Raw genomic sequence first — 54,304 nt, 5'->3', positions numbered from 1 at the left:
TGCTGTTCGTCAAGGTCGGCGGCGAGGAGTACGGCGTCCCGATCAAGAACGTCGACGAGATTACCGGAACAGAGGAGGCGAAGCAGGTCAACGGTCAGGAAGTCATCAAGCACAACGACGAGATCTACCCGGTCATCCACCTCGACGACACCTTCGACATCGAGGGCGAGACGGCAAACGGCGACGGGATGCTCGTCCGCATCCGCGAATCCGAGCGCCAGGTCGCGCTCCACTGTGACTCGGTCAACAGCCAGGAGGAGGTCGTCGTCAAGCCCCTGGAGGGTATCCTCTCGGGAACGCCCGGCCTCTCGGGCACGGCCGTCCTCGGCGACGGGAACATCGTCCACATCCTCGACGTGGTGACCCTATGAACAAAGGTAGCGAGCGCACCTTCGAGGACCTCGTGGAGTTCATCGGCGAGGAGATGGACTTCGAGTCGGGCTTTTACAACGACTCGTATCTCGACCGCCGCATCACCGCGCGGATGCGCCGGACCGACACCGAGGACTACCAGTCCTACCAGCGACTGCTGGAGCGCGACGACGGCGAGCGCGAGGAACTGCTCGATTCGCTGTCGATCAACGTCACCGGCTTCTTCCGGAACCCGGACGCGTGGGAACGACTGCGGCCGGTCCTCCGAGAACTCACGGAGAACAACCGCACCGTCCGGCTCTGGTCGGCCCCGAGTGCCGACGGCCGCGAGCCGTATTCGGCGGCGATGCTGGCGCTCGACGACCCCAAGGTCGACGCCCGCCGAGTCGAGATCACGGCGACGGACATCAACGCCGACATCCTCGAAGAGGCCCGAAAGGGCACCTACGCGACCTCCCAGACGACCGACATCGCCGACGAGTTGGAGCCGCTGGACGATTACACGAAGTACATCGAGCAGGACGGCAACACGTTTGAGGTTCGGGACCGGGTCAAGGAGATGGTCACGTTCGAGCAACACGACCTCATCCGAGGGGACCCCAAACGCGATTTCGATCTGGTGTTCTGCCGAAACCTCCTCATCTACATCGATTCGGAGTTCAAGGTCCCCATCTTCGAGACGATCCGCGGATCGCTCCGCGAGGGCGGCTACCTCATGATCGGCATGACCGAGACGCTGCCCGCGGAGTGTCGGGACTCCTTCGAAGCGGTCGACAAACGCCACCGCATCTACCGGCGTGTGTAGCGACCAATGAGCCTCTACGAACTGGAACGGGACGGCAAGGCACAGGAACTCATCCGCCTCCTCAGAGAGAGCGACAACGAGCGGGTCAAGACCCGCGCCGCGGAGCTACTGGGGAACTTCGACGACCACGACGACCGGCGCGACGTGGTCAACGCGCTCGTAGACGCGGCCCAGAGCGACAGCGACGCGATCACCGGCGCGGCCATCGACTCGCTGGACGAACTCGGCGACGACGCGATCACGCAACTCATCGGGAGTATGGCCGGCGTCGACCTCGAAGACGACGCCGCAGACTGGGTGAAGGCGAAGGCGTACATGCAGGTACTCGACGCCGATGTGCCGGAACTCCGGATGGCAGCGGCCAACGGCCTCGGGAACCTCGATCAAGCCGACGCGGTTCCGAAGCTGGCAGAGCGCTTCGAGGACCCAGACCCGCGAGTACGAGCGCGGGCGGCCCGGTCGGCCGGGAAGATCGGCGACTCGCGGGCGACGACCCCCCTCGAAAACGTGCTGACGGACCCGAAAGCCGCCGTCAGGCGCGAGGGGGCGGACGCGCTGGGAAACATCGGGAACCGGCAGGCGTTGCAGGCGCTGCTCCCGCTGTACGAGGACGATGACGAGCGGGTCCGGCGCATCGCCGTCGGCGGGTTCGGGAACTTCGGCAACGACCGGCCCGTCGACTATCTCATCGAAGCTCTCTCGGACGAGTCGGCCGCCGTCCGCCGGACAGCCGTCTACTCGCTCATCGAACTCCTGTCGAACGTCCCGACCGACCAGAGCCACCAGATACGGGACACCGTCGTCGAGAAGCTCTCGAACACAGACGACCGCAGCGTCGTCGTGCCGCTGGTCGAGATTCTCGAAGAGAGTACGCAAGCGGCCCAGCGGCGCAACACCGCCTGGATGCTCGGCCGGGTCACCAGCCAGGAGGAGCGGGACCGAGTCATCGAATCGCTCGTCGACGCGCTCGGCGAGGACGACCAGATGCTCCGGCAGTTCGCCGCGACCAGTCTCGCCGAACTCGGCGACGACGACAACATGGTGGAGCGGCGGCTGCTCAAAATCGTGCAGGACGACGACGTCGACCCCGAGATCCGGGGACAGGCTATCTTCACGCTCGGGAAGGTCGGGGGCGAGCGGTCCCGGAAGACGCTTGACAAACTCATCGACGAGACCGAACACGACGTGATCCGGAAGAAGGCGTTCTCGGCCATCTCGAAGCTCGGTGGCCGCGGATGAATCGTCCGAGTGGATTAAGACGTGGCAGAGCGTACACGGGAACGATAGCTGGCTAACCGATGAGCGACGGAGAACACGCACTGGTCGATACGAAGGGGAAGTTCGTCCAGGTCGTCTCGGACGGGCGCAAGCGAAACGACATCGAGTGGCTACCCGGTCGGGTCCTCCTCTCGAACAAGCGCCTCGTCCTCGCGACCAACGACGGCAAGCGGACCATCCCGCTGTCGAAAGTCAGCAGCGTCACGGCCAGCCAGATGAACCAGCCCCTCGCACAGGTGGACAGCTACGTCAAGGTGCAGGCCGGCCGGAACGTGACTCTCATCTCGGCGAAAAAGGCCGATGAGTTCCAGGAGAAACTCTACAGCACGCTGCTTGACCAGACCGTTGTCCTCATCAATCATCCCGCAGTCAAAGGTGGTGTCGTCCAGGACGGCGGCTGGGAGAAGGGGCGACTCAAACTCGACGGCGACTGCATCAATCTGGCCATCGCCAGCGGCACGTTCGTCGAACTGGACATCGACGACGTGGGCACCGTCGAGAGCAAGGAAAAGACGATTCGCGGCGACGAGCGACCGCTGTTGGAGATCGAACACACCATTGAGGGGACCAGCGTCGAGACCCACATCTCGGGGACGCCCCGACACGTCTCGCTCATCGAGGGGCTCGTCCGGCAGGGCGAGCAGCGTAACATCGCCGACGACGTGGACCTCTCCGACAAAGAGACACAGGTGCTGATGGCGCTGTACTCCGGCATTTCGCCGTTCAAGATTCCTGACTTCGTCGACATGGAGATCGAGGAAGTCGAAGACGTGTACGACCGGTTGATGGAGGCTGACATCCTCGAACCGGTCCGGACACGCCGGGAGGTCCAGCTTGAGGCCCGCGGCCGCTCGATCGCGAGTGACGCGATGGCCGACCAGTAACCGAGACGTGTGACGGTGCGACCGGGACGGACGGTTCGACGCGTTTTTGAAGCGCGGTTGATTGAGAACAGGTATGGCAGAATTCACGGTCGCCGTCTCCGATCCGGAGGACGGCCACACCTACCAGATCGACGTCGACGGACAGGACGCAAACCGCTTCATCGGCCGCGAGCTCGGCGACGAGGTCGACGGCGGCGCTGTCGGCCTCGATGGCTACACGCTCGAACTGACCGGCGGCTCGGACACCTCGGGCCGACCGATGCGACCCGACGTTCGCGGCGTCACGACAAAGGAGATCATGTCCGACGGCGGCGTCGGCTTCAAGCCGACCACCGACGGCGAGCGCAAGCGCATCACCGTCCGCGGCCGCGAGGTCAGCGACGACACGCGCCAGATCAACGCGAAGATCACGGCCCGCGGCAGCGACGACGTGGCCGAACTCCTCGGCGACGACGACGAGTAAGTCAGTGCCGGACCGCGTTCCCAGTGACCACGAAACCGTCGAGACGCATCGCGTTCCCGTCGAGTCGGTCGGCCGAACCGACCGACCGCGGGTCGTGCTCCCGGACGAACTCGATTTCGACGACGGCGACACCGTCCGCCTCGCGCTGGACGGCGACCGGTACCACGCCGTCGTCGAGACGAATCTCGACGGCGAACCGGTGCTCTCACACGTCGCCGACAACCGCCGACTGGCCCGTGAACGGGACGGGACGAACCGCCTCGCGGAGTGGGTCGCCGACAGCGAAGTCTCGCTCGGCGGGTCAGCACATCTCGACGTGGTAACCGACGGAACCGAGTACGGCCTCCGAACGCCGGGCAAGCGCGTCGTCTATACGGCGACCGGCGGGCCGGACGCCTCGCTGTCAGATATTGCTCGAAACCTCGACAACTGACGCCGTTGGCCCCCGTTCTCCCGAATGAAGCCGATTTTTGCTGCTGATACTCGCGCGAAACGCTCAATATCAGTGCTGATGTACATCGGGTAACGGACGAATGTCGGAATCAGTGATCGCGGATTTCGTCGGCAAATTCAACTCCGAAGTGGCCGGTCGGGGCGACCCCATCAGGGGTCGGATCGTCCTCTCGCAAAAGCGGCTGGTACTGGCCGCGAGCGAGGACGACAAGCTGACGATCCCGCTGGACTCGATTTTCGACATCGCCATCGGACAGGTCCCGCCCGACCTGGGCGATTTCTTCGACTCGACGGTGACGATCGCCTTCGAACGCAAGGGAAAGCGACTCGTCGCAGCCATCGAGGCCGGTGACGAGAAAATCGAGAAGTTCGGCACGGTGCTGTTCAAGGCTGTCATCAACGGCACCGAAACGACGGTCAAAGAGCGCGCCCGCGTCGGTGGCCGGGTCACCGACGAGTCGTTCAAGACCGCGAAGCTCTTTCTCACACCCGGGAACGTCGAGTTCCGACGCAAAGACGGGTCGTTCAACGTCGATCTCAAAACGGTGTCGGACTTCGACCGGAACACGCGGGAGATCAACGGCACGGGCCGGCCGGTACTGACAGTCCGGCACATGAAAGACGGAACGGCCATGACGACGCTGGCCGCGATGGCCTCAAATCGTAAGATGTCCATCCTCGGGCGCTATCTCCGCCGCGAGTACGCCGAGCTCATGGAAGAGCTCAAAGACGTCGAGCTCACCAAGGACAAGAAGGAGGTGCTGGTCGCCATGTACTCGACCGGCGACATGGACGGGATGCCGCTGGCGAGCATTCTCGGCAAGGACTCCTCACAGGTATCGATGATTCTTCAGGACCTCTCCGCTGACGGGCTCGTACAGGACGGGGCCGACGGGCCGGCGCTCACGCCGACGGGTAAGGTCGTCGCCAGCCGCCACCTCGAAGACGTCAACGCCTGATACGGATTGTTGTAGATTATTTCCGGATAGTGCCGATCACGGGGTCGACACATACCGGTAAATCGCTACAACAATCCGTATGAGACGGATTGTCTACCTGTTTACTCCTCGGCCGCGACAATCGTACTGACTCTGGCATTCTCTTTGAGCTGCAGCCCCGCGCCGCCGACCGATAGCGGCACGCGCGGGAGCGCGTCGACGTGTAGTGTCGGATGCGTCGCGCCGCGTTCAAGCAGTTCCGTCCGCGACTGGAGGGTCACCGTCGCCTCGCCAGTCAGTGATTCGTTGTACTCGATGAGGTACTGGCCGCCCCGCAGCGTCCACCACTCGTAGTCGTCGTCCGGGTCCCGCTTCTCGCTCGAATGGGGTGTGACGCCGGCCGCGTCGAGTTCGCCGCCGCCGAAGTCGATCCGCCCCGGCTCGACGACCTCGTACACCTCGGCGACGGTGAGGTCGAACCCCGGGCTGTCGGTCTGAGTCGGTTCGTGAACGATATCCGTGACGTACTCGCCGAAGTCGGTCATGTGCGACTGTATCAGGCGAGTACGCGTAAAAGTGGGGCCGGAAGCGGCGGCACAACGCGTATTGGACTCGGTTGCAAAGCACGGCTGTGGCGTACTCGTGGCCGCTCTCGCCGAAGGTGACGCTGGTCGCCGCGATTCTCGTGGTGCTGCTCGCCGGCGCGGCGACGATGGTCGAGCCGGGATCACCGGGAGCGACGGCCGAGCGCGGGCAGGCGCCGACGAAACTGGTCGAACCCAAACCCGGCGAGAACGTGTTCTGGCCCTACACTAGTCGGTCGCGGTCAGCCTCGGGCCGGACGCTGGCGATAAACGTCGTCGTGTACGGCGACACGGCGACTATCCGTGACTATCTGACCCGCGGTCGGGACCCGGGCTGGAACAAGACAGGGGCCGACGAGCAGGACATCGACGCCGGCGAAGGACCGATAACGGAGGGCAACGCCACCAACGGCACGCTCGTCGAATGGAGCGCAGCGACGGGGTCGACCCGCTACCTTTACGTCCACGACCGGACGCTCACCGAGGACCGGGCCGACGAGGTAACCCGACGGCCGTACCGTGCGGTTTCGTACACCGGTCCGCTGGGCAGAGAAGCGGCCGGGGCCTGGATCGAGGAGACCGACCAGCTCCACGACGGGACGTACCTAGGAGCACGCCACCACATCCGGCTGTACGAGTCGCCCTACGAGTCGGACAACTGGGTCGCTATCCAGGCTCACAGCGAGCACTGGGACTGGTTCCGGCTCCGGCATACAGTCCACGGCACCGAAGCGGCCCAGAACCGGGTAGAAGCCCAGTTCATGGGCGAGCCGTTCGCCGACGGTGTCTGGCGGCTCTACCTCGATAACGGCGGCGGGTCCGGCTCCGACGGCTGGGCGACAATCGTCGACCTCGTGGGAGACAGCGGCGGCAGTGGGCCCGGCCCGATGGCGCTTGGCATTACTGGGCTGGTGCTGGGCACGGCAGTCCGACGCCGCCACCGACGGCGGGACCGTTCGCGGGCCGACACCACGCAACCGCTGCTGTCCGACACGCCACTGTCGCGGTGGCTTCGGTCCAGCGACCGCCTCAGTCCCGGACCGGTCGACCGTCTCGTGCGCGGCCTCTCGTACCTGCTGCTTTTCGCCGTCCTCCTCGGGCTCTACCTCGGCGTCCGGTTCAGCGGTGTCGCGCTCGAACGGGCGTTTCCAGCGGCGGACCCCAAGTTCATCGCCGCGCTCCTGTACCCGGTACTCGCCTTTGGTCTCCCCGGCGCGGCGTACCTCGCCGGCCGGAACCTCGACCCGGTCCGGAGCTTCGCGGCGGCGGCGACCGGCACCGGAACTGCGTTCGTGCTGGACTACCAGTACCTCGCTGTCACGACCCTGCCACTCAACGTCGTGCTCCACCGGCTCGGCCTGGCCGTCGCACTCGGTGCCGTGGCCGCAGGGGCTGTGACTCGTGACACCACCACCAAGACAGTGAACCGTATCATCGGTGCCGGCATCCTCCTGTGGGTGTATCTCCTCGTTGCGGCGCTAGTGGGCTGGCTGTAGGGCTGGGAGGAACGCGGCACTTTTGGCCGACGAGTGACTCCCTCTCTGCATGACCAAACACACGGAGTTTCTGGCGGGCGAGCGGCCCGAAGACGTGCTGTTCTTCCTCCACGAGGACGCCGTCTCGAACCCCGGCGCGCTGGCCGAGTACGCCGACGAAGTCGAGGACGGCCACGTCCTCGTCCTGCCGGGCGACGACGGCCGCAGCGCGTTCCAGTCGGCGACGGGCATCGACCCGATGGGACTGGCCCAGCAGGCGATGGGTACCGAGGGGGACATCGGCGACGACCTGACCAGCGCGGTCTGTCCGGTCGCCGAGGAGGAACCGGAGAGCGACCACACCACCCGCTTTGTCTTCGCCTTCGCCGAGGAACAGAACGAGGACGTGGGCGGGCTCTACGCCGAGGGCGACGTTGTCCACGCCTACGCGGTGTGTGCCTGCGGAGAACGGTACAGCGACAAGTGGGTCGTCGGGGAGTAGCCTACAGCAGGAACGGTTCGGCAAGTCTGACGAGCAGTGCCTTCGGCAGGCCCGTGACGGGACTGCCGTCGTGTGCATACGAAATTCCGACCTCGTCGCGGGTGACGCCGTGGCGGAGGTGCTGGATACCGTCGAGGAGGAACCAGCAGCCGAGAAGCGTCCCGGGAACGACGACCCACGTTAGGCCGGCGGCTGACACCGTGTACGCCACGAAGCCGAACACGAGGAGCCCGAACACCATGTGATCGGCGTAGTCGCCGACAGCGGCCTGCGCGGCGTCGGCGACGAGCCAGACACAGAAGGCGAGCGCCGCCGCGACCGCGGCGTACCGTACCGAGCCGTCGAGGACGTACAGCGTCACGCCGACGGCAACGGCGCTTCCGAGTCGCTGTCGCACAGCTGTTTCGCGCGCGATTCGCGTGTGGAGGGACTCGGGCATCACCCGGCAGTGACGACGGAGAGATAAATCAACGTTGTGTCAGGGGGCGAGATACCGTTCAGTTCGTTCGCGGGTCCACCTATCGGTCGGTGTCGACGCCTTCCGCTTCTTCCTCAGGCAGCCGTCGGAACGCGTCCACGATAGCCTGTTTCGCCACGGCCCCTTGCGTCGTCCAGTGGTGGGCGTAGTCCATCATGTCGTCGTAGATGTCGGGCTTGCAGCCCGCCGCCTTCGGGTGGCCGCCGCCGTTGACCTGCTGGGCGACCTCGTGGGCGCGCTCGAAGTTATCTGTCCCACGAATCGAGGCGGAGCCGGCGGGCTTGACGATGACGGCGGCGTCAGCGCCCTGCTCGCGGAGCGCCTCGGCGACCTCGTTCTGGGAGCAGCGGCCGTAGGTGACGCCGACCGTCCACTCGCCGACATCGCGGAGTTCGGCCCGCTCGACGGCCTTCTCGATGAGCGCCTCCTTCTCGACGCGCTTCTCGTCGAGGAACTCGTGGAACTCCGGAGAGAGGTCGGGGCCGTGGTCGCGGACCGCCTCGATGTACTCTTCGGGTTCGCTCCAATAGGACAGGTCCGCGAGGTCGTCGCTTCGGGGGTCGTCGCGGATCCAGAGGTCGTGGTCGCGGGTGACGGCGGCGAGATCGGCCCACTGCTCGTCGAAGTCGTAGTCGAGTTCCGAAAGCGCCACGTCGGCGGTACACACTTCCTCGCTGTCCCCGACGGTGCGCTCGACGCCGGCCGCGTCGACGTCGTCGGCGAGATCGTCGGGCCACTGGTGGTGGTCGAACCAGACGACCCGTTCGACGGTGTCGACCAGCGAATCGAGGGGCGCGATGTCGGACTCGCGGTCGGGACAGAGGTCACAGATGAAGACGGTCGCGTCGGGGTCGGCGTACTCGGCGGTCCATTCGAGCGCTTCCGTGAGTTCGTGCGGGCCGGCGGGCAGCAGCGCACCTTCCCCGTGGGCCTCGCGGATCAGTGCTGTACAGGCCAGTCCGTCTGCGTCCGGGTCGGCGATAACAATGACGCCGGCGTCGTCCAGCGTTTCGGCGGCTTCCGCTTCGGCTTGCTCTTCCTCGTAGGAATCCGGGATAAAGAACCCCTCTCCGGGGAGTACGGATTTGCGGCCGATAGAGAGACGGTCGTCGTCGATGAGCCAATCGTCCATGCCCCAGCAAGCGGGCGCGGCGTCAAGAAGCCGTCGGGTTCCGTTACACGTCCTCGCGCTCGGGGTTGGGTTCGCCTTCGAGCTGGCGGACCGTCAGCACCGGCATCGGGGCCTCCCGGACGAGTTCCTCGGCGACGCTTCCCAGCAGGAATCCATGTTCGCCGTGGCGGCCCCGGGTCCCGCTGACGATGACATCGGCGTCGTGTTCCGCCGCATACATGCAAATTTCGTCGGCCGGGTCGCCCTCCCGGACAGCGGTGACGAGCTCCTCGTCTGCCTCGGCGTCGGCGGCCTCCAGAATGAACGAGAGGGCGCGGCCGCCAGTGGTCGCCAGCGCGCGCTCCAGCGCCTCGCGAACCTCTTCGGGAGTCGTCTCAACCTCGCCGGTGTCGACGACGTACAGCCCGTGGACAGTTGCGTCGAAGCGCGCTGCCAGGTCCAGCGCCGCTTCGACGGCCCGCTCTGCGCTGCCGGAGCCGTCCGTGGCGATGACCACCGTATCGAACATACACCACGCATCGAAGCCGCGACTAAATACACTGTTGGTCACGGCGAGGGACGCTCCGGATGACGCCACGGGGTCGGCACGAACCTCGGTGGATTTTTGCCGGCCGGGGCCGCACTGGCGAGTGATGGACATCGACCTCGTACTCGCGCCGGTCGACGGCAGCGACCAGTCGGAACGAGCGGCCGAGTACGCGATCGCCGTCGCGGAGCGGTACGACGCCGATCTCCACCTGCTGTTCGTCATCGACGAACGGCTCCACCAGGATATCGACAGCGGCGACGTGAGCGCAACCGCGATCGCCGAGGAGCATCGAGCGTTCACCGAGAGCATCCGGGAACGGTTCCGCGACGTCCACGACGGCACGTTCGAAACGTCGTCCGCGACCGCGTTCTCCGAGACACGACTGATGCAGACACCGGGCAGCGTCGTCCTCGACGTAGCGGAGGACGTCGACGCGGATTTCATCGTCGTCCCGCGCGAGGAGAGAAGCGAGGGCGAAGAGGCCGTCGGGCGCGCGGCGATCTACGTCATCGAGTACGCCAGCCAGCCGGTACTCACCGTTTAGAGACGGATCGCCATCTCTATCTCGAAGCTCTCGGCGCTACTGATCTCGAAGCCGACCTTCTCGTACAGCGATATCGCCGGGTCGTTCCACCGCTCGACGGTGAGCCAGACGTGGTCGATACCCTCGGCCTGGCCGTGACCCAGCAGCGTCTCGACCAGCGCCGTCCCGATACCAGCGCCCTGGTAGGCCTGTAGCACGAAGATAGCGAGTTCGTGCTCGTCCTCGTTGTCCGGGACCAGCGTCGCGTGGCCGGCGACAGTGTCGTCGTGTTTGGCGACGACGTTTACACAGTCGCCGTCGAGGATCGTTTCGAGCCACTCACGGATCGCTTCCTCTTTGACCGGCGGGATACCCTGCGCACGGTCGGCAGGGTCGAAATCGAGATACATCTCGACGAGGCTCTCCGTGTCGGCGTCGTCGGCGGGAATGACGTCGATGGGACGGTCCTTGCGGTCGGTGATCGTCCGCGGCGGCTGTGGGAACTCTTCGGCGGGTTCGTCTGGGTACGTTCGAGTCATCGGATGAGAGTCACTGGCGTCTGTGCGTTCAGCAGGACGAACTCGACGATGGGACCGAGCTGTATCTTCCCGAGCGGCGAGCGGCCGCCACCGCCGAGGACGATCCTATCGAACTCCTCGCTCTCGGCGATGTTCACCAGCTCGCTGCCCGGAGAGGTGCCTTCGACGTGGCGGATCGGCGGCTCGAGCCCGCTTTCGTCGATCTGCTCCTGTATCCGCTGCTGGACCGTTTCGAGGTCGGCGTCGATGTCGCCGTTTTCGAAGACAGCGACGGTCAGCTCGTCGCCTGTTTCCGATACGCGTTCGAGTGTCTCGGTCAGTGCCTGGTAGGACAGTTCGCTGCCCCCGACACCGAGCAGTATTTTCATAGTCGGGCCATGCATGGGAGCGGTAAAAAATCCACCCGGCTGAACTGTCGGTTGGAGACAATGACAGCGGGGCGGCGGCGATACCCTTTTTCACCGCGGGCACGCATTCCCGGCTATGACTGAGGGCGCACCGCCGGACGAGACGGACGTCGAGGCGGCAGACGACGGATCAGCCGGACACCAGCCGGACGACCCGGCGGCCGCGGATGACGGGGCCGACGACGGCGACACCACGGAAAGCGGCCCCGCCGACTCGGCCACCGAGGAGACAGCACCGGCTGAGTCAGCCAGCGAGGCGACGGCCGCCACAGCCAGTGACGTTCCGTCCGACGTCCGGAAGTACGACCGCTTCAAGAAGATCGAGGGCGGGACCTACGACCGCGCGAACGATTTCCTCCGGGACCGGACGTACATCACCGCCCGCGAGTGGGCCATCGCCCGCCTCTGTGCCGACTTCCGGACCGAAACGGGCGTCGAGATGACGAAGATCGGGGAGAACCTGCCCGAACTCGTCCCGTTCATGACGGACACGTACACGCCACAGGCGGTCAATCAGGCCCGCGCTGCCTTCGAGGACAAGGTCCGGAAGGCCGGGGCAACCTTCCTCTACGGCGCGATGTGTGACTTCTTCACTGCCGAGGATCTCGACGACGTGATGTACGAGGCCACCGAAGTCGCGAAGTTCCTCCTCGAAGTCGAGGGCGTCGACCTCGCCGTCGAGGACGAGATGGAGGCTGAAGACCGGATTTCCTCAGTGATGCGGGAGGTCCGCGAGCAGTCCGCGGCGCTGCGACACGACGAGGTGTGTTGTCCGGAGTGTGGGAATGAATTCCAGGTCGACGAGTAGACACGGCTGAGATGGACGACATCGACCCCGACACACAGCCGTCGATGTCGGTCCACGAAGCGACACAGAAAGTGCTGCGGACTGATCTGACGATTGGCATCGGCGGGGCGGTGCTTGGCTACGCGGAGGCGGGGACAGCACTGGTCGACGTACTGGCGGTGGTTGTCGGGTTCGGACTCCTGACGGGGATCACGGTAGCTGTCGTCGAACACGACGCGGTCCCGGGCGTCTACCCGGAGGTCGCCGCACTGGCGGCGTTCATCGTGCTGTCCGGGGCTGTCGCCGGCCTCGTGACGCTTTCCGAGGCGTCGGTGACGCTCGTACTCGCGGCCGTTCTCTCGGGCTTCGGTGTCGGTGTCATCGCCAACCGGGCACTCTACGGTCTCGTCTTCGACGTGCCGGCATACCGGCTGACCCGAGTCCGAGAGACCTCGTAGCTAAGCGGTCTGTGACCCGTCTGGAACCAGATTTCACTCGGGGAAGAACGGTTCAGGGTCCTCGTGGGTGACGGTGACAACCTCGTCGTCGGTGAGCGGTCGGATATGTGAGTACAGTCCGTGGTCGGCGGCGACCTGCGAGAGGTCCGCGCGGTCGGTCTTGTCGTAGTACAGCGGCACGAGCACGGCGAGGTCGTCGCCACATTCCAGCGCGACGAGCAGGAACACCATCCCGTCGTCGGTCGCCCGGAACACCTCGCTGCGCTCGACGGTGCGGTCTTCGAGTGCGTCGGCGACCCGCCGGAACTCGTCGCCGGGGACCACAACATCGAAACCGAGCCGCCGGGTCTCCGGCTCGTACTCGCCGGTCTGTTCAGCCATCGTTCGCGGCTCGCCGGTCAGTACCGCCACGTCGCCGGGGTGGAGTTCGATAGCCTCGCGCCCGTTGTCGCGGTACTGTGTCGCCGTGGCCGCCATGTCCTCGATGACCTGCTCCCAGTGACCGACGACACGGTCGAAGGGGTTAGACTCGGGGTCGACAGGGTCGTTCATACGTCGAGTGTGGCGGCGGCCGGGATAAATTGTTGGTGGGCCAGTGGCACAACAGTTTTACTGGTATTTTGAGAAGAAGGCGACAGATGCGCGACCTCTTAACATTATCTGACCTCCGAACCCAGTTCGAGACGGACCGCGGCACCGTCAAAGCCGTCGACGGCATCGACCTCACTGTCAGGGAGGGCGAAACCGTCGGTCTGGTCGGCGAGTCGGGATCAGGGAAATCCGTCACAGCGTTATCGGCAATGGATATCGTCGACGAACCCGGACACATCGCCGGTGGGGAGATTCGATTCGGTGCGCTTGAGACCGTCACACGGCTGTCTCGGCAGTATCCGAAGGCAGTACGGACGGCCGACGGCGACAGCGGCTTCATCACCATCGACGCGGCGACGGTCGACCGGAGTCGTCTCCCCGACTCGGTTTCGACGACGGCTGACGACAGGACGCTCGCCGAGCAGTTCATTCGGAAAGCTCCGAAAAAGGCCCTTCCGGAGAGCGGCGACGCGCCCGTCACGATTACCGACGGCTACGTCGACCTGACGGCAGCCCCGGAGCGGGTGATGCGGGACATCCGCGGCGGCGATATGGGGATGATATTTCAGGACCCGATGACGTCGCTGAACCCCGCGATAACGGTCGGCGAGCAGGTCGCGGAGAGCCTGCGCCTCCACCGCTACGGGAGCAAGCGGAACGACTCGTGGTTCAACGCCGTCCGGGAGATTACGCCCTCGCTCAGCCGGGGCAGCGAGATGGACGAGGAGATCCGGTCGGACGTTATCTCGCTGCTGGAAGAGGTCGGAATCCCGGAGCCGGCCGACCGCGTCGACGAGTACCCCCACGAGTTCTCCGGCGGGATGCGCCAGCGCGTCCTCATCGCCATCGCGCTTGCGTGCCGACCGAAGCTGCTCGTCGCCGACGAGCCGACGACGGCGCTCGACGTGACCATCCAGGCACAGATTCTGGACCTCATCGACGACCTTCAGGCGGACCTCGGAATGTCAGTGCTGTTCATCACGCACGACCTCGGCGTCGTCGCGGAGACCTGCGACCGCGTCGCCGTGATGTATGCCGGCGAAATCGTCGAGGAGGGGCCGGTAGAGGAAATCTTCCAGAACCCGTCACATCCCTACACGTACACGCTGCTTGAGTCGATACCGGGCGAGGGGACAGAGCGGTTGACCCCCATCGAAGGAAACGTCCCCAGCCTCATCGACATGCCCGAAGGGTGCCACTTCGCTGACCGCTGTCCGTGGGCCGAGCCCGAGTGTCGCGAGGGCGAGATTCCGTATCTCCAGCACGGGCCGGACGACGTCACCCACCGCTCGAAATGTATCCTCGAATCGTTCGATACAGACGAATACGGCACTGGCGACGCCGGCGTCGCCGCGACGGAGACGACCCGAACGGACAGACGGCTCATGGAGGTCGACGGCCTGAAAAAACACTTCTCGCGGGCCGACGACCTTCTGGACAAGTACATCGGGCGCGAGCCGGAGTCCGTCAAAGCCGTCGACGGTGTCTCGATGGACATCTACGAGGGCGAGACGCTGGGGCTCGTCGGCGAGTCCGGCTGTGGGAAATCGACGACCGGCCGGACCATCCTCAGACTGCTAGAACCGACAGACGGGACCGTGGTCTTCGCCGGCCAAGACCTCGCGGACCTCGACAAGGATGGCCTGCGGGAAGTCCGCCGGGACCTGCAGATGATCTTCCAGGACCCGATGTCCAGCCTCGACCCACGGATGACCGTCGGCCAGACGATCATGGAGCCGCTGAAAATTCATGATCTCCCGGAAGACACCGGTGACGGCTCACGCCGCGAACAGCGGGTCGACCGCGTGGCCGACCTCATGGAGGCGGTCGGGCTCGACCCGGACCAGTACGACCGCTACCCGCACGAACTGTCAGGCGGACAGCGCCAGCGGGTCGGCATCGCTCGCGCGCTCGCCGTCGACCCCGATTTCATCGTCTGTGACGAACCCGTTTCGGCGCTGGACGTGAGCGTCCAGGCACAGATAATCAACCTTCTGGAGGACCTCCAGCATGAGTTCGGCCTGACGTATCTGTTTATCGCCCACGACCTGTCGGTGGTGCGCCACATCTGCGACCGCGTCGCGGTGATGTATCTCGGTGAGGTGGTCGAAATCGCCGACACCCCGGACCTGTTCGCGGACCCGAAACACCCCTACACGCGGGCGCTCATGTCGGCGATCCCGGAACCGGACCCGACCGTGGAGGCCGACCGGATACTGCTGAAAGGCGACGTCCCGTCGCCGATCGACCCGCCGTCGGGCTGTCACTTCCGGACACGCTGTCCCGAAGTCATCCCGCCCGACATCGACATCGAACAGGAGACGTACCGCGAGGTAATGGACTACCGGCAACGGGTCGAGGACGAGGCCATCGCCATCGATGCAGTTCGGAAGCAGGCCCGAAAAGCCGACAGTGCCACAGCGGCGACGGACGGTGGCGCAGACCTTACCGAGCCGCCGAGCGGCAGGGGGGAGGTACCGATGGCAGCGTTCAAACAGACGATGTTCGACCGGTTCTTCGAAACGAGCCTGACCGGAGAGAACCGCCGCGTCGTCGAAACGTCGATTGAGCATCTCGCGGACGAGGACTGGGACGCTGCCGCGTCGGCGCTACGGGATCGGTTCGAGAGCGTCTGTGAGACACAGCACCCCGAACTACAACCGGACTCCCATCCAGCAGCGTGTCACCTCTACGAACAGGAGGACGAAAGCAGTAACTGAATAATATTACTTAGCTGCACATAACTCTCAGGAGATATATAGCAGAATCATTGATCTATCCGGTACAATTATAATATATCTGTTTGAACAAAGTCCCATGTCATCCGGTGATTCTCTGGACAGACGGAGCTTCCTTACCGCGGCCGGCAGTGCCGCGGCAGCCGCAACGCTCGCAGGTTGTTCCGGCGACGGCGGCGATGGTGGCGGAACCGAAGGTGGAGACGGTGGCGACGGCACTGGTAGCGACGGCGGTGACGGCGGAGACGGTGGGAGCGACCAGACGCTCGTGTACGCTCGCGGTGACCACCCCGAAAGCTACGACCCACAGCAGTCGACCAGCGGCGAGGTGGCGAAGGTAACCAATCAGGTGTTTGACACCCTCATCCAGTTCGCGGCCGGGAGCGGCGGCCAACTCGAAGACGCGCTCGCGACCGACTACACTCTCGAGGGAACTACCGCGACGCTGACGCTTCGCGAAGGTGTCACCTTCCACAACGGCGAAGAGTTCACCGCGTCAGACTTCAAGGCGACCTGGCAGCGGTTCACCCAGAGCGACTACGAGTACTACCTCGGCGACGAGACCCGGTCGGGGTACGGCCCGTTCACGCTCGGCGACTGGATCGAAAGCGTCGACGCGAGCCAGGACTACGAGCTGACAATCGAGCTTACACAGCAGTTCGCGCCGTTCCTGCGGAACCTCGCGATGTTCGCCTCGGCAGTCCTCTCGAAAGCCCAGATCGAGTCGTTGGGCGACAACCAGACTGACCTCGGAAGCGAACCCGCGGGCACCGGGGCCTTCCAGTTCGACACGCTCGACAACCCGAACGAGCGCATCCGACTGCGGGCCAACAACGACTACTGGGGTGACGGCCCGAACGTCGGAACGGTCATCTTCAAGACCATCACCGAAAACAGCACGCGAGTGCAGGACGTCATCAACGGGGCCTCACACATCACGGACAACCTCGACTCCTCCGGATTCCAGCGCGCCGAGGAAAGCGGGACGGCGACGCTGTTGCGGAAGGACGGCATCAACCACGGCTACATGGCGATGAACATGGCCCGGTTCGAGCCGTTCCGGGACCGGCAGGTCCGCCAGGCCATCGCCCACGCCGTCAACACCGAGGCCATCGTCAACCAGATCTACCAGGGCTTTGCGACCCAGGCCTCCCAGCCGCTCCCACCGGACGTGCTCGGGCACAACGACGACCTCGATCCGTATCCGACGGACAAGGAGCAGGCCCAGTCGATGCTCGAAGAGGCGGGCTACGGCGACGGCTTCGAGTTCGAACTCGCGACGTTCTCGAACCCTCGCGGATACAACCCCAGCCCGGTCAACACGGCGAATCAGGTGAAGTCTGACCTGGAGGAAATCGGTCTGACGGTCAACATCAACCAGTTCTCCAACTTCGGGCCGTATCTGGACTACACGTCGGCCGGGAAACACGACGCGTGTTTCCTCGGCTGGTACACCGACAACGCCGACCCGGACAACTTCCTGTACGTCCTGCTAGACCCACAGGTCGAGATGGACGCCGTACCCGACGGGCAGGACTGGGTCAGTTTCGACGCCGACGGGTACAACACCCTCAACGTTTCCGGCTGGGCCAACGCCGACTACATGGAACTGGTCCGGGAAGCCCAGAAGACCTACGCGGAGGGCGACCGCGAGACGATGTACGAAGAGGCCAGCCAGATAGCCTACGACGAGTCCCCGTGGGTGTTCATCGACTACGCCGAGACGCTCCGGGCGGTCAACGAGGCTGTCGTCGAAGACACCTACACGATCAGCTCCGTAGGTGGCCCGTATCTTAACACAGTCGAACTGCAGTAGCGCTTCAAGGGAACTTCCGAATGAACTGGACACAGTTTCTTTTCAGGCTGGCTGAGCCGGTGGTACCGCCACGGTTCGTCATCAAGCGACTGCTGTTGCTCATCCCGGTGCTGTTCGGCGTCGCGTCGGTCGTCTTCGCGATCCTCCACCTGGCTCCGGGCGACCCGGCTGTCATTATCGCCGGCCAACGTGCGTCAGCCGAACAGCTCGAACAGATACGTGTTGAACTGGGACTTCGGCGGCCGCTCTGGGAGCAGTACCTGACCTTCCTGTGGGACGCAGCACGGTTCGACTTCGGGCAGTCCTACAGCATTAGCCGCGGGAACAGCGTCCGCTCGGTCATCTCCGACCGACTCCCGATCACGCTCGAACTCGCGATTTACGGCCAGGCAGCGGGCATCCTGCTCGGTCTGCCGCTGGGCATCATCTCCGCGGTCAAGCAGGATTCGCTGACGGACCACGTTACCCGTATCGGGGCGCTGACGGGTATCTCGGTCCCGATATTCTGGTCCGGTCCGCTGCTCATCCTGCTGTTCTCGACGTACCTCGACGTGTTCCCGACCAGCGGGCGTATCGCCTCAACGCTGTTTCTGCCCGACACCTGGACGCTGTTCGGCCGGGAACTGCCCCTGACCGGGATGATAACGGTCGATACGATCCTGCTCGGGAATACCGAGGCCTTCCTCTCGGCGGCGCATCACCTGTTCCTGCCGGCGGTGGTCATCGGTGTCTACTCGACGGCACTGATTTCGCGGATGATGCGCTCCTCGATGCTCGAAGTCATCCGGCAGGACTACATCCGGACCGCGCGGGCGAAGGGTCAGGGTGCGAAAATCACGCTGATGAAACACGGCTTCCGGAACGCGCTGATTCCGGTCGTCACCGTCATCGGCATCCAGTTCGGGACGCTGCTGGGCGGGGCAGTCCTGACCGAGACCGTGTTCGGTATCAACGGGATGGGGCTGACTATCGTCACCGCCATCGGCGTCTCGGACTACCCGGTCGTGCAGGGAACGGTGCTCACCTTCGCCTTGCTGTTTACGCTCGTGAACCTCTTCGTCGACGTCACCTACAGCTACCTCGACCCACGGATTCAACAATGAGTACGGACACCGAGACACGGGGCACGCTGGGACGCCTGCGGGCGTCCCCGTTCCTCGCCGACCTGCTGACGAACCGCCTCGCCGTCGTCGGGCTGACGATCATCCTCGGCATGGCCGCTGTCGCCATCTACGCCCGCGTGACCTACGACCTCGGCGCGCTTGCCGGCTCACAGCTCGGTACCGAGATCGCTGACCGCGCACCGCCCGGCTGGCTCGGTCCCGCGCCCGCGAATCAACAACTGTTCGGGACGGACGCGGCGGCCCGTGACATCTACAAGCGGAGCCTGTACGGCGCGTGGCTGGCCCTGAAGTTCGGGACGATTACCGTCGGTACATCGACTACCGTCGGTGTCGGCCTGGGTATTATTGCGGCGTACTACGGCGACGTGACCGACAACGTCATCATGCGGACGATGGACGTGCTGCTTGCGTTCCCGCCGCTATTGCTCGCGCTCGCACTGGTCGCCATCTTCCCGCGGGACCTCGGTCTCTGGCGGGCCGTGGTGGCGCTCGTGCTGGTGTACACGCCGCGGTTCGCCCGAGTCGTCCGCGGGGCCGCGCTCAAAGTGCTCGAAGACGAGTACGTCGACGCCACAGTTGCGCTTGGCGCGACCGACCCGCGAGTTCTCGTCCGTCACATCCTGCCGAACACGCTCGCGCCGATCACCGTCCAGTCGACGCTGAACTTCGGGCTCGCCATCATCGACCTCGCGGCGCTGTCTTTCCTCGGGTTCGGCGCACAGGCCGGGACGCCATCGTGGGGCCTGATGCTCTCTCGCGGTGTCGAGAACGGCCTGCTGACCGGCGAGTGGTGGCTCTCCTTCTTCCCGGGGCTGTTCCTCGCTATCACCGTCCTCGGGTTCAATCTCCTCGGCGACGGGATGCGCGACGCGCTCGATCCGCGGATGCGTGATGCCATCGACTGATGGCCCAGAGCGGTGACCCACCCCGACTCCGGCAGTACGTTGCGGCCCGGGCACGACTGGTGGGGAGTGGCCTTGTCGTCGGTCTGGTGCTTGGCGGCCTCGGAACGGCGGGCTGGACGCTCTACACCGGTGATGTGCGGTCGAGTGAAGCGACGGTGTTCGCCCTCGGCGCACTGGTGTTCGGCTTCGGCCTGCTGGGCTGGTCGGGGTCGATACTCGCCGGCCGCGGCATCGAAGCCATGCAGGAACACATGGGCACGCGAAGCAATTGGACCGAGCGCGACTCGCGGCGGGCAATGGCCCGTCTCTGTGGCGGTGGCGGCGGAATAATGGTCGGGACGTCCGTCGTCGCGGCGCTACTCTAGCCGTTCGCCGTCCGCGCCGCGGACGTTCTCGCCCTGATGGTCGTAGAACACGTCCTCTTGCGCGGTGCTGTCGGCAGCTTCCAGCGCGTCGCCGCGCTCGTAGACGACTGTCCCCCGGACCATCGTCCATTCGGGGAACACCGCCTCACGGCCCTCGAACGGCGTCCAGTTGCACTTCGAGTGGAGCGTCTCACCGCTGATCTCGCTCGTCTCGGTCGTGTCGACGAGCACGAGGTCGGCGTCCTTGCCGGCTTCGATGGCCCCCTTCTGCGGGATGTCGAAAACGTCGGCGGGATTTCGTGCGGTGAGGTCGCGAACGCGCTCGTAGGTGAGGCCGCTGTCCGGGTCGCGTGCTTCAGCCAGTAGGAGCGGGAGAACAGTCTCGACGCCAGGGACGCCCGACGGAGCGTCCCAGATGCTGGCGTCCTTCTCCTCGCGGGTGTGTGGCGCGTGGTCCGTCGCGATCATGTCGACGGTGCCGTCGACAACACGCTCGTAGAGCTTCTGGCGGCGCTTCTCGCGGCGCAGGGGCGGGTTCATCCGTCCGAACGTCCCCAGTTCGGAGAGGTCGCGCCGAGAGAGCAGCAAGTGATGGGGCGTCACTTCGGTCGTCATCCCGGCCTCGCTGGCGATGTCGACGCCCTCCGGCGTGGAGGTGTGCGCGATGTGAATGGTCGTGTCGTGCTCTTTCGCGACGGAACAGGCCCGCTCGACGGCCTTTTCTTCAGCTTTCGCGGTCCGGAACGCGCTCCAGGCGTCGGCGTCGTCGCGGGCCCTCGCGTCGTCGTTGAAGTAGTCGGCGTCCTCGGCGTGGACCGTGACCGGCACGTCGTTGTCAGCAGCGGCCTCCAGCGCGTCGGCGAACAAGTCGGCCTCGATACCCATGTCGCCGGTGGAGTCCGCGAGGAACACCTCGCCGAGCGCGAACAGGCGACGGCGCAGGAGGACGTTCGGAATCCAGTCGGCCGTGACGCCGCCGTTGATACCCCAGTCGACGACGGAGTCGGCGGCGAACTCGGCTTTCTGGTCGAACGCCTCACCGTCGACGGTCGGCGGGTCGGTGTTTGGTTGGTCGACGACAGTCGTGACGCCGCCGGCCGCCGCCGACCGTGAGCCGCTCTCCCACGTCTCCTTGTGGGGGTAGCCGGGCTGGCGGAAGTGAACATGAGCGTCGATCATTCCCGGGAACAGACGCTTGCCAGTCGCTTCGATGACGTGCTGGTCGGATGCGTCGAGGTCGCGGCCGACTTCGACGATGGACTCGCCACGCACCCGGATGTCGCGTTGGTGACCGTCCGGCAGCGTCGCGTTACGGATGAGCATACGCCCAGTCGGCCGGGCGCACCCCTAAGTCTCTCGGATAGCGTTCACCGACACGTCGCGGCCGTCAGCCAGCGACCGCTCCAGCGCCGCGATGACCCGGTCGGGGTCGTCGGTCCCCCCGGCGTTGGCGACGCTCCCGACGCTCATCGGGTCGAACGGAACGTCGAGCGCCTCGTAGATGGGAGCCAGCACCTCGGCGATAGACTCGTGGTCCCGAACGACGACGATACCGCCGACGACAGCCACGGACTGGCGGACGCGCTGGGCGAGCCCGGCAATCTTGCCGTCGGCCTGGAGCGAGTGGCTCCCCGGACAAAAGGAGGCGTCCGGTTCACCTGTCCGAGCGGGGATTCCGCAGTCGTCGAGCGCGCGCTGCACAGCGGCTTTGGCCCACTCGTAGCGGTCGTCGATGGTCCCTCGCGGGTCATCGGTCGGGACGGCGAGCGAAAACGAGACGGTCGACCCGGTGTAGGCGACGGCGCGACCCCCCACGGCGCGCTCGATGGCGGTGTACCCCCGGTCGCGAGCGGCCCGGCGCGCTCGGTCGTAGCCGTCGCTGTTCGTGTCGCGGCGGCCGAACGCGACCTGTCTGTGCGGTCGCCAGGCTCGCAGAGCTGGCTCGCGGTCTTCGGCGACCGTCTCGGCCATCTCGCGGGTCCGCTCGAAGTCGGTTTCCGGGTCGGCGGCGCGGCCCCGTAGCAGACGCATAGCGGACCGTGCGGCCCCTCGGTCTTAAAACGATCTGCCGGTCAAGCAGATACCCCTCAGCGGCGGATAGCGAACAGGCGACACACAGCTATCGCGGCGGGACGTGTCGCGCTCCCGCTGCCCCCGCCGCGGTCCTCGTCAGCGCACACGAAGCGGTGGCCCCGGCATGGGTCTTGAACCCTCGGACGACAGAGCCATAGCGGTACACCCCTAATCGCCGTCGATGCCCGTCACGATATCGCGGGACGTGCTCGTCCAGTACTACCGGTTTTCCCTGTACAACTCGCCGTTCGACGCCCACGACGAGGGGTGTGCCATCGACCTCTATCCCGACGGCGACCGCGCGCCGTCGCCGGTCGCCGGCGAAGTGCTCGACACGAAGACAGTGCAGGCTCCGCCGAAGGCATACGCCGCCGAGCACGACCACCTCATTCTGGTCGATACCGGCGACACCGTTGCGCGACTGCTGCACGTCGACCCCGCCGTCGAACCCGGCGAGACGGTGGCCGTCGGCGACGACCTCGGGGAGCTGGTCCGGGCGGGCTTTTTCGCGCCGTGGGTCCCGAACCACATCCACCTCGGCTTCCGAGCCCCGGACGCCAACCCCTACCGGGCGTCGGGGTCGCTGCCGGTCGACGTGGCCGTCGACGTGACGCCGCTGTCCTGGGACGGGACCGGCACTGTCGTCGACGGCGGCGAGACGTGGGTTCGACTGGACGAACCTGCACATCCGGCTCCGGGCGAGTCCTTTGTCGGCATCGCCAACGACGTCGATGGCGACGAGTCGGGCGTTCTCGACGGTGGCCTCCCCCACTACTCGGGCGGTGGATTGCTGGCCAGCAGGGGGACAGCGGCCACCGCTATCGCCGGAACGCGTGTCGGGACGGCCGATGGCCGAACGGTCGCATGGAACGACCTGACCGTGCTGGCAAACGGCGAACCGATAACCGGCATCGCGCTGTTCTGTGGCCGCGAGCGCTTCGGCGCGAAGCTCGTCGGCGAAGGCATCGACCTCGCCGTCGGTGACGAGGTGCAGGTAACCATCGAGCGGGCCACGACCGGTGACAAGGCGTCGCTGTGACTATGGTTTGTCGTACCGCTCGGGATGTGCGCGGAAGTCCAGGTCGTACTCGGGACCTTCCTTGACCTCGGCCACGTCGCCGCGAGCAGGGTCCCCAGCCATCCGTCAGGCGAAGGCGAGTTCGTCTCGGTCGGTCAGTTCGCCGAACAGCCAGTCGGCGTGGTCTAGTGCGTACTCGCGGTGGTCCTCCTCGATGTAGCCGACGGCGTCCTTGACGAGGACCGGGCGGTAGTCGCGCAGGCCGGCGCTAGAGGCGGTGTGGAGCACGCAGACGTTCGCGAGCGTGCCACAGATAGCCAGGTCCTTGATTCCGTGGGCGTCGAGCCACCCCTCCAGTTCCGTCTGGTAGAAGGCGTCGTAGGTGTGCTTGACGACGACCAGATCCTCGTCCTGCCGGTCGAGGTCCTCGACGAGTTCGGTCTCCCAGGAACCTTCGACGACGTGTTCGCCCCACCGGTCGAACTCGTCGTAGTAGTGGGTGTCCTCGAACTGATCGGGTGGATGGACGTCGCGAGTGAACACGACTTTCGCGCCGGCCTCACGGGCGCGCTCGACGAGTTCGGCGCAGGGCTCGATAGCCGCTTCGCTGTCCGGTGCGTAGAGGCTTCCATCGGGGTGACAGAAGCCGTTCTGCATATCGACGACGACCAGAGCGGTCTGTGCTGGGTCGAGTTCCATGCGGGACCTTGGGAGGGCGCGACTACGAAAGTTACTCCCACGGTGTATTTCGGACGGCGAGAACAAACACGAGCAGTCTTTCTGACCGACGAATGTTCCCGCGATTAGCGTGTGACTTTTCACTGTGGTAACCCACTCTAAAGGTAGATGCGTCGCCCTTTCGCCCTCGTCGTTCTCTGTGCCGTTGTGCTGTTACTGGCAGGCTGTCAGGCACCCAGTGCGTCGCCCGAGATGGAAACCGGTGGCGACGACCTGACTGCTAGCGAGCCCGCGACCGACTACGGGAGCAACGACTCCGCCCCGCCAGCGCCTGCGACGGACCGGCTGGGCTACGAGAACGGCTACTGGTACAACGAATCGCTGTCGGTAACAACCGAGGACGGACTGAACGAGACAGAGCGGGAAGCCGTCGTCGCCCGGACGATGGCCCGCGTCGAGCGGATTCGCGGGCTGGAGTTCGAGGAGACAGTGCCGGTCTCCGTCGTCTCGCGAGCCGAGTATCGAAACAACACGGGCGGCGGCGAAACCGGCGATTCGCTGCGTCGGTTCGACAACGCGAAGTTCGAGGCGCTGTTTTTCATCGGCGAGGACCGCGACTCCATCGCCGTCCAGAACAGCAACCGCGGGGAGAGCGTGCTTGGCTACTACAGCAGCCAGCGCGGTGAAATCGTCATCGTCAGCGATTCCGAGACGCCGACGATAAGCCGGGGGACGCTGGCCCACGAACTCGTCCACGCCCTGCAGGACCAGCACTTCGGTCTCGAAAGTGACGCGCGGACGCGGGATCAGGTGCAGGGTCGAAACGGAATGGTCGAAGGCGACGCCGTCGCCGTCACCCAGACCTACACCGACCGCTGTGGGGAGGCGTGGCGCTGTATCGACAGGCCCGCCCAGAGCGGCGGTGGCGGCGGCGACCGCCACTTCGGCATCAACTTCATGCAGTATTTCCCCTATAGCGACGGTCCCGGCCTGATCGGAGATCTCCGAGACCGCGGCGGCTGGAGTGCTGTCAACGACGCCTACGACGACTATCCCGACGGGGCCGCCGAAGTGACCTACTCCGAGCGCTACCCCGAATGGGAACCCGAGTCAGTTTCGCTTGCGGACCGGTCCAGCGACGACTGGGAGCGGGTCAGGCCCTCGACCGACCGGGACCGCCCCGATTACGCCGTCGTCGGCCCCTCTGCCATCGCCGGATCGATGGCGTACACTATCGCCGACGACTACAACGAGTCGAGCGTCGTCCGGACGCGTGACGTCATCAACTACGAGGACGGGTCGCTGGACAGCGACGACCCGTACAACTACGACCTGCCCGCGACCGACGGCTGGGCGGGCGGCCAGATGCACGTCTACGACAACGGCGACGAGACGGCCTACGTCTGGAAAACGACCTGGGCCAGCGAGGCCGACGCTCGCGAATTCGCCGACGCCTGGGAGGAGGTCATCGCCCACTGGGGCGGCACCAGAACCGCGGAGGGCCACTGGCTCATCGAGGAAGACAGTCCCTACACCGACGCTGTCGCCGTCAGAGTCGACGGGGAGACGGTCACCGTCGTGAACGCGCCGACGGCCGACGAACTCGACGAGGTCCACGATGCGTAAGGAACTGCTCATTGTGCTGGCGGTCGTCCTGGCGGGCTGTACAGTCCCGTCCTTCGGCGGCAGCGACCACCCCGAGACACCGAACGGGGGAGACGCTATCGGCTACGAGAACGGCTACTGGTACGACGACTCGGTGTCGGTGACGACTGACGACGGCTTGAACGAGACAGAACGGGAGGCCGTCGTCGCCCGGACGATGGCCCGCGTCGAGCAGGTCCGCGACCTAGAGTTCAAAGAGCCGGTCCCGGTTTCGGTCATCTCCCGGTCGGAGTACCAGAACCGGTCTGGGGGCAACGAGGGCGGCGGCAGCAGTCGTCCACAGGACCCCTGGAACGACCAGGTGTGGGAAGCGCTTCTGCTCATCGGCGAGGATTCGGGCAGCAGCGACGAAATCGACGACACGCTCTCGACGACAGTGCAGGGCTACTACTCACCGAGCGAGGACGAAATCGTCATCGTCAGCCCGGCGGAGACGCCACAGGTCGACCGGCGGACGCTCTCACACGAACTCGTTCACGCCCTGCAGGACCAGCACTTCGGGCTGAACGGGTCCACGAAGACACAGGACACGCAACTGTCTCGGCAAGGCGTCACCGAGGGCGAGGCCAACTACGTCCGCATCCTCTACGAGCGCCGCTGTGGTGACGGCTGGGGCTGTATCGCCCTCCCGGACCGGGCCAGTGACGACGGCGGAAGCAGCGACGGAGACGACGCCAGCCAGGAACCGAGCTACAACGAGGGGCTGTTCACCGTCCTCTACCAGCCCTACGTCACCGGGCCGCGGTTCGTCGACCAGGTGCGCTCTGACGGCGGCTGGGACGCCGTCGACGCCCTTCACGACGACTTCCCCGATAGCACCGAGCAGGTGCTCCACCCGGAGAAATATCCCGATGAGAAGCCCGTGAACGTCAGCGTCGCGGACCGCTCGAACGAGGAGTGGAGCCGCTTCGACCACGACCCGGTCGGCGACACGGTCGGGGAGACCTCGATCTACGCGATGATGTACCACAACGGCCAGACGGAGGGCGACCGCTACAGCTACGAGAGCGAGATATCGGCGGGCTGGGGCGGCGACCTCGTCGTACCGTATCGCAACGGCTCCGGCGGCTACGGCTACGTCTGGGAGACCCGCTGGGACACCGAGGAGGACGCCAGCGAGTTCGCACAGGCGTATCGAGCGGCGCTGACCGAGGAACACGACGCCAGCCAGCCCCGAAGCAACGTCTACGTCGTCCCGGCGGACGACCAGTTTAACGACGCCTTCCGCGTCGTCCGGTCCGGCAAGACCGTCCGCATCGTCAACGGGCCGACGGTGAGCGACCTCGACGAGGTTCACCAGCCAGCAGGCTGAATGCGGCGCGTCAGCGGGCGAGCGCCGGCTAACCGAGCGTGCGACGGTACGCGAAGCGGCCGAATCCGATGACGGTGACGAGAGCTGTCGCGTACGCAGTCAGGTCGTACGGTGGCCGCGAGACAGCGAGATAGACGGCGACCGTCCCGAGCGAAGCGAGGCCACAGACGGCCCAGAGGGCGACGGCCCAGCGGCCGCTGGTTGGTGCGTCTGTGTCCCTCGTGGCGTCCTTGCTCCCGCCGTCCGCGGTGTCTCGGTCGAGAATCCGCGTGGGGTCGTCCGGAACGTCACCACCGGCATCGGACTGTGAAAACGGGTCGCGCTCGTCCCGGTTCAGCGGAATCCGTGAGAGGACGAACCGTAGCCACCGCGTTCGCGGCGTCAATGTGTCGCCGAGCAGCAGGAGGCCGAACGCGATCAGGACGCCAGCGGGAAAGAAGTCAAAGCGCTGAACGAGGTAGGCGTCACCGGGACTGTCCGGGTTGTAGTAGACGGGTACCGACGCCCCCGTATCGTAGTTCGACAGCACCTGCACGGCGCGGTCCCGCCGGTTCGTGTCGATGTCGGACCCGAAAGCGATGTCGCGACCCGTGTAGGCCTGGCCGTCGACGCGATAGGTGTAGGTCACGTTCGGCCGGTAGTGCTGATTGCCACCCAGCGTCGGTCGTCCGATCTCGGTGTACGTGTCCATCTCGCTAGCCTCGACCGTGCCTGTCGTCGTGGCATAGCCAGTCGCGGTCCGGTACTGAGAACCGCCGAGGATGGTCCCGGTCGCAAGCAGCGCGAGCGCTAACAGGAGGGCGACGGAGCGGCGAGGACTGAGCACGCCCGGTGGATACCTGCGGTACCGCAGAAAGCGTTACGAGTGCGAATCCTCGGAAGACCGCGACGTGCTGAAAACGGCATCTCGCGACCGCCAATCGGACCGCTTTTTCAGGCCCCCGGTCCTAGACCACCCAATGACCGAGGAGTTCGACGTCGTCTCGCCAGAGGCGATTCGCGAGGGGCGGGCGACCGACGCCTACTTCGACCGGACGATGGAGGCGCTGGAACACGCGGGAAAGAACCCGGACGTGGTCACCGAGGTGACGGCGAACCAGTTCGCGACGGGGCAGTGGAAGCTATTGGCGGGGCTGAAAGACGCCGCCGCGTTGCTGGAGGGGCGACCCGTCGACGTGGACGCGCTCCCCGAGGGCCAACTGTTCGACGGCGGCCCGGTGATGCGAATCGAGGGGCCGTACCGGGAGTTCTGTCGCCTGGAGACGGCGCTGCTTGGCTTTCTCTCGCATCCGACTGGCGTCGCGACGCGGGCGCTAGAAGCCCGGTACGCCGCACCGGAGTCGACGGTTCTCTCCTTTGGCTCGCGGCACGTCCACCCATCGATAGGCGCGATGGTCGAGCGGTCGGCGCTGCTGGGCGGCCTCGACGGCATCTCGAACGTCGCCGCGGGAGAAATCATCGGCCGGGACGCTGGCGGGACGATGCCCCACGCGCTGATGATTTGCTTCGGCCGCGGGAATCAGGAGGACGCGTGGCAAGCGTTCGACGCCGCTGTGCCGGAAGAGACGCCACGCATCGCGCTGACGGACACCTACAGCGACGAGACCGACGAAGCCCTCCGCGCAGCGGAAGCCGTCGACGACCTCGCGGGCGTCCGACTGGATACCACCGGGTCGCGCCGCGGGGACTTCCGCCACATCGTCCGAGAGGTGCGCTGGACGCTGGACGCCTACGGCCACGAGGACGTGAACCTGTTCCTCTCGGGCGGTATCACTCCGGCAACCATGCGAGAGCTTCGGGACGTGGCCGACGGCTTCGGCGTCGGGAGCTACGTCGCCAACGCCGATCCGCTGGACTTCGCGCTGGACATCGTCGAACTGGACGGCGAGCCGGCGGCCAAGCGGGGGAAGCTCACGGGCAGAAAGTCCGTGTACCGCACCGCCGACGGCGGCCACCACATCGGTCTGGCCGACCGCGACGGGCCAGCGGACGCCGAGTCGCTACTGGAACCACTGATTCGTGACGGGGAAGTCGTCAGGGAGTTCGACCTCGACGGGGCCATCGACCGCGCGGCTGCGGACGCCGAACGGGTCGGCTATGAGGGCGTGACCGCGGCCGAGTAACGGGCGTTAAGTCTCGGGCCTGCAAATACGGGGTATGGTCGACCGTATCATGAAGGTCAACGCGTACACGACCTTCGACCTGCTCGACGGTGAGGTAGAGGGCCACGGCTTCGAGGAGGAGGCCCTGGCCGTGCTGAACGTGACCGCGCCGCGGAAGAACCCGGACCACGTCGAACTCCAGTTAGAGATGGACAACACCGACCTCGACGCGGTGAAACCACATGCGGACTCGGTGACGCTGTCGGCGGCCCAGGCCCGCGAACTGGCAACCGAACTGGAGGAATACGCAGGGAAGGTCGAAGACGCACAATCGGAGTAGTCTGTCACTCTCAGTGACATTCAGTCGTTACGACGGTTCGGTAATTCTATGGTGTGAAAACACATACCACGAGATATGTCAACCGAGACGCCCGGTAATCCAGCCGCACGGGAGCTGGGCTACTGCCCGTGCTGTGGCTACCAGACACTCCCCGAGGGGCGGCCCGGGTCGTACGAGATGTGTCCGGTGTGTCACTGGCTCGACGACCCAATCCAGTTCGGCGACGCGGAGTTCGTCAGCGATACGAACCATGTGTCGCTGACGGAAGCGCGCGAGAACTTCAGCGAACACGGGGCGTGTTCCCCCGACGAGGCCGGGGACTGCGAGGAGCCGACGGGCCTCGACCGCGACCCGAACTGGCCCTACGAGGGGTAGTGCCCGAACTCAGGCCGCGAGCGCGATATCCAGATACAGCATGACGATGACGCCGGCCATCAGGCCGAGCGTCGCGACGCGTTCGTAGCCGCGCTGGTGCGTCTCGGGGATTATCTCGTCGGAAATCACGAACAGCATCGCGCCCGCCGCAAACCCCATCGCGTAGGGCAGGAGCGGTTCGACGGTCACGACGGCGACAGCGCCGAGCACCGCGAGCGGGATTTCCACGACGCCGGAACGAATCCCGGTGAAGACGGCGTAGAGTCGCCGGTCCAGACCCGCGTTGATTGCCGCGACGGAGACGGCCAGCCCCTCGGGGATGTTCTGGATGCCGATGGCGAGCATCAGCGAAATCGCGCCCCCGATCCGGAGCGGGTCGCCGGCGGCCGCGCCGAAGCCGACACCGACGGCCAGCCCTTCAGGAACGTTGTGCAGCGTGATCGCGAGGATGAACAGGATGACGCCCGTCAGTTTCGACTCGTCGACCGAGAGGTCCTGACTGGGGTTGGCCGCGTCCGACCGGCGGCTCCCGGTCAGGAGGTAGTGGGCGTGCGGGACGAGGCCGTCCGCCCGGTCGAGGAACAGCGCGCCGAGCGCGACGCCGACGAGCGTCGGAATCGGATTTCCGGCCGAGTACTCCTCGATACCGGGGATGATGAGGCTCGTGAACGCGGCGGCCAGCATCACGCCGGCGGCGAAGCCCAGCGCCGTGTCCAGCGCCCGCTCCGAGGGGTCACGCCAGACCAGCACGAGCGACGCGCCGAAGAGGTTCATCGTCGCGATGATGACCCCGCCGACGAGGCCGTTTATCAGCGGGTCGGTGCCGACGAGGTCGACGAACAGGTCGACGAACCCGGATTGCATTGTCGAGTAGTGGACGTCGCCCCCTCTTGGATGTACCGGCAGTCGGGAGGGGGCGTCTCAGGTTCTGGTGTCGTCCCCGTACAGATCGGAAAACCCCGGCTCGCTCAGGTTGTCCAGCCGGCTTCAGGTAGCGCCTTCTACTGGTAGGGACCATATTCGAGCGAGTAAACGCTGTGTTAGAACGGTTCCGGCGACCCGACGAGCCGCTGCATCTCCATCGCGCTGGAGAAGTCCTCGCGGGAGACCACACGGGTCCCCTCGGGGCCGTCGACGAAGGCGGCGGTGGCTCTGGCGGTGTCGAGTTGGACGAGCGCGTCGAAAGCGGCCGTCTCCGAGGCAAAGCGCGGCAGGTCGGTCTCCATCAGGTCGGCGACGGTGTCGGCCTCACGTTCGGCCTTCGAGAGTTCCCTGAAATCGCCGACGGTGACGACGCCGACCACGTCGCCGCCGCGCGTGACAGCGAACTCCGTCCGCCGGTCGGCGAACATCCGGTCGACGAGGTCCTCGACGCTGGCGCTGGCCTCGATAGTCGCGTCGAGCGGGCTGGCCACGTCGTCGACGGTCAGCCCTTCCAGCAGGGCGGCCAGGGCAACCGTGCGGGATTCACTCGACGCAGCACCGTAGACGAACAGTGCGAGCAGCAACAGCAGCGGGCTGAACGAGAGGACGCCGACGACGGCGAACAGCACGGCGAACCCGGTCCCGATTCGAGCGGCGATGCGGGTCGCCGTCGCGTAGGGCCGCTTCCGCGCCAGCAGCGCCCGGAGGACGCGGCCGCCGTCCATCGGGAACGCCGGCAGCATGTTGAACACGGCGAGGAAGAGATTGGTGACGGCCAGCCAGCCAACGACGAACAGTGTCACCTGCGCGCCCGCCGGCAGGGCGAACAGCGCGGCGTAGCAGGCGAGCCCGGTCAGAATACTCACGGCTGGGCCGGCCAGCGCGATGACGAGTTCCCGGTTCCACTCCTTGGGCATGGATTCGAGGCTGGCGAGGCCGCCGAGAATCCAGAGCGTGATCGACTCTACCCGGAGCCCGTAGCGCATCGCCGCCCAGGCGTGGCCCAGTTCGTGCAGTGCGACGCTGGCGAACAGACCCACCGCCGCGGCGGTGCCGATGAGCCACGGCGTCTGGCCCGCGGTCAGCACCGTGAGGTCGAGCGTCACGCCGGAGAGAGCGCTCACGATGCCGGCGTACACCGATATCTGAGCCCCGCTACCGATAATCCAGGCCAGCACCGGCAGGAAAATCAACAGCGAGACGTTGACTCGTATCGGAATCCCCCAGACCGTCGTGATGTGGAAGTTTCGCACGGGAAGCCAAACGAACAGTGGCCGGGTATAACTTCTGACTAGGGATGACGCCGACGAGTAGCGGCCTTATTCAGGGTGTAGCGTGTACGGACACCTAATGACAGTTCGACACGACGGGCTGACCGTCGACTGGCTGGGGTACGCGACGCTCCGGTTCGCCAGCGACGACACGGTGGTGTACGTCGACCCCGGCCGGTACGGCGTGCTCACCGGCGAGTGGGAGCCCCACACGGACGGTATCGGCCATCCGCCCAGCAGCGACTATCGGCCGGAGGACGGCGACGTGGTGTGTGTGACCCACGTCCACCACTACGACCCGGACGGCATCGAGCGCGTCGCAAGCGAGGACGCGACAGTCGTCGCCTACGAGGGCATCGACGAGCGCGTCGGCGACCGGGACCTCCCGCCGCTGTCCTCGCTCCCCTACGACGTGGTCGAGGTCGGGATGAAATCACAAACGACGGTCAAGGATGTGCCCATCTGGTCGACGCCGGCGTATAACGAACCGGACGGCCCGCACACGCTCCCCGACGGAACGCCCTATCATCCGGAGGGTTTCGGCTGTGGCTTCATGGTCGCCGTCGAGGGGACCAGGGCGTTCTATCCGGGTGATTCGGACGTACTGCCGGGGCATCGGACCCTTGAGGTGTCGCTGCTGTGTCCGCCCATCGGCCCGCGGGCGACGATGGACCGCCACGAGGCCGCCGCCCTCGCGGCGACTATCGACCCGGACCTCGTGATGCCGGTCCACTACAACACCTTCTCGAACCTCGAAGCCGACTCCAGAGAGTTCGCCGCCGACGTGGCCGAGGCCGGCGTCCCGGTCGTACTGGACGAGCAGTGAGCGAGTGCCCGCACATCTCGAATCTTACCCGCGTTCGGCCCACTCGCTCCGATCCCGATGGGCGTCGGCGACCTCCTCGATTTCGTCCGGCCCGAGCACGCCGCGCTCGGTGACGACCGTCACCGCCGACGCCGGTGTCACATCGAAGGTAGGATTCGACACTGAGATATCGGCGTCACCGTCGTACACCTCCCAGGAGTCGCGTTCCTCCCTGTCCCACGCAGCGCGCGGCGCGAACTTGTCCGTCGCACACACGGCGTAGCAGTCCACGTCCGCGGCGGCCGCTGACAGCGCCGCGGGACGGGTACCAACTTTGTTGACCACGCGGCCATCCGGAAGGACGCGGTCGGCCCCGACGATGAGCGTGTCGGCGTTCCACGCATCCAGTTCGTGACCGAACGCCGCGTCAGTAGTCAGCGTCACCGCGGCGCTGTCGGCGAACGTCTCCGCGACGCCGACGCCTTCACCCCCGGGCCGTGACTCGGCGACGAGCACGGCCTCTGGGGCAGCGGCGTCGACCACTGCACGGACTGTCCCAGAGCGAGACAGCGTCGCGAGGCGGTCACCGACGTGCTTGGCGGCGACGGCGGCGGCGACGCGGTCGGCGGTCACCGCGTGATTCAGCGTTTCGGTCGCCGCCCGCTCGACAGCCGCCGGGGACTTGTCGGTGACGGTAGCCATCGCTCGGTCGAGACGGTTCGCGACGACGACCATCGAGGGACGCGCCGCACGTATTTCGGCGGCAAGGGCGGCGAGCGCGTCCCAGCCGTCGCCGTCCCGTTCGGCCGTCTCAATGTCGTCGCTCCGTCCGGCGTCAGCCAGGGCGGCCTCGTCGCGCAGCACCTCCAGCGCCCGGAGCGACAGCCACGCCGAGCCGTGGGTCCGGTCCTCGCGTACTGTCGCCACTCGCGGGCGAACGCGGTCCCAGGAGGTCCACAGCCGCGGGACCGTCTCGCGGACCAGTATCTCGGGCGGGTGGACCCACGCAGTCTCGGTCGTCTCCTCGTTAGTCGCGACTGTGCGGGCCGCACAGTCGAACAGGAACGGATGAACGACCCATCGAACGCCCCGGTCGTCGTCAGCGACCCGAAACGGGTCGCCCTGACGGACGAGCGTAACCGCGTCAGCCAGCCCGGTCTCCTCGTCGATTTCGGCCCGCGCGGCCGTCTCCGGGTCCCGGTCCCGGCCAGCGTCGTCGGCGACGTGTCCCGCGACCCCGCTCCACTGGCCCTGATACGAGCCGACTGCATCGCTCCGGCGCAACAGCAACACCTCGCCCTCGCTGCGCAGGAAGCACGTCACGACGGGGCGTGTCTCCATGCGAGGAGAGACGGCTGGCCGGGGCAAGAAAGTCCGGGCCAGTGAGAGCCACAGTCGAGGCGGGACGCGTTGAGAGAACTACAGCGCGTCGAGCAAGCGGTCGATGTCGTCAGCCGTGTTGAACGCGTGGACCGACGCCCGGAGCGCTTCGGGGTGGGAGAGCGACCTGATAATGACACCCTCCGCCGCGAGTCGCTCGACGGTCGCCTCGGGGTCGTCGGCAGTGAACGTCACGAGTCCCGACTCGTAGTCGCGGGGGCTCAGCAGTCGGTCGTCGAGGCCGTCCTTAAGCCGGTCAGTCAGGCGTTCGACACGGGGCTGGATCGTATCGAATCCCACCCCCTCGACCGTCTCGATAGCGTTCGCGAGCGCAACGTACGGGACCGGCGAGGTGGTGCCGACCTCGAACCGGCGCGCACCCTCGTAGTATTCATATCCGGCCCCAGTGGGATTCTCGACGCTCCGGTAGCCGATGCGAGTCTGGCGCAACCGGCTGTACGCGTCCGGGTCGACGTAGAGGAACCCGCCGCCCCAGATACCAAGCAGCCACTTGTGCCCCGCCGCGGCCACGAAATCCGCGCCCCATTCGGTCACGTCGACGGGGTGTTGCCCGACGGACTGGACGGCGTCGACGAGTACCTGCGCGCCGGCGTCGTGGGCCACGTCGACGACATCCGCGACCGGAAGTCTGGTCCCGTGTGTCCAGGTGAGCGAACTCAGCGCCACCAGTCTGGCGTCGGCCACGGCGTCTTTCACGTCTGCCATGTCGAGCCGACCACCCTCGGTTTCCAGTACGCGGACCTCGATATCGTGGGTGTCGGCCAGCCGGTCCCACGGGAGCGTTCCGGCGGGGTGTTCGAGGTCAGTCCGGACAACCACGTCGCCGGGCTGCCAGTCGATAGCCCCCGCAATCATGTTGACCCCATCGGCGGTACTGCGAGTCAACGCGACGTTGGTGGCCTCGGTTCCGATGTGGCCGGCGACGACTTCGCGGGCCGCCGCGATAGCGTCCCACGCAACCGTGTAAGGGCCGTCGCCGGCAGGTGCATCGAAGGCGTGGCGTTCGAGAAACGCCGTCGCAGCGTCGACTACAGGGCGCGGCGTCGGCCCGCTTGCCCCCGTGTTGAAGTACGTACACCGTTCGAGTGCCGGAATCGACGCTCGGAGCTCGGCTGGGTCCATGTCCGTTTCGATGGCCCCCGACGCCTTCAGCCCTGTGTGAGCCAGCAGCCGGTTGCGCCAGCCGATGTCCGGGACAGCAGGACAGTTCTGTTTCTGCGGGCGTCCGAATCGGTGAGGCATTTTATTTTGTTGCGTTCCACAACCCCAGTCGGTTGTTTCAGTATTTTCTGATCGTTGTCGCTCTCCCGAACAGTAGATGGAATCTGGAGGAGCGACTCAGTCCTGTTGACACTCACAGCCGCCCTGCTCGAAGAACTCCGCGACGGCGTACTGGCTGCCACATGACTGGCACAGCACCTGCGCGTCCAGAAACACCTCGAAGTCCTCGATGTCGATGCGGCCCGTGTCGCGCAGTTTCTCGATGCGCTGGTCGGTGACCGACAGCGTTCGGGTCAGTAGCCGCTGAATGCTCTCGAGATCCTTTTCGATCTTCTCGTCGTCGGACAGCCCCTGGTACTCCGCGCCGCGCCACTCCTTCAGATACGACCGGATAGCCTGGTAGGTGATGAAATCGGTTTCGAGACCATCGACGTCGACGCCGTTGCGTTCGAGTCGGTTGACCGTGTCAGTCCGAACGCCCGTGCTGATGTCGTCACCGGTGAGGTTCTCGTAGGTCGATTCCACGTCGCTTTCGAGGGCACTCAGGCCCGCATCGACCAGCTCGCGTTCGAGGAGGCGCTTGTTGAAAAACTCCGCGAGGTCACGGAGGCTCATGCGCTCTTCACCGTCGCCCGTCCAGCGGGCCTCCATCTCCGCACCGAGTCCATCGAGTTCGTACTCGTCGATGAGCCGAGCGACTTTGCTCGACGGCCGGCCGTCTGTCGTATTCGCCATCTGTTGTTCCCACGTACGGTAACCGGAAGTAAAAGACTACGGGGTTAGATCGAGGTGATGCGGTTGAAGTCGTCGTCGAGCGCCTGAGCGTCCTCCGGCAGGAGGGCGACGACGAGATGCTCGGCGTAGTCGGCGAAGTACTCGACGAGTTCGGCGATGCGCGCGGAGTCGATGGCCTCCAGCGAGTCCAGCAGCATGAACGGAACGCTCTCGTGGAGGTCGTGCACCAGATAGCCCGCGAGAGCGAAGATGAGCCCGGTCACTTCGCGCTCGCTCTCGCTGAGGTGCTCGATGGTGTCCTCGTAAGCCGCGCCGTTCTCGGTGGTCCGGACGATGTGGAGCTCGAACACCGTTCGGTCGACCTTCTGACGTCCCTCACGGACGGTCTGCTCGACGCGTTCGATCCAGATGCGTTCGAGGTTCTCGTACTCCAGAATGCCGAGGATAGCGTCCATGTGCTCGTTGAACTCGTCGACGGCGTTGGCCTCGATCTGGTCGATTTTCGTCCGCTTGTCGGTGAGTTCCTCGATGAGGGCATCGCGCTCCTCGCGGAGGTCGTCGGCCCGTTTGACCATCTCCTCTATCTCCTCGATCTCGGCCGACACGTCGTCGAGGTCGGACTCCAGGCTATCGATCTCGAACTCGAGCTGGTTCGCCTCCCGGTGCAGCGAGAGGATCTCGTCGAAGTCCTCGGATTCGAGGTTGTCGACCTCGTCTTCCAGCGACTCGACGTCGTCAGTCAGTTCCTCGCGCCGCTCCTTCAGGGAGGTGATCTGCTCTTCGCGGCGTTCGATCTCCGTTTCGGTCTCCTGTATCTTCCGCTCGACGTTCTCGCGACGGCGCTGCTTCTTTTCCGCCTCGCGCTGGTCGGTCTTGAGATCGTCGAGTTCCGACTTGATGTCGTTGAGGTCCTCGACCTTCCCCCGGCGGAGGTCCTGCAGGCGGTCGACGGTGTCTTCGATCTGCTCGCGGTCGACCGTCGAGCCACACGTCCAGCAGACGACGGATTCCTCGTCCTCGCCTTCGAGGAGTTGCTCCGTCACCGCGCCGTCGGAGCCTTCGGGCGCGTCTTCGAGTGACTGGATGACGTCGTAGTCTTCCTCTTCGAGCCGTTCCTCGTTGTACTGGATGAGGCTCTGGAGGTCGGAGATCTCGCTGTTCAGCCGCTGGCGCTGGTCGCGCAGGCTTGCGATCTCGTCTTCGAGGTGCTGCTGGTCGCCCATCGGCGTCTCCGGCAGTTCGTCCAGTTCGTCTTCGAGGTCAGATCGTTCACGTTTCAGCGAGGAGATGCTCTCCTCCTGTGCCTCGATGTCCCGCCGGACGGATTCGAGATCCGACCGTGTCGAACGGAGTTCGTCGAGTTTCTCTTCGAGGACATCCTGTTCCTGACGGCTCTCCTCGATATCTCGGCTGCTGTTGTCGATCTCTTCTTCCCGCTCGGCCAGTTCCTCGCGTTTCTCCTCGATCTGCTCGCGGAGTTCGGTCCGGCGCTGTTCGAGGTCCGGAAGGTCGCGCTGGCGAGATTCAACCGTGGCGAGCTCGTCGTTGATGTCGCCCTTCTCCGCTTCCAGCTGTTCGACCTCCGAACGGATCGCGTCGATGTCGACCGGCCGCATGATGATCTCGCGGAGGTCGTCGCCCCGAGCCACGGACCGGCGCGCCTCGTTGGTTTCGAGGAGGAACGCGAACAAGTCAGCGACCTCGGGGTCGTCGAGGTATCCGTCGCCGTCGAACTGGACAGCGTCCCCCGCCCGCGTGAGCGTCCGTTCGTACACCTCATCCCCATACGTGAGGGCAACGCCCCCCTCGTCAGCGTCGCCTTTCAGCGTGGCCTGCGTACTCCCCATTGCCGCCATAATAGACTGCAGAAACGACGTCCGGTTTGTGGCGTTCTTTCCCGTCAGCACCGTCACGCCCGGTGGAATCTCGACTGACGTCTCGTCGATCCCACCGATATTGGTGACATCGAAATGGGCGACACTAGATCCTTGCTTTGATTCTGGCATTGGTCTGCTGTAGTCGGAGCGGATATAAAAATAATTTCATTGCCGAAAACCAAATTACACACTTGGCGTCCCGAGTGCGGGCGGACACGCCAGACTCGACGGTGATGATACACGGCAGACAGCGCACAGACTGACAGCCGATTCCGGAATAACACCTGTACCAATATTATTCCGATACGGAGGGATTGGCGACAGGGAGAGAGGGTAGATCGCTCTGATACTGGCGTTTTATTGTGGATAGCAATCTCAACCGCTTGTGGACCTCGTTAGATGCCAACCTATAAGTCGGCGTGATCGGAAGCAGGTCGTATGACCCGTTACGAAACGCTGCTCGAGGTCGAACTGGACGAGTGGGACAGTGGGTACGGTGTCTTGCAGATCGTCGATCCGGATGACAGCGACACCGCCGAGTTACGGTTCTGCTACTTCAACGAAAACGGCAAGTTCACGAACCGGCCGCTAACGCTACGACCCGACGAAGAGACACTCGACCGGACGACGCGGATGGTGGAGAACCTCGGCTACGTCGCCCGGACGTTCGACCCGGCAGAGATCCGTGAACTCGTCGACGCGCTCGGCGAAGAACGGGTTATCGAACTCGCACAGCTCGTCGACACGCTCGGTGAAGCGCGGCTAGCGGAGATACTCGGGGAGTGAGGATGGCAGACACCCACCCACTGGTAACGGTCGAAACCATCGTCCTCGTGGGGCTGGGGGGGTTCGCCGGCTCGAACCTCCGGTACTTCGTCGGCCTCTTTGTTCCGGGGTTGCAGGGGACGCTGCTGGTCAACGTCCTCGGCAGTTTCGCGCTCGGCGTACTCGTGTACGAAGGGCTGCAGGTCGGTGCGTTGGCCAGCGAGACGAAGCTGGCCGCGTCGACCGGCTTCATCTCGTCGTTTACCACCTACAGCACGTTCGCGGTTGAGACGGTGTTAACGCCCGAGTGGGCCGTCGCGAACATCGTCGGCAGCTACGCTCTGGGGTTTGCCGGTGTCCTTGTCGGTCGTGAAGCCGTCCGACTATTCGCCGGTGGTGAGCGCTGATGGTCGCTATCGAGCCCGCGCATCTTGTCGGCACCGGCGGCGCTATCGGGGCACTCTGTCGCCACTATCTGGCGGGGGCTGTCCAGCGAGAGACGCTCCCGCTCGGGACGCTCACGGTGAACGTTATCGGGAGCTTCGTCCTCGGACTGCTGACGTTCGCCAGTGTGACCGGGGACGCGGCACTGCTGGTCGGTGTCGGCGCATGTGGCTCGTTCACGACGTTTTCCTCGTTTTCCGTCGGGACGGTGCGGCTATGGGAGGACGGCTATGTAGCGCTGGCCGTACTCAACGCCGTCGGCAATCTCGTCGGTGCGCTGGCCGCAATCGGGCTGGCCTGGGGCATCGTGCAGATCGTGTGAATCCCGCCGGCCCCTCAGGTTTCAGGACCCCCCGCAGAGACTTCGTGGTTCCTGTCTGCTTCGAGGTCGCTTGCCCGCGGCGTCTCGCCGCCGTGGGGCGTCCGCCGCTCGCGGACCGTTACATGATGAACAGATTCAGTGCCGTCATCGACAACGAGCGCGTCACCAGTCGTCTCGGGGAGCCGGGCCGCGAGATCACCGTCGAGATACGTCGGCCGGGCCGCCCGCAGCGCGTCAATGTCGGCCGCGCTCGTCAGTCGGTGGGCGACGAGCAGGTCCGTCTGCGAGACGGTCGTCGCCGGCACGGCGCTGGGTCGCTGTGTCGCCAGCACACAACTCACCCCGGGTTGGCGGCCCCGAGTGACGAGTCGGTGGAGCGGACGCCGGGCGACGCCGTCGGTGAACGCGTGCGCTTCGTCGACCAGCAGCCACGGCAGCCGGTCCGTCTGCCCAGCCATCCGACCATCGTAAAGTGCAGTCGCGACAGCGGCGAGGACCGCGCCGGCTGGCCGCGAATCGAGTCCCGAAACGTCGAGCACGGTCAGGCCGTCGCTGCACAGCGCCCCCGTTTCGATACCCGCAGCATCGAAGATATCCCATGACGCAGCGAGCGCAAGATGGTTTGCCGCTGCGCGGCCGGTGCTCGCCGCCGCATCTGAATCAGCCACCCACGAGCGCATCCCCTCGAGGGTCGAACGCTCGCTCGCCGCTCGCCACACGAGCGCTCCCGCGCCCCGTTCCGGGTCGAGGCCGAGCACCGCACACCATTGGCGCGGGTCGAGCGCGTCCGCGCGAACGCTGGGGTCGACCACCGTGACAGACACGTCCGCGGCGCTAAGTGACGTGAACGCCCCCATCGGGTCGACGACGACCGGCGAGACCCCCTCGGCAGCCAGCAGGCCCTCGGCGAGGACGCCGAGCGTGTACGTCTTCCCCGAGCCTCGCTTGCCGACGACGAGACCGACGTGTGGCCGGTCGACATCGAGGTCGACCGCAGCGCCGCGGCTCCCGTCGCGGGCCCGATAGTGACCCAGCCGCGCCGTCGCCCCCGTCGCCTCCTCGCGTCCGATAACGACCATGCCGGCGGTTGCTCCGCTCTGATATTTGAACGTTCGTCCGGGGATTCAAGTACGAACCCGGGGCCACCCTGACCCATGTCAGATTCGCTGTGGCGCGACGAACGTGCTATCGAGGGACTGCCGATACGTCTGGTCATCGCGCTGGTGGTCGGCGTCGCCTGCCTCTCCGTGATGATGAGCACCATCTCCGGAATCGAGACGTTGCAAGTAACCGAGGTCGATGTTGAGCCACATCCCGAAGTGGCTAATCCGGGGACACAGGACGTAGTTGTCACTGTCGTCGACTCGAAGGGGTCGCCCGTCTCCGGCGCGACGGTGGTCGCGAAAAGCGGGACTGCAACGCTCTCGTCGGTTAAGACTGGCGAGACAGGGAGTGCAGGGAACGCGACCCTCTCACTGTCGCCGTCGCTCGGACCGAATCAACAGGACGGCACCGTCACGTTCGAAGTGAAACCACCGGCTGGGAGCAACTACGAGGACGCCCGCTCGAACACCGACTTGCTCGTCGTCGAGTCGCCCTAGCCGTCCCAGTCGATCCACTCCTGCTCCCAGCCGGCGCGGGACTGGGCTGCCCGGCGGGCGCGCTCGCGGTCTTCACGGTGGGTCCGGTTGCGCTCGACGGTGTCGGCCTGCTCGCCCTCGACGAGCATCGGCTGGAACGCGACGGTGCCGTGTCGCGTGACCGAGCCGTCGGCCTCCACGACAGCGAGGGACTGTTCACCGGTGCCAAGCGGCATCACCAGTCGACCGTCATCGGTCAGTTGCTGGAGGAGCGCCCGCGGCGGGTCGATTGCGGCGGCTTCCAGAAGAATACGGTCGTACGGTGCGTATTCGGGCAGCCCGGCAGCCCCGTCACGACGGTCCACGAGGACGGCGTCGTAACCTGCTTCTGCCAGGTTCTGCCGGGCTTCGATGACGAGCCGCCGCGTGATATCTATCGCATGAACGTTGGCCGCACCGACGTGTTCTGCAAGCACCGCGGCCGTGTAGCCGACACCGGCACCGACCACGAGCACGTCGTCGTCTTCCTCGGGTGACAGGGTTTCGAGCACTCGACCGGCGGTACTGGGCGAGAGCACACGCGTGCCGAGGCGCTCGAACGGGCGGTCGGAGTAGGCCTGTTGCTCGCCGACGAAGGCCTCCCGGGGGACGGCACGCATCGCCGCCGACAGCCACGCGCTCCGGACAACACCCTTGCTCTCGTGTTGCAGGCTGTCGACCATGTCGTCCCGCAGTACCGCTGGGTCCATACCAGTATATTCGACCAGAGCTATATCAATGGCGCGACAACGGCGGCGTCTGTCGAAAGACCCTACTGGAGCGGGACGAATCGAACGCCGCCGTGGTCCTCGCTATCGAACGTGCCGTCGGCCTGTTTCTCCGCCCGGATGAGACGCTGTCGCCCGTCACCGATTGGAGCCAGCAGGATACCACCGTGGCGGGTCTGTTCGACGAGCGGGGCGGGGAACTCCGGCGCGGCACAGGTCAGATACGTCCGATCGTAGGGGGCGTGGTCGGGCCACCCCTCCTTGCCGTCGCCGGCGCGAACGGAAACGTCGCCGTAGCCGGTCGCTTCCAGTGTTTCCCGAGCTTCGTCGGCCAACGATGCATGGTACTCCACGCTGTAGACGTTCTCGGGGCCGACCAGTTCGGCGGTCACCGCGGCGTGGTAGCCACACCCAGTACCGACCTCTAACACCTGGTCCCCCGGGGACAGGTCCAGTAACTCGGCCATGATTGCGACCATGTGCGGCGCAGAAACCGTCTGACCCGACCCAATCGGGAGCGGGCGGTCGGCGTAGGCGTCGTGTCGCTTGTCGTCCGGAACAAACCAGTGGCGGGGAACCGACGCTATCGCCGCGAGAACGGCCTCGTCGGAGACGCGCTTGCGAAGACGGTCAGCCAGCCGCGACCGCTCTCGGTCCCAGTGGGCCATCCTACCACGCCGACCACGCCGTGGTCGACTCGTCCCTGACGTACAGTCGGTTGATGTCTTTCGCGATACCCATGTCGCCGTCGTGGTCCATGTTCTCGTGGTCGTAGCCGTGTGCGTCGTCGCGGACGTGAATCCCCTCGACGGTGAACTCCTCCTCGCCGAACTCCTCGGTCTCGCCGACGACGAACTCGTAGTCGCCGGGGACGTGGAGCTTGAAGCTCTCGGTCTCGTCGTGAGTGCCGTCCTTTGGATGCATCGTGACGTTGACCGAGACGTTCCCGACCGCCCGCGACCAGATAGTCTCGACGTCCTCGGCGGCCGCCTCGTCCTCGCGGCCGTCCGCGGTCTCCAGGCTGGTGATCCGCGCCGTCACGACGGCTTCCTCCGTCTCCAGCAGAAACTCCTCGCCGACGGACAGTTCTTCCTCGGCCGGGACATCGACCTCGGCGGTGAAGGAGTCCCCGTCCTGTGAGACGACGACGCTTCGCTTCAGCGTCTCTTCCTCCGGCAGTTGTTCCTTGTGGACGTGGTCGCAGTCCGTACAGCGAACCGTCACATGGCCGCCCGGCTTCAGCACCTCGTGAACCGTTTCCAGGTCCGGCGAACAGGCCGGACACGGGAGGGCGATGCGGTCGCCCGGTGTAGCGTCTGTCATATGCAGCCGTTGACTACGCTCCCGTAAATGGTCGTCGCCACGGCGCTGCTCGTGGTTCCCACTCGCACAGTCACGACGACCTTCTTGAGCCGCGGGACGAAACAACGGGTATGGCGCGCCGACAGAGCCGTACTGACATCGCAAGCGGTGCCATCATCGCCCTGACAGCCCTGGCCGGCGTGGCGGTCTGGTCGCGCCTCCCCGCCGAAGTCGCGATTCACTTCTCCGCGTCGGGCACGCCCGATAACTACGTCTCGAAACCGGTCGGCGTCGTTCTCATGCCGGCGCTGATGCTCGGAACACTCATTGTACTGAAAGGGGCGTTCCGCTACGACCCGCCGGACGTACCGCGGGTGGCGGCCACCATCACCGTCGCAACGATGGCGTTCATGAGTGGGATACACGGGCTCGTGCTCGCGTGGAACCTCGGCTACCCGGTGCCGTTCGACCTCGTCCTCGTCGGATCGCTGGTCTGGGCGGTTGGTATGGTCGCGTACGCGTTGAAAGCAGAATACGTAGACTGATAGCGGCGGTCGGCTGTCAGTCAGCGTCCGCTACTCACCGGTCTTTGTGGGAGTCCGTTCTCGCCGCGTGGCACGACACAACGCGAGGAAGTTCCACTTCCTCGCCGTCCTCACGGCTCCCGTCAGTCGCCGTTCGTCTTTGGGAGATCTACGATCTCCCCACGTTCGCGGCGTTACCGCTCACTCCACCCGAGGAAGTTCCACTTCCTCGCCGTCCGCATACACGGTCGGTTCCGTCAAAATCCCGTCCAGATGAATCGGCGCGTGCACGTCGCCGCCCATCGCGTGGTCGTCGCCGATAGCGATGTGGACCGTCCCGCCGGCCTTCTCGTCCAGCAGGACGGAACCGACAAGTTCGGTCACGGCGACGTTCGTGCCGATGCCGAGTTCGGCGAGATTGTACGCGTCCCGACCGACCTCCTCGGCAGCGTCCTCGACCTGCGCGCGGATTTCGGGGTCGTCGATGTCCGTGACGTAGCCGTCCTCGACCTCGAAGGTGAGGCACTTGCCGTCGAGTTTGCCGTGGGGGCGCATCGTCCCGTCGACGACGAACGTGCCGTCGGCCGTCTCCGGGGCGAGGAACACTTCGCCAGCGGGGAGGTTCGACATCTCGCCGGCCTCGTGGACGATACCGGTGTCCATGTGCCACTCGCGCGCACCGATACCGAACGTGATGTCGGTCCCCTGGGGCGACGTGACCCGGATTTCCTCGGCGTCTTCGACCTGCGCCAGCACGTCCTCGCAGTGCTGTTCGATGCGGTGGTAGTCGGCGTCTAATCCCATCAGGAACACGCCCTCGCTGATGCCGGGCAAGGTTGCAACGCGAGCGCCAGCCTCGTTAGCGTCAGTCCGAGCCTCGGTGTGGCTCAGGCTCTTGGTCGTCGGCGCGAGCACGACATCGGCAGTTTCCATCGCGCCAGCGACCGGCGCAGGCGGTTCCGCACCGTGTTGCTCGCCCGGCGGGTAGCGTACGAAAACGGCGTTATCGGTAATCTCCGCGGCGACACGGTACAGCGCCTCGCCGATTGATTTCCGCTGGTCGTCAGTGACGACGGCGCATGACTCGTCGGGCTGGAGGTTCAGGCACTGTTTGACGGCGGTCTCGGCGGGCGCACGAAGCGACGAGTTGTCCATACAACTGATTGTGTACTCCGACTGAATAACTCTTGATGGACTGTCGGCGTAGGGCGTCGAAACGCGCTACGTCTCAGTGTTTTCAGAGAGATGTGGTCAAAGCTCACAATCGCCAGAGGTACAACTATGTGAGTTAATTTCTCCGTATATTAATCACAAAGAATATACTCTCCCCGGAGATATGGACGTGTATGCTCCACGTGGGCATCAACGGCTTCGGCACCATCGGGAAACGCGTCGCTGACGCGGTGCGTGTCCAGCCAGATATGACAGTTGCGGGCGTCGCAAAGCGCTCGCCGAACTTCGAGGCAACTATCGCAGACGACCGCGGCTACGACCTCTACGCCGCGGACGGCCGCGAACCGTTCGACGAAGCCGATCTCGCGACGGCCGGTACGGTCCATGACCTCATTGAAACGAGCGACGTGGTCGTCGACACCACGCCAAGTGGCGTCGGCGCGGCCAACGCGCCGCTGTACGCCGAGCACGACACGCCAGCCATCTTCCAGGGTGGGGAGGACGCCGATGTGGCAGACGTGAGCTTCAACGCTCGCGCCAACTACGAGAACGCAGTCGGGGCTGACACGGCCCGCGTCGTCTCCTGCAATACGACTGGACTTTCACGCCTTCTCGCGCCGCTCAAGGAATCATACGGCGTCGAGAAATCGCGCGTGACACTGGTCCGGCGCGGTGCCGACCCGGGCCAGACCGGTCGTGGCCCCATCAACGACACACTCCCCGACCCCGTCGAAATCCCCTCCCACCACGGTCCTGACGTCCAGACGATTTTTCCCGACCTCGACATCGACACGATGGGGATGAAGGTCCCGACAACGCAGATGCACACCCACAGCGTCAACGTCACGCTGGAAAGCGAACCAACGACAGAGGAAGTCACGTCGCTGCTGACCGACGAATCGCGACTGTTCCTCATCCCGAAGACGCTGGGTATCGACGGTGCAGGGAAACTCAAAGAGTACACCCGCGACGCCGGTCGCCCGCGCGGTGACGTGTGGGAGAACTGTATCTGGGCCGAATCAATCACAGTCCAGGGGCGGGACCTCTACCTGTTTCAGGCGATTCACCAGGAAGCCGACGTCGTGCCGGAGAACATCGACGCCGTTCGCGCGCTCTCGGAGCGGACCGCAAGCGCCGAGAAGAGCATCCGACGCACCGACGAAGCCCTCGGCGTCGGCCGCGGCCTCGTCGAACACGACGGCAGCCCACAGCGCGTCGACAGTCACGCCGACGACTGATTCTCACCCCAGTTTGTGGAACTCGACTTCGCCGGTGTCCGTCGACAGCGTCGCAACCGAGAACGGCTCGGAGGCCGGCGGAATCGAGATGCCGCCGGGATTGATTCGTTCCGTGCCCCCGCGCTCCTCGTAACCGCGTTCGTGCGTGTGCCCGTGGAAAACGTAGTCGTAGGTCCCACAGTCGACCAGCGCGTCGACGATCTCCCCGCTGGTCCCGTGATACACCGCGATGGTGTTCCCGTCGATGGTCAGCTCGCCCATCTCGCCGAAGTACGTGCCGAATTCCTCGACGGTAGACTGGACTGCCCACTCGCCGTCGTTGTTGCCACGAACGGCGTAAAACGACCAGTCGCCGTCGAACGGCGTCACCGAGAAGGGGGCGACGAAGTCGCCGCAGTGGACGACCGTCTCACAGTCCGCCTCCGAGAACGTCTCCACTGCGGCTTCGACCTGCGCGGCGTTGTCGTGCGTGTCCGAGACGATACCGATCTGCATACCGACGACGTTCAGCCGGCAGCGACTTGAACGTGTGGCCCTCGACACTGGTGGGACCGCCGTCGTCACACAGACGCGATGCTTTTGTTTAGTCACCGCCTACGGCGACCGATGGCACGGGGACTCATCGGGACAATCGAGCTGATGGTCGCGGTCGTACTCGCCGCGCGGGTCACCCTCCTCGGCATCGATAACCTCGCCCGCGGCCAGACGGCGATCGGTGCGGTCTTTCTCGGGTTAGCCGCCGCCTTACTGATTATCGAGTGGGTCGCCCCCTCTCCGACAGATATCCCCGGCGCAATCGCCGGGCGGGCCCGCAGTGCGCTCCCCGGCGGGAAGCCACCGGACAGTAGCGACGACGACTAACTCTCGTCGCGCCAGCGGTCCGAGGTGGCTCTGTCCACCGCCGCCATGTGGTCGTGTTCCTCGACCGTTTCGGCCCGCAATTCCTCGGCCTTCTGGACGGGCTTCCCTGGAACACGCGCTCGAACGCCACGTCGAGCGCGACGAGACGAGGTACTACCTGGAAGGTGGAATCATCGACGAGGAAGGAAATCGGCGGCTTCAGTCGGCCGCGATGGTCTCGCTGGCGTCGTCGAGCAGTTGCTCGATGGAGCGGTCGCTTGGCTCGTTTTCCAGCAAGACGTCGATAGGGAGCGTCGGCGCGCCGTCGACGAGGTTCTCGAGCAGGACGAGTCGCTCGCGAGCCCGGGACATCCCGACGTAGAACACGCGCCGTTCGTTGTCGGTCAGCGTCGGGACGGGACTTGTGTGTTTCGTGAACTCGTCCATTCCGGGTACCTCGATACCCTGCTGGTCGACAGTCGCGGCCATCTGCTCAACGACTTTCTCGGTGAGGTCGGTCGCGACGAACACATGGTCGGCCTCGCGACCTTTGGCGGAGTGGATCGTCCCCACGCGGACGCGGTCGGCGTCCATCCCGGTGTAATCGCCGGTGAAGTACGCGTCGACGGTCCGCTCCTGGAAGTTGGTCACCTTCCGGAGCATATCGCCCGCAGAGGCCGCGTCGGGGAGGAACGGAACGTGCTCCCGGACCACGTCGGGTTTGATCTCGATGTCGGCGATGTCTTCGTCCTCGTGGGACTCGTCGATCTCTTCGAGCGCGTCGAAGAGTTCGTCACGTTCGCCCGTGCCGAAGGCGGAGTCGACGAGCATATCGGCGAGCCGGCGCGCTTCGAGCACCGTGAGCGGTTCGTCGGCTTCGACGGCTTCGAGCCCGTTGACGTACTGGGTGAGCCGGTCAGTCCACATCCGCTGGTCGGTGAGACAGGAGAAGGGGATCCCGTTGTCGATGAACTCGTCGATGAACTGGAACATCTGGTAGCGAGCCCGGAACAGCACCATCACCGTCTCGTCGGACTGCTCGATGGTCCGCGTGACGTTCCGGGAGAGGTCGAACATCGAGGGGTTCTGGACCGCCTCGACGCGGCCGCCCTCCTTGCGCGGATTGAGGTCCTTCTCCTGGCGTTTCTCGATGTGGCGGACCTCGCGGTTGACGACGTTCAGGATGCGCGAGGGGAGCCGATAGGAGTTGGGCAGCACCTCGTCCTGAGTGACGACTTCTTCGAGCAGGAGGTCCGGGTCCGCGCCCTGCCAGGCGTAGACGACCTGGTCGTCGTCGCCGGCGATGAGCACCCGCTCCATGTGGGGTTTCCACTCGTCGTAGACGTCGTACTGTAGCGTCGTGATATCCTGAAACTCGTCGATGATGAGGTAGTCGACGTTGGGGAGCAGCGAGCGCTGGGCGACCCGTTCGAGCATGTCGGCGAAGCCCGTCAAGTCGTTTTCGCCCTTGTAGGTGCGCCAGCCGCGGATGGCGGCGGGCACGTCCACGCGGTCGTCGTCGGTCGGCCACGTCGGCGTGTACTTGTTGCCGGTCTGGGCGTTGTCGTCGATCTCCGGCGGGAGTCGGACCTCCTCGTCGTCCCACTTGAAGGGCACGTCGTACCAGTCGGCCACGTCGCGGCGGGTCCGCTGGAGCCACTGGCTCGTCGCGATGATCTTGTTCCCGAGGGTGGTTGAGCGGGCCGACCGACGCCGGGACCCTTCGTACTCGTCCTCGTAGTCGATGCCGAACTCCTCGCAGAAGGCCTCCTTGTCGTCCTCGCCGACGACGTCGCCGCGGGAGAGGTTCAGCAGTTCGTACGCCTTCGCGTGCATCGTACAGACGTTCCCGCGGAGGGCGCGAGGGGACAGGCCGAGTCGGTCCGCGAGTCGCTCACGGATCTCGGCGGCCGCCGCACGCGTGTACGAGACAACCAGTACGTCACGGAAATCGACGTCGTCGTCTTCCAGCAGTTCGTCAACGCGGTCGAGCAGCGCCGTCGTCTTCCCGCTACCGGGCCCACCGAACAGGCGGACAACCTCGGTGGTCGAATCAGTCATTGAACATGTAGTGGGACCGCGGCCAAATAAACAACGTGCTTTACGGGGACGACAACTGACAGGCGCACCCGAACGGATTTCTCATCGGTACAGCGACACGTACAGCATCGCGAACCCGATGATGAACGGGATCGTCTCCGCCATCTGGAAGAACACGCGAACGATGGCACCGGTCTCGCCGGCGCTCAGTTGCGTGATGACACTGGAGATAGCGACGCCCATACTGATGAACGCAAAGCCAACGAACGCGTACTGGAGGCGTTCTGACGGGCGTTTCCGGTAGGCCTGAAAGCTAATCAGGGTGATCCCGAGCGTCAGCCCGAACACCACCATCCGCATCAGGATGAGCGCGCCGCGTGCGATAGCCACGCCGGTCGTCATGCAGTCACGCCTCCGCTGGAGAGTGAATTCATTCCGGGTTCAGCTCGTCCCAGAGCTGACTGAACCGGTCCGGGAGGTTCTCCTCCCGGTAGATGCGTACTTTGTACTCCTCGTCTTCGAGCGAAATGACCGTCGACTCGAAGTTGGACTCGTACACCTTGTAGTGGTTTCCGTCCTCGGCGACGAGCGTTCGGTCGGTGACGAGGTCGTACTCGTCGAGCAGTTCGATACGTCGATACACCGTCGGCAGCGAGAGGTCACACTCCTCTGCGAGTTCCTTCGCCGACTGCGGTTCCCGACTGATTGCGGCGAGTACACGGCGCGCGTGCTGGTCGCCGATCGTATCGAGAATCTCCTCGATGCTCTGTTCCTCAGCCACTACACCAAGATTCGCGTCATATTATATAAGCGTTTTCGAGCACTGTGGTGGTTTCACGTTCAGAAAACACTGCCCCGTTTATATGATGATAGCCACTGTAGCACTCATTGCGGATTGCGTTCAGGTGAGACGATGTCCGGAGACAACCTCCGTCGCGTGACGACGGGTAAGATGCAGGGCCAGAACGCCGATGAGCGAGTGACCCCTCTCGGCGAGACAGAGCGCCCGGAATCGCATGACCCACCCAGTCGTGACGCCATCACGGAGTCGTTGGATCCGGTCATTGACGACGTCGTCGGCGGCGATATCGCGGTCGATGACGGCCTGGTCACACAGAGTCTGGAAGAGCTCCTACTGGCGATGATCGCAGTCGCCGATGGTGGTACCCACGGGACCGGACTGATGGAGGAACTGGAAGCCCAGTTCGGTGCCGAACTGAGTCCGGGGACAGTGTACCCCCGGCTACACGAGTTAGAAGCGGATGGCACGCTCCAGATGCACGAACTCGTCCAGACGAAGCAGTACGGAATCGCGGACGATGCGGCTGCGAAAGAGCAGATCGCAACGTCCGCGTACCAACATCTCGCGCTCGGGCTGTTCCTCCATGCGTCGCTCGATGCGCTGTAACCACCACAAACCGGTCCACTCGCCGACACACGACCCCCCAATCGTCGGCTACGAACCGGTCGGCCCGCCGACACACCACCCCCAACCGTCGGCTGGCCACACAAAGACTCCCCACTTCCTTTCTGCGCAACGTGAAACAGTCCCGACTGCTTGAGCCGTTGCTGTCCCGACACGAGACGTAGGGAGGCTCATCCTGGCAGAGAGCGAACTGTCGGTTCTGCGGGTCAGTACCACCGCTACCGGATGAAGGCGGAAGGGATGAAAAGGGAGTATCCTTACCGTACCGGTGTCCAGCCACACACCGAGCACTGTGCCGCTGTCGACTCGTGAAGGCCGCCGCAATCGGGGCACTGCTTCTTGTTATAGCTCTCTTCCCAACCACTCTGGTCCACGTCGTGGCCACGCTGGGAGAGGAACTCGTCGAACATATCGTCACTACTCGGTGCGGACGCCATACATGCTATGGTATATCACATCAGTATATAGGTTTAATGGTATTGTGAAACATTGCCATAAGTAACGACGCACCATGCGCGACGAGACGGTCAGTCACAGCGAGCCGTGCCACTCAGGAGCCGTACAACCAGGAGACAACATCAGATGAGCAGTCGTTCAGACGGTGCGCTGGCCCGGTTGTGTCCGGTACCACCCGTTAGCTGTCGGTCGCAGCCGGGTGGGTGTAGTCAACAGTGATACGGGTGCTTGCGATGAGCGCGTTCGCGATAGCCTCTGACGCCTGTTCCTGCTCTGTCCCACCTTCGAGAGACAGCTTCTCGCCAAGTGCGAACACCTGAAACCGGTGTTCGTACGGCTGGCCGGCCGGCGGACACGGCGGTTCGTACCCCGGCTCGTTGGGGGGCTGTGTTCCCTGTCGAGCGCCGCCGAGCATGTCGAGGGTCGGCTCGCGATGGAGGCCGGCCGGAATCCGTTCCGTCTCTGGTGGGACGTTCCACAGCGTCCAGAACACCGGCTGGCTAAACACGCCTCCGTCATACTCGGCTGTGACGGCGAGTGCTGCCGTCGGTTCCGGGACGCGCTCGATGACGAACGGCGGCGAAACGCCGTCGCCGTCACAGGTGAACCGGGCGGGAAGCTCGTCCCCGGAACTGAACGCGGGGCTCGATACTTCGAAAGCCGGTGCTGTGTCGTCCGACTGCCCGGTACAGCCCGCGCTCCCGACCAGTGCTGACGCCCCGAGCGTCTGGACGAAGTGGCGACGGCGCATACCAGAGTGGGAGGGATAGGTCGTAATCTGCCTTGTGATACCCCGCCATGTACCACATCAAATCCGGGGAGGGGACACCACTGGTCCCTATCAGGGCGAACATGTTCCCGCCCGTCGCCAGCGACTGAGAACGTCTTACCCCCTTCTTATTTTGGGGTACTGGAGTTCCAACCACATGGAACTCAAACGCAAAACGATCGCGAAGGTGATCGCCGCCGCGTTCGTCTTCAACCTCGTCGTCATGGGGGCTGGCGCGTGGATCGCGTATCAGGAAGCGCCACCCATCCCGGAGCAAGTTGTCGGACCCGACGGCGAGACGCTCGTCACGGGTGAGGACATCCGCGACGGGAAGAAGGCGTTCCAGAAGAACGGACTGATGAACCACGGGTCGATTCTCGGGAACGGCGCGTACTACGGCGCGGACTACACCGCCGACTCGCTGGAGTTGAAAACCCAGCATATGCGGACGTACTACGCCGAGGAGCGCTACGGGACCGAGTACGACTCGCTGTCGACGGCCGAACAGGCCGCCGTCGATGACGACGTGAAACAGGACCTCAGTGGGGAGTACACCGGCGGGAACATCGAGTACTCCGCCGCGGAGCTGTACGCCCACGAGCAGGTCCGTCAAGAGTACGTCGAGCGGTACCACGAGGGCAGCCACGAACGGGGCATCCCCGAGGGGATGATCGACTCCGAAGCCGACGCCCGGCAGTTCGCCGACTTCGCCATGTGGACGGCGTGGTTCTCCCACACCGACCGACCTGGCGGTGAGCACTCCTACACGAACGACTGGCCATACGAGCCAGCCGCCGGTAACGACGCGACCGGCGCGGCGATGACCTGGAGCGTCATCGCGATGGTGCTGCTCGTCGCCGCCGCCGGTGGCGGCATCTGGCTGTACCAGTCCGTCAGCCTCCCGGAACCGTCCGCCGGCGACCTCTCGGTTCCCGAGCCGGGCGACGTGAGCATCTTCCCCAGCCAGCGGGCCGCCCTGCGGTTCATCCCGGTCGCCGCCGGGCTGTTCCTCGCGCAGGTGTTACTCGGTGGATTACTCGCCCACTTCTACATCGAACGGGCAGGGTTCTTCGGCATCGAGGAAATATTCGGCGTCCACATCCTCCAGTTACTGCCTTTCGCGATGGCGAAGACCTGGCACATCGATCTCGGCATCCTCTGGATCGCCGCGACGTGGCTCGGTGCCGGGCTGTTCCTGCCGCCGCTGTTGACCGGCCACGAGCCCAAACGCCAGTCGACGTACATCAACGTGCTGCTCGGGGCCATCGTCGTCGTCACCGTCGGCGGCCTCGGCGGCATCTGGCTCGGCTCGCACGGCTACTTCGGCGACCTCTGGTGGCTGTTCGGCAACGAAGGGCTAGAGTACCTCGAAGTCGGGAAAGTCTGGCAGGTCGGACTGCTCGCCGGCTTCGGTCTGTGGGCCGTCCTCTCGATTCGGGGCCTGAAACCGCTGCTGGACCGAGAGCCGGTGTTCGGCCTCGCCCACATGATTCTGTACGCCGGCGGCTCGATTGCACTGCTGTTTACCGCCGGGTTCTTCTTCACCCCGGAGACCAACATCGCCGTCACGGAGTTCTGGCGCTGGTGGGTCGTCCACATGTGGGTCGAAGGGGCCTTCGAGTTCTTCATCGTCGCCATCATCGGGCTGACGCTGGTGTCGATGAACCTTCTCAGCCGCCGCAGCGCCGAGAAGGCGGTCATGCTCCAGGCGTTGCTGGTGATGAGCACGGGTGTTATCGGGGTCTCTCACCACTACTGGTGGGTCGGTATGCCCGACATGTGGGTCCCCATCGGGAGCGTGTTCTCGACGCTGGAACTGCTCCCGCTGGTGTTCATCCTCTACGAGGCGCTGGGCCAGTACCGGGCCATGTCGGAAACCGGCGGGTTCCCCTACAAGCTCCCGTTCATGTTCATCATCGCCAGCGGGGTCTGGAACTTCGTCGGGGCCGGCGTGCTCGGCTTCTTCATCAACCTCCCGCTCATCAACTACTACGAGCACGGCACCTACCTCACGGTCGGCCACGCCCACGCCGCGATGTTCGGGGCCTTCGGCTTCCTCGCGCTGGGGATGGTCACCTACATGCTTCAGCTCGCCATCAAGCCCGGCCGCTGGGACGGCTCCTGGCTCCGGGCGGCGTTCTGGTGCTGGAACGTCGGCCTGGCGCTGATGGTGTTCGTCTCCGTGCTGCCGGTGGGCTTCCTCCAACTGGAGGCGGCGTTCACCGGGAGCTACGCCGCGGCCCGGAGCGTGGCGTTCTACAACCAGCCGCTCGTCCAGACGCTGTTCTGGGCGCGGCTCCCCGGTGACACGCTCATTATCCTCGGGACGGCCATCTACGCGGCCGACCTGATCCGCAAGCGGTTCGTCCTCCGGAGGTCCGAAGACGACCCTACGGTCGAGGACATGGCCGTCGCGGAGGGCGTCATGAGCGACGACTGAGTCACCGCCGGTCTCCGGCTGTGGTCATTACAGCCGAAACACGGCTCGCCGACAGCAACGAGAAGAGAGTGAACCGACGGATCTAGACGGGGAACTGCGTCGCCGTCCCGGCGACGATGACCCACGTCACGAGGACGGCGTTGATCGTCGCGCCGACCCAGACCCGACCCGTCTTCCTGAAGAAGTAAGTGCTGACGAAGGCCACGATGCTGAGCAGGGCGACGAACTGCAGCGCCAGGATTGTCAGCAGCGGGTGGCCAAGCGGCAGGGGCTGG

Annotated in this window: 61 protein-coding genes and 1 pseudogene (1 of these 62 cut by a window edge); 33 read left to right on the top strand and 29 right to left on the bottom strand. The window is 65.1% G+C overall.

The genetic code is table 11. The annotated features are described in order from the left end of the window. The 7 genes from cheA to C442_RS03350 all read left to right on the top strand — a co-directional run. Positions 1-371, top strand: partial view of a chemotaxis protein CheA gene (gene cheA / locus C442_RS03380; RefSeq protein WP_008307824.1) — the final stretch only. 1,621 nt of this gene lie to the left of the window's left edge; the window shows 371 of its 1,992 coding nt (coding positions 1,622-1,992); its start codon lies beyond the left edge, outside the window; its stop codon occupies positions 369-371. Next, positions 368-1,177, top strand: coding sequence for a CheR family methyltransferase (locus C442_RS03375; RefSeq protein ID WP_008307823.1), 810 nt, complete (start codon positions 368-370; stop codon positions 1,175-1,177). The genes cheA and C442_RS03375 overlap by 4 nt, the downstream gene beginning before the upstream one ends. 6 nt (positions 1,178-1,183) lie before the next feature. Beyond that, a complete protein-coding gene (locus tag C442_RS03370) occupies positions 1,184-2,416 on the top strand; it encodes a HEAT repeat domain-containing protein (protein WP_008307821.1) in 1,233 nt (410 codons plus the stop codon). A gap of 59 nt (positions 2,417-2,475) precedes the next feature. Next, complete coding sequence (locus C442_RS03365; protein ID WP_008307819.1) at positions 2,476-3,339, top strand: CheF family chemotaxis protein; 864 nt, start codon at positions 2,476-2,478, stop codon at positions 3,337-3,339. 73 nt (positions 3,340-3,412) lie between these two features. Next, positions 3,413-3,802, top strand: a complete 390-nt coding sequence (locus tag C442_RS03360) for a 30S ribosomal protein S6e (protein ID WP_008307817.1) — start codon at positions 3,413-3,415, stop codon at positions 3,800-3,802. 4 nt (positions 3,803-3,806) lie between these two features. Further along, positions 3,807-4,235, top strand: a complete 429-nt coding sequence (locus C442_RS03355; protein ID WP_008307814.1) for a DUF7112 family protein — start codon at positions 3,807-3,809, stop codon at positions 4,233-4,235. A gap of 100 nt (positions 4,236-4,335) precedes the next feature. Further along, a complete protein-coding gene (locus C442_RS03350) occupies positions 4,336-5,214 on the top strand; it encodes a CheF family chemotaxis protein (RefSeq protein ID WP_008307812.1) in 879 nt (292 codons plus the stop codon). A gap of 101 nt (positions 5,215-5,315) precedes the next feature. Here the strand turns inward: C442_RS03350 and C442_RS03345 are convergent, their stop codons facing one another. After that, positions 5,316-5,738 (bottom strand): dCTP deaminase/dUTPase family protein, encoded by a 423-nt coding sequence (locus C442_RS03345; protein WP_008307810.1) that lies wholly within the window; start codon positions 5,736-5,738, stop codon positions 5,316-5,318. A gap of 86 nt (positions 5,739-5,824) precedes the next feature. On the opposite strand from C442_RS03345, the gene C442_RS03340 reads away from it, so the two are divergent. Continuing rightward, entirely contained in the window at positions 5,825-7,273 is a 1,449-nt protein-coding gene (locus C442_RS03340) for a hypothetical protein (protein WP_008307808.1), read from the top strand. A gap of 49 nt (positions 7,274-7,322) precedes the next feature. Continuing rightward, entirely contained in the window at positions 7,323-7,754 is a 432-nt protein-coding gene (locus C442_RS03335; RefSeq protein ID WP_008307806.1) for a DUF5807 family protein, read from the top strand. Position 7,755: 1 nt separating this feature from the next. Here the strand turns inward: C442_RS03335 and C442_RS03330 are convergent, their stop codons facing one another. From C442_RS03330 to C442_RS03320, 3 genes are all read right to left on the bottom strand, one after another. Then, positions 7,756-8,193, bottom strand: coding sequence for a hypothetical protein (locus C442_RS03330; protein ID WP_008307805.1), 438 nt, complete (start codon positions 8,191-8,193; stop codon positions 7,756-7,758). 79 nt (positions 8,194-8,272) lie between these two features. Beyond that, positions 8,273-9,364 (bottom strand): DHH family phosphoesterase, encoded by a 1,092-nt coding sequence (locus C442_RS03325; protein ID WP_008307804.1) that lies wholly within the window; start codon positions 9,362-9,364, stop codon positions 8,273-8,275. Between the two features lie 43 nt (positions 9,365-9,407). Beyond that, entirely contained in the window at positions 9,408-9,872 is a 465-nt protein-coding gene (locus C442_RS03320; protein WP_008307803.1) for a universal stress protein, read from the bottom strand. Between the two features lie 124 nt (positions 9,873-9,996). On the opposite strand from C442_RS03320, the gene C442_RS03315 reads away from it, so the two are divergent. Next, positions 9,997-10,437 carry a universal stress protein gene (locus tag C442_RS03315; RefSeq protein WP_008307802.1) on the top strand — a complete coding sequence of 147 codons (441 nt, stop codon included), beginning with the start codon at positions 9,997-9,999 and terminating at the stop codon, positions 10,435-10,437. Here C442_RS03315 and C442_RS03310 read toward each other — a convergent pair. Beyond that, positions 10,434-10,955, bottom strand: coding sequence for a GNAT family N-acetyltransferase (locus C442_RS03310; protein ID WP_008307801.1), 522 nt, complete (start codon positions 10,953-10,955; stop codon positions 10,434-10,436). The genes C442_RS03315 and C442_RS03310 overlap by 4 nt on opposite strands. Continuing rightward, positions 10,952-11,323, bottom strand: coding sequence for a universal stress protein (locus tag C442_RS03305; protein ID WP_008307800.1), 372 nt, complete (start codon positions 11,321-11,323; stop codon positions 10,952-10,954). The genes C442_RS03310 and C442_RS03305 overlap by 4 nt, the downstream gene beginning before the upstream one ends. Positions 11,324-11,438: 115 nt before the next feature. Between C442_RS03305 and C442_RS03300 the strand changes: the two genes are divergently transcribed. Continuing rightward, positions 11,439-12,170: a DUF5806 family protein gene (locus C442_RS03300; RefSeq protein WP_008307799.1), complete on the top strand. Its 732-nt coding sequence runs from the start codon at positions 11,439-11,441 to the stop codon at positions 12,168-12,170. A gap of 11 nt (positions 12,171-12,181) precedes the next feature. Beyond that, the gene (locus C442_RS03295; RefSeq protein WP_008307797.1) at positions 12,182-12,607 is read left to right on the top strand and encodes a hypothetical protein; all 426 of its coding nucleotides are present in this window, start codon (positions 12,182-12,184) and stop codon (positions 12,605-12,607) included. A 33-nt stretch (positions 12,608-12,640) separates the two neighbouring features. Here C442_RS03295 and C442_RS03290 read toward each other — a convergent pair whose 3' ends face one another. Then, complete coding sequence (locus C442_RS03290) at positions 12,641-13,159, bottom strand: DUF7529 family protein (RefSeq protein ID WP_008307796.1); 519 nt, start codon at positions 13,157-13,159, stop codon at positions 12,641-12,643. 86 nt (positions 13,160-13,245) lie between these two features. On the opposite strand from C442_RS03290, the gene C442_RS03285 reads away from it, so the two are divergent. From C442_RS03285 to C442_RS03265, 5 genes are all read left to right on the top strand, one after another. Then, positions 13,246-15,918 carry a dipeptide ABC transporter ATP-binding protein gene (locus tag C442_RS03285; RefSeq protein WP_008307793.1) on the top strand — a complete coding sequence of 891 codons (2,673 nt, stop codon included), beginning with the start codon at positions 13,246-13,248 and terminating at the stop codon, positions 15,916-15,918. 97 nt (positions 15,919-16,015) lie between these two features. Beyond that, a complete protein-coding gene (locus tag C442_RS03280; protein WP_008307791.1) occupies positions 16,016-17,752 on the top strand; it encodes an ABC transporter substrate-binding protein in 1,737 nt (578 codons plus the stop codon). A gap of 20 nt (positions 17,753-17,772) precedes the next feature. Then, on the top strand, positions 17,773-18,855 hold the full coding sequence (locus tag C442_RS03275; protein WP_008307789.1) for an ABC transporter permease: 1,083 nt from the start codon (positions 17,773-17,775) through the stop codon (positions 18,853-18,855). Next, the gene (locus C442_RS03270; protein WP_008307786.1) at positions 18,852-19,781 is read left to right on the top strand and encodes an ABC transporter permease; all 930 of its coding nucleotides are present in this window, start codon (positions 18,852-18,854) and stop codon (positions 19,779-19,781) included. The genes C442_RS03275 and C442_RS03270 overlap by 4 nt, the downstream gene beginning before the upstream one ends. Next, a complete protein-coding gene (locus tag C442_RS03265) occupies positions 19,781-20,146 on the top strand; it encodes a DUF7268 family protein (protein WP_008307784.1) in 366 nt (121 codons plus the stop codon). The genes C442_RS03270 and C442_RS03265 overlap by 1 nt, the downstream gene beginning before the upstream one ends. On the opposite strand, the gene C442_RS03260 is transcribed toward C442_RS03265, so the two are convergent. After that, complete coding sequence (locus C442_RS03260; RefSeq protein ID WP_008307782.1) at positions 20,138-21,469, bottom strand: dihydroorotase; 1,332 nt, start codon at positions 21,467-21,469, stop codon at positions 20,138-20,140. The two genes, C442_RS03265 and C442_RS03260, sit on opposite strands and share 9 nt — an antisense overlap. Before the next feature lie 24 nt (positions 21,470-21,493). Then, a complete protein-coding gene (locus C442_RS03255; RefSeq protein WP_008307781.1) occupies positions 21,494-22,177 on the bottom strand; it encodes a lipoyl protein ligase domain-containing protein in 684 nt (227 codons plus the stop codon). A 223-nt stretch (positions 22,178-22,400) separates the two neighbouring features. Here C442_RS03255 and C442_RS03250 point away from each other — a divergent pair, with 223 nt between their 5' ends. Then, entirely contained in the window at positions 22,401-23,258 is an 858-nt protein-coding gene (locus C442_RS03250) for a hypothetical protein (RefSeq protein ID WP_008307780.1), read from the top strand. A gap of 105 nt (positions 23,259-23,363) precedes the next feature. Here the strand turns inward: C442_RS03250 and C442_RS03245 are convergent, their stop codons facing one another. Continuing rightward, positions 23,364-23,936, bottom strand: coding sequence for a cysteine hydrolase family protein (locus C442_RS03245; protein WP_008307779.1), 573 nt, complete (start codon positions 23,934-23,936; stop codon positions 23,364-23,366). 147 nt (positions 23,937-24,083) lie between these two features. Here C442_RS03245 and C442_RS03240 point away from each other — a divergent pair, with 147 nt between their 5' ends. Beyond that, positions 24,084-25,541 (top strand): Hvo_1808 family surface protein, encoded by a 1,458-nt coding sequence (locus C442_RS03240; RefSeq protein ID WP_049942799.1) that lies wholly within the window; start codon positions 24,084-24,086, stop codon positions 25,539-25,541. Beyond that, positions 25,534-26,892 (top strand): Hvo_1808 family surface protein, encoded by a 1,359-nt coding sequence (locus tag C442_RS03235; protein ID WP_008307777.1) that lies wholly within the window; start codon positions 25,534-25,536, stop codon positions 26,890-26,892. The genes C442_RS03240 and C442_RS03235 overlap by 8 nt, the downstream gene beginning before the upstream one ends. 28 nt (positions 26,893-26,920) lie before the next feature. Here C442_RS03235 and C442_RS03230 read toward each other — a convergent pair whose 3' ends face one another. Beyond that, entirely contained in the window at positions 26,921-27,718 is a 798-nt protein-coding gene (locus C442_RS03230; RefSeq protein ID WP_008307776.1) for a DUF3592 domain-containing protein, read from the bottom strand. A 133-nt stretch (positions 27,719-27,851) separates the two neighbouring features. On the opposite strand from C442_RS03230, the gene C442_RS03225 reads away from it, so the two are divergent. The 3 genes from C442_RS03225 (at position 27,852) to C442_RS03215 (ending at position 29,709) form a co-directional block, all read left to right on the top strand. Then, positions 27,852-29,015, top strand: coding sequence for a nicotinate phosphoribosyltransferase (locus tag C442_RS03225; protein ID WP_008307774.1), 1,164 nt, complete (start codon positions 27,852-27,854; stop codon positions 29,013-29,015). A gap of 34 nt (positions 29,016-29,049) precedes the next feature. Then, positions 29,050-29,334 (top strand): DUF6360 family protein, encoded by a 285-nt coding sequence (locus tag C442_RS03220; RefSeq protein ID WP_008307772.1) that lies wholly within the window; start codon positions 29,050-29,052, stop codon positions 29,332-29,334. A gap of 75 nt (positions 29,335-29,409) precedes the next feature. Continuing rightward, positions 29,410-29,709: a CPCC family cysteine-rich protein gene (locus tag C442_RS03215; protein ID WP_008307770.1), complete on the top strand. Its 300-nt coding sequence runs from the start codon at positions 29,410-29,412 to the stop codon at positions 29,707-29,709. Positions 29,710-29,718: 9 nt separating this feature from the next. Here C442_RS03215 and C442_RS03210 read toward each other — a convergent pair whose 3' ends face one another. Both C442_RS03210 and C442_RS03205 read right to left on the bottom strand, forming a co-directional pair. Beyond that, positions 29,719-30,573: a ZIP family metal transporter gene (locus C442_RS03210; protein ID WP_008307768.1), complete on the bottom strand. Its 855-nt coding sequence runs from the start codon at positions 30,571-30,573 to the stop codon at positions 29,719-29,721. 176 nt (positions 30,574-30,749) lie between these two features. Then, the gene (locus C442_RS03205; RefSeq protein WP_008307766.1) at positions 30,750-31,886 is read right to left on the bottom strand and encodes a site-2 protease family protein; all 1,137 of its coding nucleotides are present in this window, start codon (positions 31,884-31,886) and stop codon (positions 30,750-30,752) included. A 97-nt stretch (positions 31,887-31,983) separates the two neighbouring features. On the opposite strand from C442_RS03205, the gene C442_RS03200 reads away from it, so the two are divergent. Next, the gene (locus tag C442_RS03200; protein ID WP_008307764.1) at positions 31,984-32,730 is read left to right on the top strand and encodes an MBL fold metallo-hydrolase; all 747 of its coding nucleotides are present in this window, start codon (positions 31,984-31,986) and stop codon (positions 32,728-32,730) included. 24 nt (positions 32,731-32,754) lie between these two features. On the opposite strand, the gene C442_RS03195 is transcribed toward C442_RS03200, so the two are convergent. From C442_RS03195 to C442_RS03180, 4 genes are all read right to left on the bottom strand, one after another. Next, positions 32,755-34,050, bottom strand: a complete 1,296-nt coding sequence (locus C442_RS03195) for an NUDIX domain-containing protein (protein ID WP_008307762.1) — start codon at positions 34,048-34,050, stop codon at positions 32,755-32,757. Positions 34,051-34,128: 78 nt separating this feature from the next. Continuing rightward, positions 34,129-35,232, bottom strand: coding sequence for an aminotransferase class V-fold PLP-dependent enzyme (locus C442_RS03190; protein WP_049942800.1), 1,104 nt, complete (start codon positions 35,230-35,232; stop codon positions 34,129-34,131). A gap of 216 nt (positions 35,233-35,448) precedes the next feature. After that, the gene (gene rdfA, locus C442_RS03185; protein WP_008307760.1) at positions 35,449-36,066 is read right to left on the bottom strand and encodes a rod-determining factor RdfA; all 618 of its coding nucleotides are present in this window, start codon (positions 36,064-36,066) and stop codon (positions 35,449-35,451) included. A gap of 44 nt (positions 36,067-36,110) precedes the next feature. Further along, entirely contained in the window at positions 36,111-38,072 is a 1,962-nt protein-coding gene (locus C442_RS03180; RefSeq protein ID WP_008307759.1) for an archaea-specific SMC-related protein, read from the bottom strand. A gap of 309 nt (positions 38,073-38,381) precedes the next feature. Between C442_RS03180 and C442_RS03175 the strand changes: the two genes are divergently transcribed. The 3 genes from C442_RS03175 to crcB are packed head-to-tail and all read left to right on the top strand — an operon-like array spanning position 38,382 to position 39,474. Further along, complete coding sequence (locus C442_RS03175; protein WP_008307758.1) at positions 38,382-38,729, top strand: hypothetical protein; 348 nt, start codon at positions 38,382-38,384, stop codon at positions 38,727-38,729. A 2-nt stretch (positions 38,730-38,731) separates the two neighbouring features. Beyond that, entirely contained in the window at positions 38,732-39,115 is a 384-nt protein-coding gene (locus C442_RS03170; protein ID WP_008307757.1) for a fluoride efflux transporter FluC, read from the top strand. Then, entirely contained in the window at positions 39,115-39,474 is a 360-nt protein-coding gene (gene crcB, locus C442_RS03165; RefSeq protein WP_008307755.1) for a fluoride efflux transporter CrcB, read from the top strand. Before C442_RS03170 ends, crcB begins: the two co-directional genes overlap by 1 nt. Before the next feature lie 14 nt (positions 39,475-39,488). Here crcB and C442_RS03160 read toward each other — a convergent pair whose 3' ends face one another. Then, on the bottom strand, positions 39,489-40,553 hold the full coding sequence (locus C442_RS03160; RefSeq protein WP_008307754.1) for an ATP-binding protein: 1,065 nt from the start codon (positions 40,551-40,553) through the stop codon (positions 39,489-39,491). Positions 40,554-40,628: 75 nt separating this feature from the next. On the opposite strand from C442_RS03160, the gene C442_RS03155 reads away from it, so the two are divergent. Beyond that, positions 40,629-41,075, top strand: coding sequence for a DUF7382 domain-containing protein (locus tag C442_RS03155; RefSeq protein ID WP_008307753.1), 447 nt, complete (start codon positions 40,629-40,631; stop codon positions 41,073-41,075). Here the strand turns inward: C442_RS03155 and C442_RS03150 are convergent. From C442_RS03150 to C442_RS03140, 3 genes are all read right to left on the bottom strand, one after another. After that, positions 41,072-41,803, bottom strand: a complete 732-nt coding sequence (locus C442_RS03150) for a protein-L-isoaspartate O-methyltransferase family protein (RefSeq protein WP_008307752.1) — start codon at positions 41,801-41,803, stop codon at positions 41,072-41,074. The genes C442_RS03155 and C442_RS03150 overlap by 4 nt on opposite strands. 62 nt (positions 41,804-41,865) lie before the next feature. After that, positions 41,866-42,489 carry a protein-L-isoaspartate(D-aspartate) O-methyltransferase gene (locus tag C442_RS03145; RefSeq protein ID WP_008307751.1) on the bottom strand — a complete coding sequence of 208 codons (624 nt, stop codon included), beginning with the start codon at positions 42,487-42,489 and terminating at the stop codon, positions 41,866-41,868. Position 42,490: 1 nt separating this feature from the next. Beyond that, positions 42,491-43,144, bottom strand: a complete 654-nt coding sequence (locus C442_RS03140) for an HVO_0476 family zinc finger protein (protein WP_008307750.1) — start codon at positions 43,142-43,144, stop codon at positions 42,491-42,493. A 110-nt stretch (positions 43,145-43,254) separates the two neighbouring features. Here C442_RS03140 and C442_RS03135 point away from each other — a divergent pair, with 110 nt between their 5' ends. Further along, positions 43,255-43,668 carry a DUF1648 domain-containing protein gene (locus tag C442_RS03135; protein ID WP_008307749.1) on the top strand — a complete coding sequence of 138 codons (414 nt, stop codon included), beginning with the start codon at positions 43,255-43,257 and terminating at the stop codon, positions 43,666-43,668. Positions 43,669-43,848: 180 nt separating this feature from the next. On the opposite strand, the gene C442_RS03130 is transcribed toward C442_RS03135, so the two are convergent. Beyond that, positions 43,849-44,802, bottom strand: coding sequence for an aminopeptidase (locus C442_RS03130; RefSeq protein ID WP_008307748.1), 954 nt, complete (start codon positions 44,800-44,802; stop codon positions 43,849-43,851). Positions 44,803-44,993: 191 nt separating this feature from the next. On the opposite strand from C442_RS03130, the gene C442_RS03125 reads away from it, so the two are divergent. Continuing rightward, entirely contained in the window at positions 44,994-46,058 is a 1,065-nt protein-coding gene (locus C442_RS03125; protein WP_008307747.1) for a type II glyceraldehyde-3-phosphate dehydrogenase, read from the top strand. A 3-nt stretch (positions 46,059-46,061) separates the two neighbouring features. On the opposite strand, the gene C442_RS03120 is transcribed toward C442_RS03125, so the two are convergent. Next, positions 46,062-46,553, bottom strand: coding sequence for a metallophosphoesterase (locus C442_RS03120; RefSeq protein ID WP_008307746.1), 492 nt, complete (start codon positions 46,551-46,553; stop codon positions 46,062-46,064). Positions 46,554-46,664: 111 nt separating this feature from the next. Between C442_RS03120 and C442_RS03115 the strand changes: the two genes are divergently transcribed. Next, positions 46,665-46,919 carry a DUF7533 family protein gene (locus C442_RS03115; RefSeq protein WP_008307745.1) on the top strand — a complete coding sequence of 85 codons (255 nt, stop codon included), beginning with the start codon at positions 46,665-46,667 and terminating at the stop codon, positions 46,917-46,919. 198 nt (positions 46,920-47,117) lie between these two features. On the opposite strand, the gene C442_RS03110 is transcribed toward C442_RS03115, so the two are convergent. The 3 genes from C442_RS03110 to C442_RS03100 form a co-directional block, all read right to left on the bottom strand. Then, entirely contained in the window at positions 47,118-48,959 is a 1,842-nt protein-coding gene (locus C442_RS03110) for a UvrD-helicase domain-containing protein (RefSeq protein ID WP_008307744.1), read from the bottom strand. Positions 48,960-49,040: 81 nt separating this feature from the next. Next, positions 49,041-49,340, bottom strand: a complete 300-nt coding sequence (locus C442_RS03105; RefSeq protein ID WP_008307743.1) for a DUF7521 family protein — start codon at positions 49,338-49,340, stop codon at positions 49,041-49,043. A gap of 28 nt (positions 49,341-49,368) precedes the next feature. Further along, positions 49,369-49,719, bottom strand: coding sequence for an ArsR/SmtB family transcription factor (locus C442_RS03100; RefSeq protein WP_004515333.1), 351 nt, complete (start codon positions 49,717-49,719; stop codon positions 49,369-49,371). A gap of 132 nt (positions 49,720-49,851) precedes the next feature. Here C442_RS03100 and C442_RS03095 point away from each other — a divergent pair, with 132 nt between their 5' ends. Then, positions 49,852-50,346 (top strand): PadR family transcriptional regulator, encoded by a 495-nt coding sequence (locus tag C442_RS03095; protein ID WP_049942798.1) that lies wholly within the window; start codon positions 49,852-49,854, stop codon positions 50,344-50,346. Between the two features lie 275 nt (positions 50,347-50,621). Here the strand turns inward: C442_RS03095 and C442_RS03090 are convergent, their stop codons facing one another. Both C442_RS03090 and C442_RS03085 read right to left on the bottom strand, forming a co-directional pair. Continuing rightward, positions 50,622-50,801, bottom strand: coding sequence for an HVO_0416 family zinc finger protein (locus C442_RS03090; protein WP_004515335.1), 180 nt, complete (start codon positions 50,799-50,801; stop codon positions 50,622-50,624). Positions 50,802-50,998: 197 nt separating this feature from the next. After that, a complete protein-coding gene (locus tag C442_RS03085; protein ID WP_008307739.1) occupies positions 50,999-51,571 on the bottom strand; it encodes a YbhB/YbcL family Raf kinase inhibitor-like protein in 573 nt (190 codons plus the stop codon). Between the two features lie 175 nt (positions 51,572-51,746). On the opposite strand from C442_RS03085, the gene C442_RS03080 reads away from it, so the two are divergent. Continuing rightward, positions 51,747-54,029, top strand: coding sequence for a nitric-oxide reductase large subunit (locus tag C442_RS03080; RefSeq protein WP_008307737.1), 2,283 nt, complete (start codon positions 51,747-51,749; stop codon positions 54,027-54,029). An 82-nt stretch (positions 54,030-54,111) separates the two neighbouring features. Here C442_RS03080 and C442_RS03075 read toward each other — a convergent pair. Continuing rightward, positions 54,112-54,304: pseudogene (locus C442_RS03075) on the bottom strand (alpha/beta hydrolase); the annotation flags it as partial.

It is taken from the genome of Haloarcula amylolytica JCM 13557 (genome assembly GCF_000336615.1).
GTDB classification, from domain to species: domain Archaea; phylum Halobacteriota; class Halobacteria; order Halobacteriales; family Haloarculaceae; genus Haloarcula; species Haloarcula amylolytica.
Note: the sequence above shows the minus strand (reverse complement) of the source record. Positions and strands in the feature narration are given on the sequence as shown.

Excerpts from the sequence above, each read along its gene's own strand:
- C442_RS03105 (WP_008307743.1), bottom strand. The coding sequence starts at position 49,340 with ATGACGACCGGCGTGGCTATCGCACGCGGCGCGCTCATCCTGATGCGG.
- C442_RS03160 (WP_008307754.1), bottom strand. The coding sequence starts at position 40,553 with ATGGTCGTTATCGGACGCGAGGAGGCGACGGGGGCGACGGCGCGGCTG.
- C442_RS03145 (WP_008307751.1), bottom strand. The coding sequence starts at position 42,489 with ATGGCCCACTGGGACCGAGAGCGGTCGCGGCTGGCTGACCGTCTTCGC.
- C442_RS03155 (WP_008307753.1), top strand. The coding sequence starts at position 40,629 with ATGTCAGATTCGCTGTGGCGCGACGAACGTGCTATCGAGGGACTGCCG.
- C442_RS03115 (WP_008307745.1), top strand. The coding sequence starts at position 46,665 with ATGGCACGGGGACTCATCGGGACAATCGAGCTGATGGTCGCGGTCGTA.
- C442_RS03125 (WP_008307747.1), top strand. The coding sequence starts at position 44,994 with ATGCTCCACGTGGGCATCAACGGCTTCGGCACCATCGGGAAACGCGTC.
- C442_RS03250 (WP_008307780.1), top strand. The coding sequence starts at position 22,401 with ATGCCCGTCACGATATCGCGGGACGTGCTCGTCCAGTACTACCGGTTT.
- C442_RS03180 (WP_008307759.1), bottom strand. The coding sequence starts at position 38,072 with ATGCCAGAATCAAAGCAAGGATCTAGTGTCGCCCATTTCGATGTCACC.
- C442_RS03090 (WP_004515335.1), bottom strand. The coding sequence starts at position 50,801 with ATGGCGTCCGCACCGAGTAGTGACGATATGTTCGACGAGTTCCTCTCC.
- C442_RS03215 (WP_008307770.1), top strand. The coding sequence starts at position 29,410 with ATGTCAACCGAGACGCCCGGTAATCCAGCCGCACGGGAGCTGGGCTAC.
- C442_RS03325 (WP_008307804.1), bottom strand. The coding sequence starts at position 9,364 with ATGGACGATTGGCTCATCGACGACGACCGTCTCTCTATCGGCCGCAAA.
- C442_RS03285 (WP_008307793.1), top strand. The coding sequence starts at position 13,246 with ATGCGCGACCTCTTAACATTATCTGACCTCCGAACCCAGTTCGAGACG.
- C442_RS03255 (WP_008307781.1), bottom strand. The coding sequence starts at position 22,177 with ATGCGTCTGCTACGGGGCCGCGCCGCCGACCCGGAAACCGACTTCGAG.
- C442_RS03350 (WP_008307812.1), top strand. The coding sequence starts at position 4,336 with ATGTCGGAATCAGTGATCGCGGATTTCGTCGGCAAATTCAACTCCGAA.
- C442_RS03190 (WP_049942800.1), bottom strand. The coding sequence starts at position 35,232 with ATGGACCCAGCCGAGCTCCGAGCGTCGATTCCGGCACTCGAACGGTGT.
- C442_RS03330 (WP_008307805.1), bottom strand. The coding sequence starts at position 8,193 with ATGCCCGAGTCCCTCCACACGCGAATCGCGCGCGAAACAGCTGTGCGA.
- C442_RS03260 (WP_008307782.1), bottom strand. The coding sequence starts at position 21,469 with ATGCTCATCCGTAACGCGACGCTGCCGGACGGTCACCAACGCGACATC.
- C442_RS03295 (WP_008307797.1), top strand. The coding sequence starts at position 12,182 with ATGGACGACATCGACCCCGACACACAGCCGTCGATGTCGGTCCACGAA.
- C442_RS03240 (WP_049942799.1), top strand. The coding sequence starts at position 24,084 with ATGCGTCGCCCTTTCGCCCTCGTCGTTCTCTGTGCCGTTGTGCTGTTA.
- C442_RS03225 (WP_008307774.1), top strand. The coding sequence starts at position 27,852 with ATGACCGAGGAGTTCGACGTCGTCTCGCCAGAGGCGATTCGCGAGGGG.
- C442_RS03320 (WP_008307803.1), bottom strand. The coding sequence starts at position 9,872 with ATGTTCGATACGGTGGTCATCGCCACGGACGGCTCCGGCAGCGCAGAG.
- C442_RS03110 (WP_008307744.1), bottom strand. The coding sequence starts at position 48,959 with ATGACTGATTCGACCACCGAGGTTGTCCGCCTGTTCGGTGGGCCCGGT.
- C442_RS03315 (WP_008307802.1), top strand. The coding sequence starts at position 9,997 with ATGGACATCGACCTCGTACTCGCGCCGGTCGACGGCAGCGACCAGTCG.
- C442_RS03375 (WP_008307823.1), top strand. The coding sequence starts at position 368 with ATGAACAAAGGTAGCGAGCGCACCTTCGAGGACCTCGTGGAGTTCATC.
- C442_RS03310 (WP_008307801.1), bottom strand. The coding sequence starts at position 10,955 with ATGACTCGAACGTACCCAGACGAACCCGCCGAAGAGTTCCCACAGCCG.
- C442_RS03335 (WP_008307806.1), top strand. The coding sequence starts at position 7,323 with ATGACCAAACACACGGAGTTTCTGGCGGGCGAGCGGCCCGAAGACGTG.
- C442_RS03175 (WP_008307758.1), top strand. The coding sequence starts at position 38,382 with ATGACCCGTTACGAAACGCTGCTCGAGGTCGAACTGGACGAGTGGGAC.
- C442_RS03135 (WP_008307749.1), top strand. The coding sequence starts at position 43,255 with ATGGCGCGCCGACAGAGCCGTACTGACATCGCAAGCGGTGCCATCATC.
- C442_RS03290 (WP_008307796.1), bottom strand. The coding sequence starts at position 13,159 with ATGAACGACCCTGTCGACCCCGAGTCTAACCCCTTCGACCGTGTCGTC.
- C442_RS03130 (WP_008307748.1), bottom strand. The coding sequence starts at position 44,802 with ATGGACAACTCGTCGCTTCGTGCGCCCGCCGAGACCGCCGTCAAACAG.
- C442_RS03170 (WP_008307757.1), top strand. The coding sequence starts at position 38,732 with ATGGCAGACACCCACCCACTGGTAACGGTCGAAACCATCGTCCTCGTG.
- C442_RS03080 (WP_008307737.1), top strand. The coding sequence starts at position 51,747 with ATGGAACTCAAACGCAAAACGATCGCGAAGGTGATCGCCGCCGCGTTC.
- C442_RS03220 (WP_008307772.1), top strand. The coding sequence starts at position 29,050 with ATGGTCGACCGTATCATGAAGGTCAACGCGTACACGACCTTCGACCTG.
- C442_RS03235 (WP_008307777.1), top strand. The coding sequence starts at position 25,534 with ATGCGTAAGGAACTGCTCATTGTGCTGGCGGTCGTCCTGGCGGGCTGT.
- C442_RS03265 (WP_008307784.1), top strand. The coding sequence starts at position 19,781 with ATGGCCCAGAGCGGTGACCCACCCCGACTCCGGCAGTACGTTGCGGCC.
- C442_RS03280 (WP_008307791.1), top strand. The coding sequence starts at position 16,016 with ATGTCATCCGGTGATTCTCTGGACAGACGGAGCTTCCTTACCGCGGCC.
- C442_RS03305 (WP_008307800.1), bottom strand. The coding sequence starts at position 11,323 with ATGAAAATACTGCTCGGTGTCGGGGGCAGCGAACTGTCCTACCAGGCA.
- C442_RS03245 (WP_008307779.1), bottom strand. The coding sequence starts at position 23,936 with ATGGAACTCGACCCAGCACAGACCGCTCTGGTCGTCGTCGATATGCAG.
- C442_RS03200 (WP_008307764.1), top strand. The coding sequence starts at position 31,984 with ATGACAGTTCGACACGACGGGCTGACCGTCGACTGGCTGGGGTACGCG.
- C442_RS03270 (WP_008307786.1), top strand. The coding sequence starts at position 18,852 with ATGAGTACGGACACCGAGACACGGGGCACGCTGGGACGCCTGCGGGCG.
- C442_RS03085 (WP_008307739.1), bottom strand. The coding sequence starts at position 51,571 with ATGCGCCGTCGCCACTTCGTCCAGACGCTCGGGGCGTCAGCACTGGTC.
- C442_RS03275 (WP_008307789.1), top strand. The coding sequence starts at position 17,773 with ATGAACTGGACACAGTTTCTTTTCAGGCTGGCTGAGCCGGTGGTACCG.
- C442_RS03120 (WP_008307746.1), bottom strand. The coding sequence starts at position 46,553 with ATGCAGATCGGTATCGTCTCGGACACGCACGACAACGCCGCGCAGGTC.
- C442_RS03360 (WP_008307817.1), top strand. The coding sequence starts at position 3,413 with ATGGCAGAATTCACGGTCGCCGTCTCCGATCCGGAGGACGGCCACACC.
- rdfA (WP_008307760.1), bottom strand. The coding sequence starts at position 36,066 with ATGGCGAATACGACAGACGGCCGGCCGTCGAGCAAAGTCGCTCGGCTC.
- crcB (WP_008307755.1), top strand. The coding sequence starts at position 39,115 with ATGGTCGCTATCGAGCCCGCGCATCTTGTCGGCACCGGCGGCGCTATC.
- C442_RS03345 (WP_008307810.1), bottom strand. The coding sequence starts at position 5,738 with ATGACCGACTTCGGCGAGTACGTCACGGATATCGTTCACGAACCGACT.
- C442_RS03370 (WP_008307821.1), top strand. The coding sequence starts at position 1,184 with ATGAGCCTCTACGAACTGGAACGGGACGGCAAGGCACAGGAACTCATC.
- C442_RS03210 (WP_008307768.1), bottom strand. The coding sequence starts at position 30,573 with ATGCAATCCGGGTTCGTCGACCTGTTCGTCGACCTCGTCGGCACCGAC.
- C442_RS03150 (WP_008307752.1), bottom strand. The coding sequence starts at position 41,803 with ATGGACCCAGCGGTACTGCGGGACGACATGGTCGACAGCCTGCAACAC.
- C442_RS03195 (WP_008307762.1), bottom strand. The coding sequence starts at position 34,050 with ATGGAGACACGCCCCGTCGTGACGTGCTTCCTGCGCAGCGAGGGCGAG.
- C442_RS03140 (WP_008307750.1), bottom strand. The coding sequence starts at position 43,144 with ATGACAGACGCTACACCGGGCGACCGCATCGCCCTCCCGTGTCCGGCC.
- C442_RS03095 (WP_049942798.1), top strand. The coding sequence starts at position 49,852 with ATGTCCGGAGACAACCTCCGTCGCGTGACGACGGGTAAGATGCAGGGC.
- C442_RS03300 (WP_008307799.1), top strand. The coding sequence starts at position 11,439 with ATGACTGAGGGCGCACCGCCGGACGAGACGGACGTCGAGGCGGCAGAC.
- C442_RS03365 (WP_008307819.1), top strand. The coding sequence starts at position 2,476 with ATGAGCGACGGAGAACACGCACTGGTCGATACGAAGGGGAAGTTCGTC.